The following is a 57671-nucleotide window of genomic DNA, read 5'->3' on the forward strand; positions in this document are numbered from 1 at the left end:
ATTGAATTTATTATTTCAGATGGAACTTCACATGATATTAAGGTTGCACCTGATCTTGTATCAAAATTAGATTTAACAGAGTCAGAAATGCTATGTGCAGATAAAGGCTATGATTCAGAAAGTTTCAGAAAGAAAATTAGAGAAAGTAATACGAAAGCAAACATTCCTCGAAGATCAAATGCCAAATCTAGCAATGATGATATGGACTGGTATATGTATAAAATCAGACATTTAGTTGAAAATGCATTTTGTAGATTAAAACAATTTAGAGGAATTGCCACAAGATACGATAAGCTAAAACGTAACTATCAAAGCGCTGTTGCTTTAGCTTGTATATTTATATGGTTGCCTCTTTAGCTCAATTTATCGGCTGTAAATGTCAACACACCCTAATTTAAGTAAATAAAAGCCCCTCATTGAGGGGCTTTTTTTAATCTGTCAGAGCTGCTTTTAGATTACAACCATATTGCATGGTTTCTTGTGCATGCTTGTATGTGGTATAGCGGTTGATAATAAAATCATAAAATTGGTCTGCATTTGCAAACACCTGACTCAAATCTTCATTTGCAGCACTCGGTAGTTTAACGTCTTTCACCAAGGCTAAGTTCACATGTCCGAGATGATACATTTCAGCAAAATAATGATTCATTACTTCGCAATAGGCAATTTTGGAGCTTTTTAAAGCGGTATTGGCAACAAAATGCTGATTTAAAGTTTTTAAGTTCTGAACATCTAAAGCGGATTGATCTGAAAAAGCCATACTTTCTACTTTTTTTAGTTGGCTAAAATCTGTTGCTAGAGTTTGGTTTAATTGTTCAAAGCGTAGTTGTAATCCAGCAGTATCGGCAACTTGATAACTTTGCGGATTGAATGTTTTCTTTTCTTGTTCATTTGCAGAACACGCCGTGAGCGTCATTGCCGTCAGAACGGTCGTAACAAGAAATAATTTCATCAAGGTCTCACTTAAACAATCAAAAGCGCAATCATTATGCCCGAAAATTGCCAGATGATTCGCACCTAAATCGCTTTTTCATTCATATAACGCCAATAACGACGTGGCACATACTGCACATGTAATTTCATATTACGTCGGGCTTCAATATTGACACTTCTAAAATAATCTTTCCAAAGCTGATCATATAAAACTTCATCATCATCCAGTTCGATATTAAAGGATTGACTATGGCCGGACTGTATTTGCCCATCTATAGTTGAGGCATCCATATCCACTTGATGCACCTGTTTTAAGTCATAGTAAATGCCATAGTTGCGTATTTCATCGTAAATCAACCAACGCTGATCTTGATAGCGTGCCTTAAAATGCCGCTCGATCAAAGGCAATACATTAAAATCAGGTGAGACTAAACTGATAAACAAGCCATCCTGACATTTTTTAAAACGCACAAAAGCTTCCATTCGGTGCTTTTCACGCCCCACTTGCTTCGCCCACTGACTCATCCCTAATACATCAGCATGACCATAGTTTTTAGACACATCACGCTGTTGCTGGAACACATAAATCGCAAAATTAAAACAATGTTGAAAAGCCTGCTGCTGCTCGGATAAAAATGCATAATAAAACTGCTTCAACGCACGATCAGATGCTTTGAGTTTTAAACCTTGCCATACTCGCTGTGCTTGTTCATCGTGACTAGCCACATCAATGACATCGGCGAAAAGACCCGCCTGTACTTGCCCATCCGTACAAATCTGTACATCAAATTGCTTAAATTGAAAGGCCCGAAAAATACAGCTTAGCAATCCTGTCATCGTGCCATCAAAGACATAAATACTCACGACTGTATCCTAAAATCCTAAGTTCAATTGAGGTGAAATCTGCTGAGTATATTTCGACTGACCACTTTGCAAGATCTGCTGACGTATTTGATGTGGCTGTTGATCTCGAATAAATTTGGGAGAATCTTCACAGCGTATAAAATGTTGTGCTCTGTTGTAGGAAATACCCATACGTTTTAATTGGTCGATATGGATTTTCCCAAAACGTCGTGCTTGAACAATTTTTTTAGCAGAACGTACACCAATACCCGGCACTCGCAAGATCATCTGATATTCTGCACGGCTGATATCCACGGGAAATTGCTCTGGATGACGCAGTGCCCACGCTAATTTTGGATCAATATCCAATTCTAAATTTGGATGCTCTTCATCGACCAACTCTGTCGCTTCAAACCCATAAAAACGCATCAACCAATCACTTTGATACAGCCGATTTTCTCGTAATAAAGGTGGCGCAGACCCCACAGCTGGCAGCGCACGCTCCTCTTCATTAATTGGAATATAACCCGAGTAATACACACGCTTGAGCTTAAACTCTTTGTAATGACGGTCTGCCATCAGTATGACATCACGGTCAGACTCTTGATGTGCGCCCACCACCATTTGCGTCGTTTGTCCTGCGGGTACAAATTTAGGAACTGTGCGTATTATTTTTCGTTCATCTTTGAATTGAATCAAACGATCTCGCACGATACCTAAGTCTTTTTGGACTTCAACATGACTTTTTTCAGGTGCAAATTTTTTTAAACCATCTTCTGTCGGCATTTCCAAATTAATGCTCATACGGTCGACATATAAACCTGCTTCGGTAATGATTTCCTGAGATGCCCCAGGAATGGTCTTCAGATGAATATAACCATTAAAATTTTCTTCTAAACGCAGCTTTTTTACCACCTGCAACATACGTTCCATGGTGTAATCCGCCGATTTAAAAATCCCCGAACTTAAAAATAGCCCCTCAATATAGTTCCGACGATAAAAATTCATAGTCAAATCGACCACTTCCTGTACCGTAAATGCTGCGCGCTTTACGTCGTTACTTCGACGGGACACACAATATGCGCAGTCAAAAATACAGACATTGGAAAATAGAATTTTTAATAACGAAACGCAGCGACCATCTTCAGTATAGCTATGGCAAATGCCATTTCCAGTATTACCCAGACCTTTGTCTTTATTTTGGCGCTTACTACCACTCGAAGAACATGAGACATCATATTTGGCAGCATCGGCTAAAATTTGCAGTTTTTCACGGATACGTTCAGACATGGGAGAATTATAAAATTTAAAGTGAACACAGCATTATTTTAAAAGGATCCACCTCAAAAGTCGGGTCATACATCATTACTACGACACGAGGTGTCGCTTAATTTCAAGTACAACTTTCGTTTAAGAATAAGACCATTTTGATAAGAAATAACGAATATTATTTGCTTAATTTCACTCGCTTGGGCAAAGTATTTAGAGTGATTGGAGTATGCACATGACTTTATTAGAAAACCTTGGCATCAAACACCCTATATTTCTTGCCCCAATGGCAGGTGTTTCTACACCTGAACTTGCTGCAGAAGTGTCAAATCAAGGTGGACTTGGTTCACTGGGTTTAGGTGCAAGCAGTGTTGAGAATGCACGTCAACAAATATTACAAACTCAAGAACTCACTGAACAACCTTTTCAGGTCAATTTTTTTTGTCATGACACAGTAGAACTCGATGAACAAGTTGCTGCCAAATGGATCATGCAATTTAAATCACGCTTTGCTCAATATAATGCAGAAGCTCCAGAAGCACTGAACTGTATTTATCCAAGCTTTAAAGATAATGACCATTTTCTAAACCTCTTACTGGAAACGCGCCCCAAAGCGGTGAGTTTTCATTTTGGCATTCCGCACCCACATCAAATTCAGGCCTTAAAACAAGCGGGTATTTTGACTCTAGTTTCTGCAACCAATTTAGCAGAAGCTAAACTGATTGAAGCTGCGGGTATTGATATCGTGATTGCTCAAGGTATTGAAGCTGGTGGTCACCGTGGCATTTTCAATGAAAACTTCGATAGCAGCGTTAAGACACGTGACTTAGTTCAGCTCTTGAAACGCCATATTCAATGCCCCGTTGTTGCAGCTGGTGGCATTATGAATGGACATCAGGCCTATCAAATTATGGAGTTGGGTGCAGATGCTGTTCAACTGGGCACTGCTTTTGTGCAATGCAAAACATCAAATGCAAATGAGGCTTATCGCAAAGCACTATTTGATGCGCCCATCACGCAGATTACATCAAGTATTTCAGGCCGGCCTGCACGTGGCATTATCAATAACTGGCACACAGATATTGATACGCCGACTCGCCCAACCGTTCCGGCTTACCCATATAGCTATGATTTAGGCAAACAATTACATGCAGCAGCCAGCAAGCATGGCGTACATGAATATGGTGCATTTTGGGCGGGAACCAATGTCTCTCAAATACGTGAATTGGAAGCACCCGACTTGATCAATCAATTGGTTTTAGAAATGCGCTTTAACTAAGACCTCGCTCAACGGGTCATTCAAACATGAATGCCTAATAAAAAGCCCTCAACATTGAGGGCTTTTTATGTGCAATTTAGGCTGTCATCGATGCACAATTTAAATATTTGTTTTAGATCATTTGAATAAAGTTAGTTAAATCTATTTCAAATAAATCTAACTAGCTTAAATCGACTTACTTTGTATCACATTGCACAGATCTATTTCGTTTGACTTTAAGTTACTTGGTTTCAAGCAAATTGACCTGATCAACTTGAACATCACTCATGATCTGACCATGATCGAGTAAGTGATTAAAATAGTTCTCGACGACTTTATATTGATCTGCTGTAGATTCAACTTTATACATATTTTGGCGGAACTCATTACTAGAGCGTAAACCTTTGGTATACCAAGCAATATGTTTACGTGAAATTCGACAACCTGAATATTCACCATAAAAACCATATAACTCAGATAAATGTCCAAGCAATACGTCACGAACTTCCATAATACTTGGCGCAGCCATATGTTCACCTGTCGTCAGGTAATGTCCAATTTCACGGAATATCCATGGGCGACCTTGAGCTGCGCGACCAATCATGACTGCATCGGCACCAGTATAATCCAATACATATTTAGCTTTTTCAGGTGTATCAATATCACCATTGGCAATCACAGGAATATTGATCAACGATTTCACATCTTTAATTAAGCTATAACGCGCCGTATTCAGATACATATCTTCACGTGTACGACCATGAAGTGCCAATGCAGCAATGCCAGCTTCTTCGGCACGTTTCGCAACGCGCATAATGTTTTCATGACCATTTAGATAGCCCAAGCGGGTTTTTAAAGTCACGGGTACATCAACTGCATCAACCACAGCATCTAAAATGCGAGCCACTAAGTCTTCATCTTTAAGTAGTGCAGAACCTGCCAACTTATTACAGACTTTCTTCGCCGGACATCCCATATTAATGTCGACAATTTGCGCACCATTTGCCACTTGATAGCGAGCGGCTTCAGCCAGTTCAGCTGGATCTGACCCTGCAATTTGGGCAGAAATAGGCGCTATTTCACCATCAAAATTGGCACGATAAAGACTCTTTTTACTCATGCGTAGTGTCTTATCTGCCGTCATCATTTCACTGACAGCATGACCTGCGCCAAAATATTTGCAAAGTGTACGAAATGGGCGATCTGTAACCCCTGCCATAGGTGCCACCCACAGTTTTCTCTCGATGGGACGATCGAATAATTCTTGAATGACAGGATGTTGACTCAATGTTTTAACCTCTAGCTATATTTAGCAAATGATGCCTGAACCAGATTCGAAATCTTCGAAGCCACATTCAACAATGCTAAATTCAAATCTATGTTCGCAAAATCAGTTGAGCGTAAAAACGTTTCATGGCAATGATTATGCAATTGAATGATGACAATGAATATCAACATCGTTCAACGATTGAATTGAGGAATTTGAAGCTTCGGAATTGGACGGAAAATTTGCAATGCGATAGTTTAGTAATTCCAAACAAAAATTTCTACGCTTTTACTTAAGAGTCGTTGAAACTTATGCATCAGCCATGTAGTTAACACACTATCGATTCAACATCAGACTTTCAGCAGATATGCCTGTACAGGTGTTACTATAGAGGGATACTGCTAAAATCATTGAAAACTTAAATCTATAAATTCACATCAGTGAGTTAAACTTTATGAAAAAATTGAAAATTCTCTCTTTTATATTTTTCGCTACTTTTCTGACTGCCTGCCAACAACCGAATGACGAGGTGGCTGCAGCTGAAAGCCAAAACGCTGATTTAACAACGGAACAAGCGACTCAACAATTTGAGCAGTCAGATGCGCAAATCAGTCAATACCTTGATGTTTTAGATGCTCCAAGCACATCAATCAAGGAAAAAACCCAAGTCTTATGTCATGACTACCCTCATGAATATAAAACTAACTACATGCCTGCCATGCTCAAACTCGCAGCCAAAGACTATACTCAAGATAAAATGTTAAATGATTTGAAGATCGCACAGGACTATTACAAAGAAAAACTCAAAATTGCATGCCCTGCTGAATAACCTCCGTTTCATCATGGCGTCATAATTGTGCGATAAATTGTTATTAAGCGAAAAGTGTGTAAGTTTCGCTGTAATAACAACGTAAAATACACTTCCCGATTTATTCGGGTTTTTCTTTTTTTAAAGTCTTTAAAATATTAAACGATATTTGAATGACACATATTATTTTGTAATGGATTTCAAACTATTGATTTATTTTGATAAGTTTTTCGCAAATGTTCACAATCTAGACACATAACAACTCATTTTAATTACACTTTTATCATGATTAATACATTAAGTTGTTTTTTTCAAAAAAATAGACTGAAGATTGAATCATGAAAACTTTAAACAAAGTACTTTTCGCTACACTTATCTCTGCTGCTGCTGCAACTACATTTGCTGCTGAAGAACAAAAAGTTGAAGCTGCTGCATCTGAAGCTCAAACAACTGAAGTTGCTCAAGATGCAACTGAAGCGGCTCCTGCTTCTGAAGCTGTTGCAAAATAATTGAGCAAAAATTTAAAAGCCCACAGATTGTGGGTTTTTAAATTCACAGACATTTTAGATCTGTCGCAGCTTTCAATGAATTTGATTTCAATTATTTAAAATATAAACGTTGAATTTGACGTGCCCGCCGGTTTAAACCCAATACTTTTTTTCTTTGTAAAATGTCTTCTTCACTAAATCCCAAGTGCTGGATTAATTCAGACATAGCTAAATCTGCATGTTCGATCAACATGGCATCTTGTTCAGTTGACCAAATCACGTTTGATACCTTTAATTTGTGCTGGCGTTTTAAATTTCTCATTTGCACAGTATAAAATACTTTAGACACATCAACAAAAAGCCCACCCGATGTGAGCTTTTTGCACAGACTGAGTATTCATCATCTATTGGATTGAAATATAGATTTACTGAACGATGATGTTAAAGATTTTCATCCTTCGTGATCATCACTGAGGTTAAAATTGGAACGGCAAAACAAGGTAGTAAGAGTAAGATCCAATATTCCACCATCGGTTTAGCCACAACAAAGTTTATAACGATTGCCCCCAATACCATAACTAACGCGATCAAACCCAAGAAACGACTGAAAAATTTAGCTGGCATAATAATTCCCTTAAAAAATTATGGATTTCAGCTAGTATATACCTTCATTTTTATAATCTGTTGAAAATGATATTGGAATATTCATCTATTTAGCTCAAAAAACATTCTTTTTCCAATCATCCTGACAGAACTGCTTGTTTTTACACGCGTAGATCTCCATAAATAGATTGACAGTCCCCTATGAGGCATATACATATTTATTCATTACTTATGTATTTTGCATAGTATACTGCTCCTGCTTTGTCGCCCCCATATGGCTGAGTTTATTGGAAAATATGAACAAAACTTTTTCGACCACATTATGCTTTAAATCCCTTTCTGTACTGGCTTTATCCATTGGCTTGGCTGCCTGTGGTAATGGTTCATGGTGGAGCAAAGATGAACCCACTATGGAAGCAGAACAGATTAAAAAAGCCATTCCACCTCGCGTGAATGAACGTCTTTCATGGGCCAATGATATCTATGACATTAGTGATCAGCTCGGTATTCCGACCACGAAAGAAAATGTCTGTACGATTGTTGCTGTGGTCGATCAAGAGTCCAATTTTGTTGCTGACCCACATGTGCCGGGACTCGGTGAAAAAGCCGTTAAAGAAGTTCAAGATCGTCTTGAAGAAAAGTTTAAAGATAAATTGGGTGATGGCATCGGTGGTACAGTCGCTGGCTATTTCCAAGATGTGTTAAAAAATCAGCCAAGTCCAGAAGATAACTATCTGAGCCAAATGCGCCGTGTTCAAACTGAACGTGAACTAGACGAGTTATATCGTGAAATTTTTGACTATATGTCTAAACATTATCACGTGAGTGCTTTGACGGGCGCAGCGAAACTGGTTGGACAAGATATTGGTGAAAAGCTCAACCCCATTACCACTTTGGGTTCCATGCAAGTTCATATAGGCTATGCCAAAGACCACAAACGCCAAGGTGGAAATATTGCTGCTCTACGTACTGACATGTATAGCCAATATGGCGGTTTGTATTACGGCATCCACCGTTTAATGATGTATCCAGCTGAATATGACAAACCGATTTATCGTTTTGCAGATTATAACTCGGGTCGTTATTCGAGTCGTAATGCGGCATTCCAAAGCATGTTGAATGACTTAACCCCTGCTGAGCTCGGCTTAGATGGTGACCTCTTACTTTATAATAAAGATGGTTCTCCACGTTCAGCAAAAAGCCAGTCTGAAACTGCGCTGATTGCCGTTTTTGCAGAAAACAATGTAATTGCAACTCCACGTCAAATTCGTTCAGATCTTAAAAAAGAAAAAGATCAGGACTTCGAAGATACTTTGACGTATAAAGCGGTCAAAAAGTTGTACCAAGAAAAGACTGGTAAAGAACCGTTTTATGCCATGATGCCTGAAGTCGTAATTTCTGGGCCGAAATTAAGCCGTGATTACAATACCAATTGGTTTGCCACACGAGTCGATGGACGTTATCAAACATGCATGCGCCGCATCAAAAACCTAAAACTTTAGCCTTATTTGATTTTGACGGAACCCTGTGTAACAAAGACAGTTTTACAGGGTTCATCTTCTATTCCCTGCCTAAAAGGCATATCGTGCGCCAAGGGATTAAAATTCTCCCTTGGATTCAAGGCTATTATCTCAAGCTATATCCTGCACATGCAATGCGTCCTCGCCTGTATGCCGCAATGTTTAGCCAAGCCAACCATGAGCAGGTTTTAAATCAAGCAGCGCAATATGCTGAACATTTGATGGCAGAACTCAATCCTTCACTGTATGAACAATTACAGCAACACCAAAAACGCGGTCATGAAGTCGTATTGGTTTCTGCCTCAGTCGATTTATATCTTAAACCTGTGGCCGAAAAGCTCGGGGTCAAACTGATTTGTACCGAAACAGCAGCCAATGACCAAATACTGACTGGTTTGTATGAAACCTTAGACTGTAGTGGTGAGCAAAAGAAAATTCGAGTTTTGGAGCAATTTAACCTTCAAGACTATGAGCAGGTATATGCCTATGGAAATAGCGATGAAGACCTCGCTATGTTTGAATTGGCCACCCACCATTTCATGAATGGACAGGATAAGTGCCTACCTGAACTCGACTAAAGTCGAGTGATTTAGTTTGGTTTATTAATCAAAGTTAACAATCACAAACTTAAATTTAAGTCGCTCTAATATATGATTAAATTTTGAAAATTCTGCTTTTATTTTGACTTTATAGTGTGCTATTTTTCTCATTAATTAGAAATAATGCGGTCAAATATTAAAAGCGGGAAAAGAATATGAATCAATTCAATCCACCGAAATATGTCAAAGGCCTCCATATTAAATTTGGCGAAAATCCATTTGTACTCCTTGCTCAATTTGCCTTCTCAGCCACTCGCCAGATGTGGACGAAAGAAGAAATTGAATTGGTCATTCGTATGGCTAAAAAAGGAAATTATATGAATTTGATTAAGATCCTCAAATTACATATCAAAAAGTAAAATAGATATTTCCCCAAAGTTAATATAAAAAAGCCATGCAATTGCATGGCTTTTTTTCCCGTAAATTTAGTGTAGCGTTTATTACTTTTTAAATGGAAATGCATATTTCACAATACGTTTTAGTACACTGCCGTACTGTTTCACTAAGCTTGCGTTGTTATAGTTCAAACCATATTTTTCACATACGGCCTGTACTTTTGGCGCCATTTTACGATAACGACGCGCAGGAACATCAGGGTATAAATGGTGTTCGATCTGATGGCTTAAATGCCCTGTCAAAATGTGAAATGCTTCTGAACCAGTAAGGTTTGAAGAACCACGGATTTGACGCATGTACCAATGTCCACGGCTTTCATTTTCAAGTACTTTTTTCGGGAAAACTTCAACATCTTTGGTGAAGTGACCACAGAAAATAATACTAAACGTCCAAATATTACGAAGACCATTCGCAACGAGGTTCCCTGTGAGCACAGGTAATGCTGCAGGCCCTGCAATAAGCGGGAAGAACACATAGTCTTTAAATAATTGCTTGCCGATTTTGGCTTGCATTGGTTTCCATTCTTCTTTGGTTTGCTGTTTTGTTTTACGACCTTTGAAGTATTTACCCAATTCAAGGTTTTGAATGGCAACACCCCATTGGAACAATAAGCAAAATGGAATACTATAAATCGGTTGTAATAAATAGCCCGGCTTCCAACGCTGTTCTGGGAACAAACGAACGAGACCATAACCAATGTCATCATCCATGCCTTTAATATTGGTATAGGTATGATGTTTAAAATTATGTGTTTGGCGCCAGTTATCTGCTGTCCCCACGATATCCCATTCATAGGTCTGACCATTGAATTTAGGGTCATTCATCCAGTCATATTGACCGTGCATGACATTATGACCCAATTCCATGTTTTCCATGATTTTGGCAAAACCTAAAAGACCTGTACCCAAAATCCACGCTGGCGGAAACCAGCCTGCAAACAATAAAGCACGACCCGCCATAGATGAATAACGAACTGTCGAATACACTCGGCGAATGTATTTCGCGTCTTTTTCACCTAAGTCATCTAAAACTTCTTGCTTAATGGCATCAAGCTCACGCGCAAGTTCGTCTAATTGCGATTGGGTTAACTCACGGTTTTTTGGATTTTTAAAATATTCAATTTTTACAGGCATGTTCATATTTTTTCTACCTTATAAATCAATAACAAGATCTGACTGTGCTGAGTTCACACAAATTTTGAGTAAATTACCCGGCTCTGTATTTTGGCTACCATTGACCATATTTTTAGTCGAACCTTCAACTTTGTTGCAGGCACATTTATTACAAATGCCCATACGGCAACCGTAATTTGGTTTGATATTTTGCTGTTCAAGACTGGCTAGAATTGATTGGCCTTTTGGAATACTGACGGTTTTATTGGATTGTGTAAGCGTGACATTCACAAAGCCAATGTCATCCGTTGCAACTGGACTCATGCTAAATGCTTCACTCATAAAGCACTGTGCATGATCAAATAACGCTTCGGCCTGAGTGACGAAACCCGATGGACCACATGCAAACACAGTACTGTGCTCAATGTTGTCAAATTGAGCAGCGTGAGAGGCATTTAATCGTGGATCGGGAACATCTTCTTGGGTAAAGAAAATTTGAAATTTAAAGTTTGGATATTGATTTACCAAAGCTTCGAAGCGTAATTTGAATGCAGCATCATCGTGATACTTAACCCAATACATTAACTGAATTGGTTGCTCCGCAATTTGCTTGGTTTTGCTCATCGCTTTCAACAAACTCAACATTGGCGTAATACCACTACCCGCAGCCAATAGTAGCAAGGGTGTAGAATTTGACACCAAAGTCATATCACCAAAAGGCTGACCAAATTCTAAGATATCGCCCACTTGCGCTTGTTCTACCAGCCAAGTACTCACAATACCCGTATTCACTTTTTTTACGCTAAGCAATACGTGTTGATCATCTAACTGAGTCAAACTATAAGTACGTTCGTAACGGATCCCATTTACACGAGCAAAAACAGGATGATGCTGACCAGCTTCACCCATTTTAAACAAACGGTTCACCTGTATAGTTAGGCTGACCATCTCATTTGCTGCATTTTCTTTTTGTACAATTTTGCCGAGAGCCTGATTACCAGACCATAACGGATTAAATTTCTGCAACCAGAAATTTACCGCATTGACGTCTACAACACTGTCTTTGAGTGCGTTTAAAGGCTTTTTCGCTTTTTCGAGTACATGCATAATCAAATACAACTCATGGGAGGTTTTTAATTATTATACACATGTATATATATTTGTATATACGCTTGTACATTTAATCAACATTTCCACAAAAGCTATTAGCAGACGCTATAATATGTTAATGTTTTTAATCTATTAAAAAATATGACTCAGTCTGCACAGACGAATATGGTTAACATGTACCAGGAAGAATTACATTCTGAAGCTGAAACTCCACTTGCAGTTCGCACTGTAGGCCGTAAAGCAACGATTACCAAGGAAGAACTGTTTCAGGCAGCGCTTAATTTAATTGGTCCACAAAAAAGTATTTCATCACTGAGTTTGCGTGAAGTTGCACGTGAAGCTGGCATTGCTCCAAATAGTTTTTATCGTCACTTCAAAGATATTGATGAATTAGCCATTGAGTTGATTGATCGAGCTGGCGGTGTGTTACGTCAAATTTTGCATGAAGCACGCCTTCAGGCATCACGCCAAAGCAGTATTATTCGTAGTTCAGTTGAAGTATTTATTCAGCAGCTAGATGCCGATGAAGGCAACTTAAGCCTTTTACTTCGTGAAGGCTATACTGGTTCGCATTCCTATAAAAATGCAGTTGAGCGTCAACTTAACTATTTCCAACAAGAATTAAGAGAAGATTTAATCGTCCTAGAACGTTTAAATCAAAGCAAGTTGGCTCATCCTGACATCGTGGCACGTGGTATTACCCAATTGGTGTTTAACATGGGTGCGAAAGTCATTGATCTACCGACAGAACAACGCAAAGAAGTTGCCGAACAAACCATGATTATGATTCGTATGATATTGGAAGGTGCTCGCCATCTAGACGAAGCCCAAATTCGCTAAAAATTAACGGTGAGAAAAAAAGAAGACGTTCAGGTCTCCTTTTTTATGAGCAAAATATATTTTTCTAATGCTGTAAGTACTGCATGACGTGTAGCGCTGTCTGTTTCGGCTGCTCAAGTGGAAACATGTGCCCACCATCAACCACACTATAATCTATACCATAGGTTTTCTTCATTCCGTCAGGCAAACCTTGTTTATAAAAATGGCTGTCATTTGCGGTGATAAGGTGTACAGGCATTTGAGGGGCTTTCCGTGGGGTACGCCACCACCATGCAGGCACTGTACGGAAAATTTGTGCTTCGACGGCTTTTGGAATGCTGAGGGTCACGCCACCGCGTTTTTCATCAGCTTGAATGCCTTGTGCAAAGTAATCTTCAAAACACTGCGAATCAAAACTTTTAAATAAACGATTATTCCGCAGAGCCGTATAGGCTTCATCCAAATTTGACCAATGATCATTGCGCTTCAGTGTAATTGCTGCAGGCGTGATTTTATCGACAGTTTTGAGCTTTAATTTTTGCATGCCTTCAAAAATGGCGGACTTAGGACCGATTACAAAAGGTGGATCCATAATAATCAGTTGTGAAAACAAATCTGGACGTTTATAAGCCGCCATCAGGGTGACTAAAGAGCCAAAAGAATGCCCAAGCCCAATCACTTTTTGTTTTGGAAATTGGTGCTCGATATCTGCTATGACTTGATCGACCAAATATCGCCAATCTTTGGTGATCGGATAGCGCTCATCCATACCAATAAGCGGAATCACCTTCACATCAAATTGCGGTGCAAAGTAGGATAAAAACTTTCGATAACTTGCAGCAGGAATACCATTGGCATGGGTAAAATGGATCGCGCTTTTCATCTAAAACTCATCCAATCAACTGATGATGACCCATCATAAAGAGATCAATACGATTTAAACAGGACTCAATGAGTTTATCTAGATGACCTCAAAGTCAGTTTGCAGATTATTTTTGTGAACCGACCATTGATTGATTCGGTAAAAATGTTGCGCCACAAGTTGTTTTATCTCCAGCAACCACAACACCTCGCCCCTTTACCGTTGTACTTTGATCTGCCGCGATCGCAGCCACAGTCGAATTACATTTCGGGCAATAATGTTTCATGCCGTTTAAATGCACCGCAATACCATTAATCACAAATGAAGGTTCACATTCTGAAACCACACCACCGTGTGACGTTTTACTACCTAAAGTAATTAAGGATTTCATATTTTTATTTTCTTCTAACGAACTGCTGAAATTTGAAGCATTTTAACGGAACTGCCCTCAACTCGCCAGCATCGACGTATAAATTTAACCAAGCCAAAACTTTACTTAACTAAATCATCAAAACACGACATTAAGACAGTTCGTGATCAATCATTTAAGTATGATGCTATCGCTATATGTCCGAATACATTTAATAATTTCACTTTCATAATTCAATCGACACCAACAACGACAGTTTATGTCGCGATGCCGATTCTTTTACTAATCAAAGCATGTATATTGGGTCTAGCAATGAGCATGAAGCATAGCGCCCTATTTTACAATTTCAGTATTTAACTGAGCTTCGAATCAGAACAAGGTGTGTTTCTACACCATGATTAATTTTAGATCGTTCATAGATTGAACACATTATTCAAAACCATTTTTAGAAAATTTTAGATTCGATAAATAGCACCATTTCATTTTATAGCGCCGATAAATAAAGCATAACCATTCTATTTTCAGGAGGTTTTATGATTTTAATAAATGACTTTGATTTAACTCAACCGCAAAAAGTCATCGTGTTAGACCATACACTGGATGAAACAACCCTATTAACAGAAATACTGGCCTTGTGTAAGACCGCAGACCCAGAGCTGATCGTGGCGGCAAGCAAAGAAGCTGATTTAGTCTTACGTTTATTACCTGAAATACATGATTATTGCGGTGCCATTGCCTTAAAACAGCCGCTATGTAATGACATCAATTTTGATTTACTTACTGCTCATTATGCAACACGCAGCCAAGCAGAACGAAGTACGATCCAAATTCAGTTAGCAAAAAATCATCCGGACTATACAAAGCTCGATGGCATATTTTATATGTTGGATGAACATGAAGATTTTGATCAAGCTGTAGAATTGCTGAAGAATAGTTACTTTTTTTATGCCGATGTCGACAATTTAGATTAAAAATAAACAATACAAAACCTAGACTTAGCTTAAATCTGTCGTGATTAATTTTACAGTTATAATTTTAGCCATAAAAAAAAGCACCCTAAGGTGCTTTTTTAAGATTCTTAACTTATGGCTTAACCACTACCATAATTTGAATCGCTTCTGGTGTAACCGCTAGACCATCAAGCAGTGTTAAACCTTCTTTTTGCAGTTTTTGTAAACGTGCAATTTCGTCTTCACGAATACTTGGGTTGAACTGCTTCAAATAAGTTAAACGGTCAATTTCATATTGCCATTTGCTACCGTAGATTTCTTTGGCTTGTTGTTTAAAGCCCGGTAATGCACCACGAGCAATTTCAAGCGCTTGCGTATAACGCTGTTCAATGACATCACGACGCGCCTTAACCACTTGGCGGCAACTGTTGCCATCAAGATGATGTAAATAAGGACGTAAAATTTCAGGTGCAATTTTTTGCGATAAATCCTGACCTTTTTCGCTCAGTAATACACGAACCAACTGTTGTGGCAAACTTGACGGCAAATTCAATGCTTTCGGTGCAACGACATCGACTTTAAACCACACTTCCATTAACACAGAACCTTGCGGTAAAGCGGCCGATTTCAATACAGCAACGTTGGTACTACCAAAGCCTTGCGTATTAATCATTTCCATCACACTTTCAGTGAATGGATGCTCAAGTGTTAAATATTGAGCATCTTCACGGATCTGTGCTTGGTCACGATAGAACGTCGCCGTCATACCTTCTTCGTCCAAAGTCAGACCTTGAACTTGCATTTGATCCGTTGGCTTGATGATCACAGTACCGTTACTTTGCTCATCAAAATCAATGTTTGTAGACGCCATGAAGCGCTTCATAAACATTGGCAACGTAGTATTGTCGTCGTAGTCTTCAAGTGCAGTCACAATTTCTTGTGCCACGATTGGACGGCAAGAGTTGTACTCAAGTAAACGGTCACGACCTTCTTGAAGTTCAGCTTCAAGTGCTTCACGTTGTACACTCACCGCTTCGAGCAAATCTTCAAACTCTTGGCCTTTATCAGCCAACAAACAATCTTTCAGATTGACGATAAAGTTTTCTTGTAAGGTTTGCGCAGTCGGCGAGATATTACAGAAAATATTTAATGCTTCGTTATACCAACGGAACATACGCTCTTGAGCAGTACCAACCAGATAAGGCACATGAATTTGAATACGATTTTCTTGACCAATACGGTCTAAACGACCAATACGTTGTTCAAGTACATCTGGGTTTGCAGGCAAGTCAAATAAAACTAAGTCCGATGCAAACTGGAAGTTACGACCTTCAGAACCAATCTCTGAACATAGTAAAATTTGCGCACCGTATGACTCTTCAGCAAAGTAAGCTGCTGCTTGGTCACGCTCCAATAAGCTCATGCCTTCATGGAACATCGCTGTGCGAATACCCGCATGCAAACGAAGTACATTTTCTAAAGACTCAACCACTGGACCACTACGTGCAATCAATAACACTTTTTTGTGTTTCAGGTCTGTACGCAGACGTTCCATCAACCACATCACACGTGGGTCTGTTTCCATCCACGAGCCATCAAGCTGCGCTTCTTCAGGCCACATTTGTTCACGTAGCTTGCCATCTTTAGACCAGTTTTCTGGTGCAGGTAATGGCGCAGGCTGACAGTCACGCCCCGGGAAGCCTTGAATCGCTTCACGAGTATTACGGAATAAAATACGACCAGTACCATGACGGTCTAATAATTCGTGAATGGCACGGAAGCGTTGTTCTGGCTCGTCAGTAATTCGATGACCTAATAGACTTTCAATCGCTGCCAAATGCCCTTCTTCGAGCGGCAAATCAGACATCAGCACTTCAGCAATTTTAGCTGTTTGGTGATACTGCTCTTCTTCATCTAAGAAACGATCAAGCGAACTAAAACGTTGTGGATCAAGTAAACGTAAACGTGCAAAGTGACTTTCCACACCTAATTGTTCAGGCGTTGCGGTTAGTAACAAGACACCCGGCGTTTTTTCAGCAAGTTCTTCAACAAGGTCATAACGGTCATTGCCGCCTTCTTCTTCTGACCACATTAAATGATGGGCTTCATCGACCACGAGCAAATCAAAACCAGCTTCAAGCGCTTGTTCACGCAAGTCATCATGGTCGATCATCAAATCAACACTAGCAATAATGCATTGTTCAGTTAAGAATGGGTTGAGGTCTGGATCGTGTTCTTTAATCGAAGCTGTACGCGTCAAGTCAAATAATGAGAACTCAAGATTGAAACGACGACGCATTTCAATCATCCATTGATATTGCAATGAATCAGGTACTAAGACCAAGATACGTTCTGAACGACCCGTTTTGAGTTGCTGATGAATAATCAGACCAGCTTCAATCGTTTTACCCAAACCCACTTCGTCAGCAAGTAATACACGTGGAGCAAAACGTTTACCCACTTCATGCGCAATATACAGTTGGTGTGGAATGAGACCCACACGTGAACCCACTAAGCCACGTAAAGGGCTAGACTTCATATTGGCTTGAAGAAGCAGTGCTTCGATACGCAGGTCATACCATTCTTTATAGTCCACTTGGCTTGCAAGTAAACGATCTAGTGGTTTTGCTAACTGAATACTTGCACCAATACGTGTTTCATTCAGTGCTTTACGCTCTTCAGTACCATCGGCAAGTTTACGTACCGCGTTATAACGAACCACACCACCACGGTCTTCAAGCGATTCGACAATCCAAATTTGACCTTCTTGGTCTTGGACTTCGTCATTTACATTGAAAACAATACGAGATAAAGGCGCATTGTGACGGGCATAGACACGAGTTTCATCACTTTTTGGGAATAAAATGCTGACCGATCGCTCATCAACATCAATAAGAACACCTAAACCCAGTTCCGTTTCTGTATCTGATAACCAACGTTGACCAATAGCAAACTGCTGCAATTTTTCCACCTTTTTCTCAAGTTCGGTCTGAAAATATTATGCTCAAACTGTGAACGTTATTTGAGCAAAAATCTAGACCATAAAGCAATATATTTTGACATAAAGCCCACTAAATAGTGAGCAGAATTCTTAGGGATTTAAATGATTTTCCTAAAATGGTACAGGACAGTGAAATTCCACTGTTTGCTCTGTTTCAGGATGGTTAAAACTTAAACGCTCAGCATGTAAACATAAACGCGGCATCAGCTTCTGTTGCTCAGGTGTTGCATACAAAGTATCACCAACAATAGGATGACCTAAATATTGCATATGAACGCGAAGCTGATGTGATCGACCGGTAATAGGAGTTAAAACTACACGTGTTACGGCTTGCCCCTGAATCTCAAAATGTTCAGTGGCTTTCCAATGCGTAAGCGCAGGCTTATTGTGTGCAGGATCGGCAATATGCAGTGGCGGATGTTCTGGGTCATATATGACCGGTACATCGACAGTACCTTCACCTTCGAGCGTACCCGCAACCAATGCCTGATATGTTTTTGAAGTTTGACGTTCTTGGAACTGGCGTGAAATTCGATTTTGCCCTTGACGGGTTAATGCAAAAACCAAAATACCTGAGGTATCACGATCCAAACGATGGATGAGCAAGGTATTCGGTTCAATTTTTAATAATCGATTGATAACACAGTCTTGTAAATCTGCTGTTTTTCCCGGAACTGTGAGTAAACCTGCTGGTTTATGGATCACCATAAAGTCAGTATCACGATGTATCAGGTGTTCGGTTAGAAAATTACTCAAAGTTCAATCCAGTTCTGATCTCGAAAAACAAGGCGGCAATAATAAAAAGCTTAGCCAACAATTACAATGCACAAAGCTATATTTCCCGACGTATTTTCCGATTTAGAACAAAAATAATTCCAATTGGCTTTGTTTAATCTGTATTGAGCAATTTTTCTAGCAATGCTTTTAAACTTGCACCATCTAAAAAGTCTTCATAACGGATGTTTGCACCATTGGCACGCCACAACCCAATTAAGCTGACCATGGCAATGGAATCGAGCCCATAACTGCGTAAATCGATTAAGGGATCTATTTCCAATGCGTCCATATCTAACTGTTCTGCGATAGCCAATAATATGCCTTTGGCCGACAAGACGAATTCCGTTGGCGCTGACAGATTCCAAAGCCGCATCAAATTATAACTACTCATATGATGGATACCTTGGCCTGATATGGAGTCCACCCACAGAATATGCTGTTCCTGATTATTCAGCACAATTGCGTCATCAACAATACAGATTTGCTCTGTCACGCTGTATAGATGCGGCAAGATCTGTTTCAGCATAGGCGTGATTTGCCCTGCAAAGATGAGCTGCGGGTGTGTTGTTGCATATTCACCGAGCTGCTGCATGCCTTGAAGTAAATCATCACCATATAAATCGACAATTGGAATCTCTAAGGCTTTGGCTTTATTGGTCAGTTGGATCAAATTTTCCATCAGCTGCGTATCTTGTATGCCCTGCTGCATGCGTAAATTTTGTAAACCAACCAGCACCAATACCGACTGTGTTGATGACAGCTGCCATTTCGCTTGAGAAGGTGCAAATTGGATTTTTTTAGGCATTGGGTAAAGCATACGGGCTCGGTACAAAACTTATGTTAGAACAACTGTTATGTTACCGCAGAACCGAGTCTCAAAGTGGCTTTCATCTTATGATGATGTACTTGGAGGTGATTTCACTTGTTGGACAACTAAAACTGAAATTTGAAGTGAGCTGCAAATTAACTTTTGTGGTTGAAGCGCCCCATTTTCTTCAACACACCTTCTGAAAAATCACTTTTTCATGCCTGCTCGCCGATTTTTGCATGTAGTTTTTTTTAGATCAATTTGCAGTTCTATAAGAGCTTTTAATTGATCGAAAGCTTGCAATGAAGCTGCGATCAATTGATTTTCCCAGTCGATAATTTGGTTTTGATAAAATCAAATTCAGCACTTAATTCAACAAGTGTTTTTCCGCTTTAATCGCAGCAAATGCTCACTTAGCTTTAAAATCATTTGAATGATTTCTTCTTGGTCCATGTGCCATAAAATACTGATATATTGATGTTTACAACATCATTTAGGGAGACAAATATACTTATGTCAATTGTCCAAATTTCCTGATCCTTCTCTCAACAAATTTAATACTTTTTTGAGGCCAATTGTTTGAGCTACTGTTTGTGGAAACACACCTCTTTTATTTTTTAATAGCTCTACACCCGCTTTAAGCACTTCAAATATGTATGATTGTAGGATCTTTCTTAAAGGGTTGTGTTACACAAAACCGCTTTATAGACCTATTTTTGTCTAGTCTAAAAATTATTAGATCAGCCATAAACAAGAATTTTTATTAAAACCTTAGATTATCACTTATAATTCAACACCTTAGAAACGCCAATTATAGAACAAGTCGATTGCTCGTTCTAAAGACTGACTCGCTTCCAAGTACAAACGTTGATTCATTTGATAACGTAAGGTCAGTTTATTCACTGGTGTAAATACTCCGACGCCATAACGAATGAATAAGTCAGGTGTGATATAACCCGTCACAGAAACCTGAGTATCATCCCCTGTTCCTTGAGCATCCAATGCCAAACCACTCAAACCAAATGTACGACCAATTTGATTGGTCAATGCACGTGTACCACCCAAGCCCATACTAATACCGGCTGCAGCAATCGTATTGTTCACATCAGAACGGAAACCTTCCGCCTGACTTAAACCTGAACTTCCTTCATTGATACGACCTGTAATTAAGGCATTTAAGGCTTCTTGTTCAGACAGACCTGCATCGTTATACACCTGAATTGCAGGACTTGATGCTGTACCCGTCACACGAACACCAACGGTACTGCCTTGTACGGCTTTATTGGCATCAATATCTAAAGTAGGGTTCGCCAATGGCCCATTAAAACGGGCAATCGCACGGTTCAAGTCAAGACTTTGACCATAAGCTTCGATTTTCACACGCTGAGAAACACCGATTGCACCATTGGCACGCATTGCTGTTTCTAAACCACGTTGTGTCAAATTCAAACGACCAATCAACGGAATTCGGCTATCAAAACCTTGGAAAATCACTTGATTACCAATATTTACCTGTACGTCAGCGCGAATATCCCAAGGACGTGCCGATTTTAAGATCTCAAGTTGGTTATCACCTTCATGTACCACACGTACATCTGAAGATACCCCAACCACTGTTGCAGAAGATTCCGGCATCGAAATCAATGCACGCGGCACATCAATTTTACCTTTTAAGGTTAATTTCTTACTGAAAGGCAGCACATCTAATGATAAATCAGGCGTTACAACAGCGGTGATCAATGGCGCTTGACGGACCAACATTTCATTACCCGTTAAATTCAACTGGATACGTGGATCATTTTTCCAGTCAATATTTCCGGTTAATTTGCCCACACCACGACCACTGTTAAATGCACCATCAATCGTCGCGTAGTTTTGACGCACAGCAGAATACAACTGAATATTGGTCAAGTTCACAGGCAATGAAATCATGCTAATCGAGCCATTTTTCACTCGAATCTCACCATCCATTAAAGGCTGAGACAATGTTCCGCTAATTTTTGCCGCATAAGACAACGTACCGCCAATTGAACGGACATCTTGTATAAATGGTTTTAAGATTTTCAATTGAACTTGGTTAAAGGCCACTTCACCACGGATCGGTTTATTGGCTTTATACGGATCAATAATAATATTGGCATAACCTGTACCAATATCTGGGGCTTTGGTATCGAGTCGAATTTGTAGCCCTTCAGCGACACTTTTCGCCATCAAGCCAACTTCATCATATTTTAAAGTGGATGCTAAATACTGTGGATCTTCAGCTGCTAAACCAAGTAAACCGTCACGAGTCACTAAACGTGCATCAATTTTAGGTTTTGCACCTTTCGCCCAAGACGCTTTTGCATAACCATTCACTTTACCCGTAATCGCCAGGCCTTCAGGCATAAATGCTGCAAAATCATTTAAGTCTAGGTTCTTTGTCACAAAGGATACATTGCCGCGGTTTTTATTCACACGAATCGGCTGATCAAAACATAATTCGCTTTGCTGACTCATCCAACAATGTGCACCGACAAATAAGTCAGACTGTGCAGTGTTGTAAATAATCGATGCATTTTGACGCTGCACAAGACGTGTACGCAAGGAGTCAAAATCGCCTTTTTGAATCTGACCAAGCCAATTATTTTGTGCGTTAAAACCACCAGCTAACTGCACATAAAATTTTGATAATTTATTTTCAGCACTGACTTTTAATAAATGCGCATTACGTGTTCCTGCTAGTGAAATTTGACCTTTCACAATCTCACGGTTGTTACTGCGTAAATTATCCATCGTTGCCGTTAATAAACTTGGTGAAGTCGCAGAAGTTGGCAACTCGCCTTGCACCCGTATTTTTTTTACACTGAATAAATTATTAAAAGCGAAGTCATCTATTGCGATATTGGCAGACGCTTGCAGTCTTGGCTGTGCTTGAACATTTAAGTAGCCATAAGCACGTCCACGTAGGCCTGCATAAATTTCATATAACGCTGGTGCATTAATTTTCAATTGTAAATTTTGTGCATTACCAGTGGCTTGAATTTGGTTATTGGCATAAGCCAACAGTAAATTATTTGCTTCAAACTGTTTTGGCATAAAGCCAGATTGATTTGAATTAATCACCATCGCCAAGTTACCTTGACCACGGACAGGTTTGTTATTGATCATACCTGCCAAATTCAGACGTTCAATTTGAATACGTTTTAGCGCATCTGACCACACACCACTGGTTTTTAAATTTCCAGATAATTCACCCCGTACATTTGAGGCAAAATAATGCGGCTTAAAATGCACCAGTGATGCATTAATATCCCAACCAATGGCTTTTTGTAGTAAAACTTGTCCATTGGCAGAAATTTTACCTGCCACGCCATCATGACGCAGCTCGGCTATTTTAATTAATTCAGGTGTACCCGATACTTTGAAAATCAAACTGCCTTTACTTGCGGCAACTTGGCTTGCATTGAGGCCACCATCATAATTCACAGCAAAAGCTTTAAAGCCTCCACCTTGTTTCTCATCATGGAAAGTCAGCGCAGCAGTAGATTGACCTGTTAAATGAACTGTTTCATTTTGCTGTGCAAGTCGGCCTAACAAATCAATATTATTCAGCTGAATAATCTGTTGATTTGGTTTTGCATAACCATTGGCTTTTAATGACCCTGTAATTTGGTCGACAGGCGCAGCAGCCACGATGGTTTGCGGATTGAACTGCTGTGCTTGTACATTGGCTTGCCACTTCAGCATGCGTTTTTCATCAGGCAATTCTACAACTGCGTTACCTTTGAGCTGACCTTTGTCGGCCACATAACTAAAGGCAGGGACATTGAGATTGTTATTTTTCAGATTCAGTTTGGCTTGATATTGTCCAGCAGGCAGAGCACCTTTTTCATGTCGTGACACTGTGGTCGCCACATTAATATTCTGCTGACCTTCTGTAAGCGCCAATTGCACATTGCCCGAATCACTACTCAACCATCCAACATATGGCACTGCACGGTCTATATTTTTCCAAGACACATCCATCAGCATCGGCTGAGCTTTATTATTTTTAGCAGGCGCTTGATCGAGTTTTAAATTCCAAGTTTCATATTGATCAAAATCCACCAACGCCGTCAGGTGCATACCTTTTTCAAGGGTCCCTTTAGAAGCAATCTTACTATTTAAACTCACAGGTAGAAAATCTTGAACCACCTGCGGAATCAACTTATGTTTTGGATTAATTTTATCTAAACGACCGCTTACATCCCAAGTGACCTGATCTTTCCAACTCACCACGCCGCCCAAATTGACAGCGCCGCCCATCACTTGACCATTTAGGTTAGTAATATCAAGTTGATTGACCAAGTCCGTACTCATGAGCGCAGTATATTTACCTTCAGGAATATTGGCCCCGCTCAGGTCCGTGTCTAAATCTAAATTGAGACGCTGAATATCCCCATTGAATTTTGCCAGACCATTTTTAGCAAAGAGCTTTTGCTCAGTCAGTAACGGTAAATGATAGTTTTTAAATTTGAGCGCACCAAACATCGGGACATGTGGACGCATCGGATGGACCACAGCCCAACCAGTTAAAAGATCTGGGGTATGTGTTGCCACACCGGCTTGAATTGTATCCAACGATCCTTTAGCCACCACTTGAATATCATGAATATTCAAACTTTCACGTAGTGAAGGTAAATTGACAATCCCCACAGCATTTAGCGGATACTTGCCTTCAAATTTCATATTCCCAGACGCTTGGCGCACGGATAAATAGCCCATATCCATACGGGTATCTTCAAATTTTAATTCCGTCCCAGACCAAAGCGCTTCATTTAATTCAATATCATAAAAATCCACACCTGAACTATGCGTTTTAATCAGCATATGATCTAGATCTGCATGATCGACACGAAGGACGAAAGGCAAACGGATTTCACTAAATGCAAAAGGTTTATCGCTAGGTGGTGTCTTGGTAATAATTTGCAGATTTTTAACATCTGCCTTATTTAAGTGAATTTCTTTATTAATAATGGCACGCCAACCGAGTGTAATATCGGCACGGTCAATTTTTACATCGACAGGTTTTAGCGTAACGAGGACATTTCGTAAAATAATGCCCCGCCACAGGTTACCACCTTCATATTCATAGTGAATGATTTGCTGACGTTCCAGAACACGGTCAAGTAAAAACTTACTGCCTTTGTCTGTAGAAAACATGACTGCTAATGCAGCCACCAAAAAGATAAGCACGAACACGAAGGTCAAAATGACACTTCGAAGAATACGACGCTTCTTCGGCAGTTGCTCTACCGGCGTTTCGTTTTCTGGTTCTTGCTGTACTTGTTCAGTCATAAAAAACACATCACCTAAAAATTATAATTGTGAACCAATAAAGAAATGTAAACGAATTGGTTTGCTGTCGTCAGAAAGTCCGGTAGCGACATCTAAACGAATTGGGCCAATTGGAGAAGCCCAACGTATCCCCACACCTGCGCTATATGCAGTCGGTGTATTGAAGTCTTTATCGTACGCATTACCAAAGTCACTAAAGACCGCAGCACGCCAGCCTTCTTTAAATTGGTAGTTATATTCTAATGAACCCGTTGCCAAGACTTGACCACCAATTTTATAGCCATTTTTTTCGGCAGCTAAACTCTTATAGTCAAAGCCACGAATGGTTTGGTCACCACCGGTAAAGTAGCGTAAGTTATAAGGAACTTTATCAAAGTTCTCTGTCAGAATATAACCTAAATCACTGCGCCCCACGAACTGGTGATTATCATTTTCACCCAATGAATAAATAAAGCGCCAGCCCGCATTCAAGATAGCCATATCAACATCCGAAAGTAAGCTTTCACTTCCGACTTCAACTTTATAGGTTTGCTTTATCCCTTTACTTGGATTCACACGTTTATCAGAGTCGGTTCGAGAAATTTCATAGCCAAACATCAAGGACTGTTGTTCATTGTTGGTATTCACCAAGAATGCATCTGGAATGTCATCACTAGGATTAAGTCCGTCATCAGTAACACGGTCTAAACGGTAACGTAAACCAAAAGTATGCTGCCAATTACCACGTGGGTTTTTAATAATCCGGTCAACCCCAGCTACAGCAGATTCAATGGAAAGATTAACGCCTTGACCGACATCGTCACGTTCTTCACGCTCATAACCACCGACCAAGCTGACATAGTCATTTAATGGATGGTTATATGGAATGTTATAGCGACCATCAATCGATTGACGGATTTTGGATACTTCCATGTTGGCGTCAAAAGAATGACCACGTTTGTTTACAATGGCACGACGATACTGGCCACGAACACGTGTACCGGTGTCGGTACCAAAACCAGCACCAATTTCTGCACTATTCAACTTATCTGCATTTAGTGTCACAATCACAGGGACTTTTTTATCTTCACGTGCTTGCGCTTTTAAACGTTCTTGTTCTGCTTGTTTAGCATCTTGCGTATCTTGCAAACTGCGTAATTTAGAGGATTGCTCTACATCATTCACCCCCGCAAATTGGTCTTCATTAACCACTTTTTGCGTCACTTCTTTATTCGACATCACTTCCGTTTTGTCTTTCACTACTTGTGAACTTTCTGACAACTGATTTTGATCGACCAAGGTTTGAATATCCGGGGGCAATTCAAGTGGCTTTTCAATCGGGTCTGGTCGAATTGAATCAACCAAGGTGTAGTTAAAATAGCGAGAGTTGGTCAAGTTATTAGCCAAACCATTCACACGCCAGAAAGTATAGTCAGCACCGTCTTTCCACGTCACCAAACTTTCTAAAATATCGCGATCCAATGGAAATTCTGCATTCGAATCGCTCATTCTAAATTCAACTGCGCCAAGCTTATAACGCTCACCCGTTTCAAATCGCAAATTGATATCGGCTGTATTTTGTGGTTGAGCCACTCTTACATCGTGCAAACGCCAGTACGAGTCGAAATAACCGTTATTAGTTGCTGCATCATTAATTCGGCGTTTCGTCGTTTCGTATTTACCATGATTAAGAATGTCACCGTCTTCCTGATCTGGTAATACACCAATCACCTGAAACTGAGCTTGGTTCGCCCCAGCCCCAGAAAATTCAACATTCTGTTTTTCAATTTGCACAGGCGTATTTGGTGTAACCAATACACGAACTTTGCTGTCAGAGACTTTTTCAAATTTGAATTCTGATTGATAGAAACCCACGGCTTGCGCGGCTTGATTGGACAAGCTACGTAATTGAGGCAAAGCCGATGGAAAATCACTAAAGGATTCTTGAGTAAAACCTGAAAGCTTACCTTTAATATTGGCTTTGAGATCTTCCAGTGCCGCACCGTAGGCCTTACTCGACGTTTGACTGGTGTTATGTGCTGAGGTAATTTCAACATCCGCACTAATTCGTGGCACTTTTGCCGTATTCATCTGACGTGGCGGACGTACTTTATATAATAAGCGCTTGAAAATACCTGGCTCTGCATCATCCTCAACTGTTGGGTTATGCAGCTCTTGCAGAGTATTGGCATTTTCATTTCGTGTCGCGGTAATTTCATTATCCGAACGAATTTCACCCATGAGCTGATCAATATTGACTGGCGCTTGGTTAATTTCCGTTAACTCTTTTTGGGTAATATCCGCAACAGCAATTTCTGTTTGCTTTATTGCACGGTACTCCTGTGCTTGACGTTTGGCTTCTTCAGCAACTTGGAAGATTTCATTCGCCATGTTTTGATCAACAGGTGTCACGGGTAAGTTTTCTAAATCTTCAAACTCAATGGGTTTAAATTCTTGTAGTTGTGTTCCTGCTTGCTGCTGTTCTTGCAGCATTTTCATGCTATCAACAGATTCTTCCGGCTCATTTATATTTTCAATTTTTTCAATTGCTTCAGGCGTCGATAGCCCTTGCTTTACAGCCTCATCCTTGATTTCAGTAACAATCTCTGCTTTTGTATCTGCAGATGTTGCAACCGTTTCTGCGGGAGTTTGGGCGAAACTATGCTGAGCACACAAGGTCAAAAAGATGCTCATATATAGACTTTTATTGCTATGATGCTGTCGTATGCAGTGAGCTATACTGTGATGAAGCAATGTTTTTTTAAACTTGATTTTTGCAGGCATAGCAAACTCTAACAAATTTCATTATGTAATGGACTTAGTCAACCAGATATAGAGCTAAAGATCTTATATCTATTGGTTTTTCGCCATCTCCAAACTCAAAAAACATATTACATGATTTTTTAGAGATTTTACCAATCACTCACATTTCTTAATAAAACTTAATGTAGCAAGACACTTATGAATAACAACGAACATCTGCTAGGTACACGCCGCTTCCTGCCTATGTTTTTGACCCAATTTTTTGGGGCGCTCAATGACAATGTGTATAAACAGGCTTTATTGTTGGTCATCACCTATGGATTAATCCAACAACAGGCATTACCCATCAGCACGCTAAACAATCTAGCTGCTTTATTGTTTATTTTACCCTACTTTATTTTTTCAGCGACAGCGGGACAGATCGCAGATAAGTTTGAACGTTCACAACTTGTCCGTGGTATCAAAATTTTAGAAATTATCATCATGGTCATCGGCAGTATTGGCTTTCTGACCGGTCATTTATGGTTGTTATTGTTGGCTCTATTTTTGATGGGAACCCATTCGACATTTTTTGGTCCAATCAAATATGCGATTTTGCCTGAAATTTTAAAACCCAATGAGCTAATGTCAGGCAATGCGCTGTTCCAATCTGCAACATCCATGGCGATTTTATTTGGGATGATTTTGGGTGGTGCTGTGATTGCTTCATCACAAGGCAATTTAATGTGGATCAGCCTGACCGTAATGACCATCGCCATTTTAGGTTATATCACCAGTCGTTTTATTCTTAAGCAAAATGTTACTACACCAGATTTAAAAATCGATTGGAACTTTTTCCGAACTAGTTACCAAACGATGAAATATGCCAAAAGTTTGCCGCTGATTTTTACTATTTTATTGGGGAACTCGTGGTATTGGTTTTATGGTGCAACCTACCTCACCCAAATTCCACAAATGACCCAGCAAAACCTACATGCCTCTGAAAATGTCGTTAGCTTGCTATTGACTTTTTTCTCTGTGGGTGTGGGTGTAGGTTCATTGCTTTGTCGTAAATTGGGCGGCACTCAAGTCAATATTAAGATGGTTCCCATCGGTGCTGTCGGTTTAACGGTATTTGCACTGTATTTAGCATTTAGTTTGACCCTCGTCCCGACTCAAACTGGCCCACTTATTACCTTATCGGAAGTATTTCATCAAGGTTGGGGCTATTACCATGTCATGATTGCCGTGACTTTATTGGGTATTAGTGGTGGTTTTTACATCGTTCCACTCTATGCAATGATGCAAGCTTACTCTCCACGCTCACATCGTGCGCGAGTCGTTGCCGCAAACAACATTTTAAATGCGGTATTTATGGTATCTTCTGCTATATTTTCAATTATTATTCTGAGTGTTTTAAAGATTGATATTAAAATACTTTTTTGTATAACTGCAGTGCTCAGTGCAATTTTTTGTATTTGGCTGCTATTACATATCAAACCTTTGCTTCAAACTACGCAAGTCTCTCTGGAGGATTAATCCATGCGTCAATTTACAGGTGTCGACAAACTTATTCACTCATTTGATCAGGCCTTACGTAGTTTAGTTCCCGGAGCAACGGCTGCACATCGTGAAAATCCGTCTGTTGCTGAAAAGACTCAACTTGCAGTCAGCGAAGCACGCCATGTGGCAGGCCTAATGCGGGTCAACCATAGTGGTGAAGTGTGTGCTCAAGCGCTTTATCATGGCCAAGCCCTCACAGCGAAACTACCAAATGTCCGCCGTGAAATGGAACAAGCTGCGATTGAAGAACAAGATCATTTGGCTTGGTGTGAAGACCGCTTAAAAGAATTAGACAGCCATACCAGTCTGCTCAACCCTGTTTGGTACGGCCTTTCTTTTGGCATGGGCGCATTGGCAGGTATTGCCGGTGATCAATACAGCTTAGGTTTTGTCGCTGAAACTGAGCGTCAAGTGAGCCTGCATTTAGAAGATCACATCCGCCAACTTCCTGAACAAGACGAACGTTCACGTAAAATCTTAGTGCAAATGAATGAAGATGAGCTGCATCACCGTGATACAGCACTCAATGCAGGTGGTGTAGACCTTCCTGTTCCAGTTCGTATTGCCATGACTGGTATTTCTAAGCTGATGACCAAAACCAGTTATTACATTTAATGCTTTTCTAATGATTGTCGCTAAGTTCTATAAATAGTGAACAAAAAGCCTGCAATGATGCAGGCTTTTTCATAAGTAATGTTTTGACTCTAATACAATAATTCCTTCGCCATCAAAACAGTTTATAGGCTGCCATCGACTTGGTGTAAACCAATCAAAATTCAAACTATAAAGTTGCTCAGTGGACGGATAACCTGATCCACCTAATTCAAGCAGCCATCCTGCCGGACAAATTTCCTTTTGGTTATTAATCACAACAGTATGATCATGTGCCAATTCCAGCAATAAATGACGATCCAGCTCAAATGCAATAACATCAAATCCAGCTATTTGAATAAGCTCTGGAAAACGAGCCGAAGTCAGACCTTGACGAATATCAGTCATCTGTTCCAGAGTATAGTCGGTTTCAAATGATCGGTTAATCCACGTGCCTTCAGGCAGTACAACCTCTCCAAAGTTTAAGGGTTCCTGCAACTGTATATGAATTTTCTTTTGATGCTGCCACTCTGCATAGTCAGAACTAAGATCTGAAATCACGAACAATCCCAGCGTTACTGCAACAAATAAAGGGAAAAACAATACGCCAGATAAACCAATTTTAAGTACCGCATTTACTTTATATGGTCGATTTTTTTGCTTTTTATACCAATTATTCCAACTCAACCAAATCGCAATGACGATAAATAGCACCAAAATCGCAAAGCAAATAATAAGGAAACCTCCCGCACCCGCACCATAACCTAAGCCCATATTGCGCTCACTAAATATCCCTTTAAATCTTTTGATTATGTTTTGACGATTTTATCAGATCAGCCACGTTCACTTTATCAATGTTGATGATGCTTACGCCACCACTTCAACACCGTATAGAGCACACGGAAGAATACGATACATAAAATAACGGCAATAACGATGTAAATATCTTGATGATAAGGCAGCATTTTCGCCCAAAATAGATGTAAATAATGACTGATTTGGAAGCCAATCGTTGCGACCAACATCGCCCAAATAAAACAGGCAACCAGATTAATCAGCACATATTTCCAAACAGGATAAGCACGCACACCTACTGCAATAGGTAAAATAGTTCTAAAACCCCAAGCAAAGCGCATAAATAAAATGGTCAAAATAGGATAACGTTCAATAAACTGGCTCGCACGATCGAATTTTTGTGCAAATTCTGCATTCGACTGGATAAGTTTTTGCCCATAGCGAGCGCCCATTTGATAATAAAACTGATCGCCAATAAAACTGCCCAACATCGCCACCGCAATCAACATTGGAAAATGAAGTATGTGTTGATGTACGGCATAGGCGCCAATCATCAGCACTGTTTCTCCTTCAAACAATGTGCCAATAAAAATCGCAATATAGCCATAGTGCTGAATCAGATCCGTCCAGTTCATATCATTATTTTGAAGCTAAAAAGATAATGTAATCCTGAGACAGCCTATACGCTAGCGCATACCATGACAGGATTTGAATATTTTTGTTATTGTCTACTTGGGATATTTAGGGACATTTGAAATATACGTCATGAGTTTTGAAAGCATTGCGTTTCATTCACTCAATCCACTAAAACTTTTTGACAACTCACCATAGGAAATTGATGTGCTGGATGTTCAAACATCTTATTTTTCCATATATCGAACATTGGAATTTTAACATCGAGTGCTAAAGGCAGTTTTTTCGGATTAAATTGCATGTGCGCTAAGCTTTCGCCCCACGCGATCAAATCCAGATCCAAAGCGATATTATGAGACGGACGAACACGACCTGAGTCTGCTTCCATTTTTTTCAGTAAGGTGCTGATTTCATCTACAGATAAACTGCTTTTCACCAAACAGGCTGCATTCCAATAATCCGCCCCAATGCCATCACGACAAGGAATCACATAAATTTTGGAAAATTCAGCATGACCCAAAGCCTGAATTTGACGTAAAGCCAGTTGAAAATGCGGTTTTGGATTGAAATTACTCGCCAGAGCTAGGGCGAAAATCGTTTCGGTGGCGTTCAAGACGAATTCCTACAGAATTGGCTTGCGCGATAATGGCAGGCTTCCGGATGGTAATCATAATAGATTCAATGCTGTCATAGGTAGCAAAAAGTGCATCAATCACCAGTTTTGCTGCATGTTCGATCAATTTAGGTTGAGCAGTTTGAATGACTTTGGCTGATATTTCGCAAATTTCGGCATAATTCAAGGTATCTTCAAGCTCATCTGACTGAGCCGCCTGCGCTAAACTGGTTTGAATATTGAGGTCGAGCATCAAAGGCTGAATAATCTGACGCTCCCAATTGAAACAGCCGACTACAGTTTCAACTTTCAAACCTTCAATGATAATTGCGTCCATTCTTACACTCAAAATAAAATCTTAAACATCGATAAAATCCTCCTGTTTAAGCAAGAGGATTTTATTTATATCTTGCGGCTAAATTATTGCTTCAACAATAAATTAGGATCCATAGTCTGCACCATCTGAATACGCTGGTCTGCATAAATATCAGTATATGGCGCAAGGATGCGCATAAAGCGATCGAAGTACAACATTTGTTTGAATAATAAAGCGAAGTCACGTGGGAAGCGAATACCATGACGCTCTCCGACTTGTACCATATCCATCATGATGTCATTCAAATCGGCAGGATTTGAGGTTAATAACTCTTGCGGATCGGCCAAAAGCACACCGCTAAATAAGCGCTCTAAGTCGGCAGCTAAGACTTGTGTGTCAATTTTGACAGCCGTCATGCCCATTTTTAGCATGTTTTCAGCCATCAAGTTGTAGTCAGTTTTTTGTAGGGCATCCATAAACGCAATACATGCTGTCCACACTTCAGGTTTCAACTGGCCCACGATACCAAAATCGATGAATCCAACTCGACCATCTTCAAGCAACATCAGGTTGCCTGCATGTAAGTCTGCATGGAAACTATTACATAACATCAAGCTGCCAAACCATGTATTCATCGCTGTCACCAAAACTTGCGATGGATCTTTAGCGACTTTCTTGACCACATCAAAATCGGTCAATGGTACGCCGTATAAACGCTCCATGGTTAAGACGCGACGTGTTGAATATTGGTGATAAACTTTTGGTGCTGTTGCGGCTTTGTTTTGAGTTACATTCAGATAGTTCACAAAGTCATCAAGATTTTGAGCTTCTTCAATAAAGTCCACCTCACGTACCATGCGAACTTTAATTTCTTCAACGATATCTGCAAGTGAAGCAAATTTGACTTTGGGTACAGCTTTTTCGACCAGTTTAGTAGCCCAATGTAAGACGTTTAAATCTGTATAGAGAATCGTCTCGACACCCGGTTTTTGCACCTTAATAACAACATTTTCACCAGTGACCAATTTAGCGGCATGTACCTGTGCAATCGATGCAGAAGCCAAAGGCTTTTCATCAATTGAAGCAAATATTTCATCTAAATTACGGCCAGCAAATTCTGAAGCCAATACCTGCTGCACATAACTAAACGGCAATGACGGTGTCTGATCTAAACAACCTTGAAACTCTTCTACATATTCACGTGGAAATAAAGAAGGTGTACTGGCAATAAATTGACCCAATTTAATATAGGTTGAACCTAGTGATTCAAAAGTTTCACGCATTAATTTTGCGTTACTTGGTTTTTCAGTTGCATATTTAAAGCCGGCTTTTGCCGCAACGACTGCGGTCTCACCCATTCGGGCAACCGAGCGAATTCCATCTAACCAGATATTGTTTTTCATAATGTCTTAGAAAAAAATAATTAACGTGAGTGTAGCAAAAAAATAAGGACTTGCTGCTTTATCTTGCCTGACAGATTGGACAATCGGGATCTTTTTCAAAAGCGAGAATTTTTTGCTTCATTGACCGACCGTCCCACAACAAAAGCTTTTGTTTCAGTGCTGTCGTCCCCAAACCCAAATAGAGTAAGGCATGATGTGCTTGCAAACTTGCCATAACATTTGGTGTAGTTGCAAGTACACCCGAGTCTGCACAGCGCAAACTTTCATTGGCATGCTGTTCTTTTGGAAATAAACATTCATAACAGGCAGCATCGGCTTCAACCATAAATAACTGCCCTTGAAAGCCGATCGCTGAAGCACTAATCAGCGCCACATTATTTTCCACACAGCTTGCGTTAACCAAATACCGTGTACTGAAATTATCACAACCGTCGAGAACCAAATCTTGCTGTGAAATCAATGCCTTTGCGTTGCTTTCATCTAATTTTGAGGTATAGCTTTGCACACGGATATACGGGTTAATCGTTTGTAAACGTTTAGCCAAAATTTCAGCTTTATAAAAACCTACATCGTGTTCGATATACGCGATTTGTCGTTGCAAATTACTGATTTCAATGCGATCTGCATCGATCAAAGTGATTTGGCCAACGCCTGCACGTGCCAATAATTCGGCTGTAGTACAACCAATTCCACCACACCCCACGATGAGTACATTGGCAAGTTTTAGCTTCTCTTGCGCATCGATGTCCCAACCATCAAGCAATATTTGACGGCTGTATAGATGCATTTCATCATCACTTAATTCCATGTCTGAATCTAGATCGAGCTGTGCATCCATGTTCTGCTATCTCATTTAAAACATAAAACCGAGGCCATTATAACGAGCAATCCAAAGATAAGGACGAAAATAAATATTCAATTTTGCTATGAAAATTTAGGCATTCACATTTTAAACAAAGCCTGAATACTTTGTTCAATTGCCGTATTTACCTGCTGCATATCGATCTGCTGATTTAAAAATAGTAAATCGACGAAAGGCTTCGAAATGGTTGCACCAAATAACATATCCGCCATGATATCTGCATTTAAGTTCAATACAAATTGGGCACTTGGAATATGACTCACAGTATGAATCAAATGATCTCGGCTTTTGGCGATACCTTTTTCATAAAAAGTATCACTTATTCCATCAACACCAACACGCTCTGCGATCGCCAGTCGGCACAACTTAATATGCCGCTCGGACAGGACATGCTCAGCGATTTTCTTCAACTGATTCTGCAAGGCCAACACACGATCTAAACTATTGGCATCAAAAGCATCTTCAGTCCAGATATAGGACGACTCAACCAATGAAATAAGCAGTTCACGTTTATCAGAAAAATACACATATAGCGTTTTTTTAGACATACCTGCTGCGGTCGCAATTTCAGACATGGTGACATTTTCAAAGCCCTTCTCACCAAAGAGTTGTTCTGCAATAGAAAAAATTTCTGCACGCCGCTGTTCTGCCGACATGACCAAAGGACGGCCTAGTTTTGCCAATGCTGCTCTCTTTGACTTAGGAAACCGATAAGTTTCAGAATGCGCTGCTTTCCACAAGATCCAACCACATTATGACAGCATCAAATACACGTGCAATGCCCATACTCATTGCATTACTCGCAACCATCGGCCCGATAGGTATTGATATGTACCTACCAAGCATTCCCATTATGGCAACATCTTTAGGGAGTAGCGAAGGTGCGATCCAACTGAGTTTGATGACATTTTTTGTGGGTTTAATGCTTGGCCAGCTGATGTATGGCCCACTATCGGATAAATTTGGCCGTAAGCCGCTTATTTACTTAGGTTTAGGGATTTATATTTTAGGCTCGATCGGCTGCACATTTGCACAAAGCGTTGAACAATTACAATGGATTCGCTTTATTCAAGGTTTAGGTGGTTCAATTGGGATGGTGATTGCCTTTGCGATTATCAAAGATCAGTTTCAAGGCCCGGCAATGGGCAAAATGATGTCAATGGTTTTGGCGATATTAGGCCTTTCACCGGTGGCTGCACCTCTAATTGGCGATGGCTTACAGGCTTTAGGTTCATGGCGAAATATTTTTATTTTTTTAGCCGTATATGCCGCGATTGTATTGGCAGCCGTTGCAATGCTACTCCCTGAAACACGTCAAGTGGAATTGCGTCAACAATTCAAGCTCTCACAAACCATCAAATTATATGGGCAAATTATCAGGGATCGTAAGTTCATCATTTACTCACTCACACTGTGTATTGCACAAGCTGGCTTCTTTGCCTATATCGCTGGTTCAGCCAGTGTATTTATCAGTGAGTATCAGTTGAGTTCTACCCAATTTAGCCTGCTCTTTGCATTCAATGCATTTGGTTTAATTGCTGCTGCAATCTTTAACCCCAAAGTGCATGAAAAATTTGGACCACTGAATGCCTATAAAATCATGAACAGCAGTTTCTTACTCATTATGGCTGTATTGCTCCTTGCACAATGCTCAGGCTATTCAAATCTAATATTCTTCTGTAGCGCACTATTTATCGCCGTTGCACTTTTAGGTTTCATTATGCCTACCGGAAGCCATTTGTCTCTTATGTTTCAGCATAAAAATGCTGGTACAGCATCTGCATTATTAGGTGCTTTACAATTTGGCTTTGGTGCGATCATTACAACTTTAACCGGTAAATTTAGTAATTTTGGCAGCTTAGGTTTAGTCACAATCATGTTTGCTTGTGCACTTATTTCTGCACAGCTTTGCCTCATTAGCTTTCCAAAACATTTACCGATGTCTCAGCATTAAAATTGCAAACTCAAAAATAATTATTATCCAACTTAAATAAGCAAATCAAAAAAGGCTGCATTTACGCAGCCTTTCCTTTAATCTATCTCAGCCTAAACTTAACTGACCTTTTGCATTAATTGCGCTTTGGCCACTTCTTGTTGTTTCAACAGATTACGTTGGATTTTTCCACTCGATGTTTTAGGCAACCCATCTACAAATTCAATTTCTTTTGGATAAGCATGCTTGGATAAACGAGATCGCACATAGGCTTGTAGCTTATCCATGAGTTCTGAACTTGCTTGATATTGTGGTTTCAATACCACAAAAGCTTTGACCAATTCTGTACGCTCAGGATCAGGCTTACCGACAACTGCCGATTCTAAAACCTCTTCGCACTCTAATAATGTGCTTTCCACATCGAAAGGCCCTACACGATAGCCTGACGTTGTAATGACATCGTCAGCACGACCAACAAAATCAATGCCACCTTCTTCATTTAAACGAACTGTATCACCGGTTAAATAATAGTTCCCAACAAAGGCTTTACGGTTATTGCCACCATAGCCCGTGAACCACATGAGTGATGATTGTGACCAGTCTAATGCCAATGTTCCAATGCCACCGCGTTCAATTTCTTGATGGTCTTTATTGAGCACCGCGAAACGATGTCCCGGTATCGCAAAACCGGCTGAACCCACTTTTTTGTAGTGTTCTAAAGCATGATGATTTGCAATCACCATACCGAGTTCTGTTTGCCCATATTGGTCATAAATATTGACGTTTAAATCGTGATTAAACCATTGAATCACTTCGGGCGTTAGTGGCTCTCCTGCACTACTCACAACCCGTAAATGTGATTTTATGGATGCATCAAATTTTTCTTTAAACCCAAAGAACATACGAAATGCCGTTGGTGAACCGGTCAAATTACTGACTTTATATTTTTTAATGACTTGAAGTGCATGATCAACACTAAAAGCCCGTTCATCCATAATAATGCTGTGCCCTAAACTTAAAGGCCCTGCAATTCCATAGTACAAACCATAAGCCCAACCCGGATCTGCCAAATTCCAAAATGAATCTTCTTCACGCAAATCAACTGCATGTGTCATATAACCTTTAAATGCCAACAACGCTTTGTGTGGCACAGGTACAGACTTGGCTAAACCCGTCGTCCCTGAGGTAAACATCATTAAAAATTCATCATCAAATGAACGCGGTACTGAGTTAAATGTGGTGTCATGAAGTTGTAGCTCTGACCAAAAGTCAGGATCTGTCTGAATTGCTTGATCGGCATGTACAGTTAAAATATGCGGTAAATCAATGTGATTAAGTTTTGAGCGTTGTTCGGTGTTGGTTACAATCAGCTTTGTTCCCGCAGTTTGCACCCGATGTTCAATCGCTTTGGACTCAAATGCAGTAAACAACGGTTGATAAATTGCCCCTATACGCCATGTTGCTAATACGGTGATCAATAACTCTGCTGTACGGGGTAATAGACCTGCAATGCAATCACCTGCTTTCAATCCAATGCGCCGATAATAATTTGCCAATTGTGCAGAAGCTAAATCTAATTGCTCAAAAGTCCATTGCTCAGATTCACCAGTTTTACCTTCCCAAATCAGCGCAGTTCGATTTTGCCCAACATAGCGCCCACAACATTCATCATAAGCATTGATTGAACTTGGCGTACCGACCAATTGTTCTATAACCATCTTTTCAAAATTAAAATCACGATATGCTTGTTCTAGTGTCTTCATGACGACAATTCCTATCCTGTTCTCTATGATTCAAAGTGCAAAACTTTGAGGTTTATTAATCTTGTTGTTGTACCGCTGCGTAACCGTGACGAATCCTTTGCCACATCCGCCTTTACTGCTATTCCATACACCGATTGCAATGTCGGTTTTTTAGTTTTGAAACTTATACTTTGTTAAACAATCTATTCTTAGACTGTCTATCCCTAGATAACCATGTTTGGATATCCCCTGCAATTTCCATAACCATCAACTCCATTGCAGGGTTTGAACATCGACCAAAGTCTATTTTTTAATCAACATCCTTTGGTTACTTCACGTGCAATCACCAGACGTTGAATGTCCGATGCACCTTCATAGATTTGACTGACACGCACATCACGATAAATTCGTTCTACTGGGAAATCAGATACATAACCATAGCCACCGTGAATTTGAATGGCGTCTGAACACACTCGTTCAGCCATCGTCGATGCAAAAAGTTTCGCCATCGAGGCTTCTTTTAAGCATGGAAAACCTGCATCTTTTAACGTCGCTGCATGGAAGATCAATTGGCGTGCTGCCTCAATTTGGGTGGCCATATCTGCTAGGCGAAATGCCACGGCTTGATGCTGAACAATCTCCACCCCAAATGCCTTGCGTTCATTGGCATATTCAACGGCTGCATCTAATGCTGCTCGTGCCATACCCACAGACTGCGCTGCAATGCCAATTCGACCTGACTCTAGGTTTGATAAGGCAATTTTATAGCCTTCACCCTCTTGGCCTAAAAGACTGTCTGCAGGAATACGACAGTGATCTAAAACAATAGTTGCTGTATCGGAACAATGCTGACCCATTTTGTCTTCTAATCGCGATACGATATAACCCGGCGCATCCGTTGGTACTAAAAAGCACGAAATCCCTTTTTTACCTGCAGACTTATCCGTTACCGCAAAAACCAAGGCTACTTGGGCATGTTTTCCTGTGGTAATAAATTGCTTGGTGCCATTTAATACCCACTCGTCACCATCACGCTCCGCTTTACATTCCAATGCACTCGCATCTGAACCCACTTGTGGCTCTGTTAGGCAAAAACAACCTAACCATTCGCCAGTGGCTAATTTTTTTAAGTATTTTTCTTTTTGTGCTTCTGTACCATAACGCTGTGTAATGCCACATGGCAGTGAGTTTTGTACGCTGACAATTGTCGAAATCGCACCATCACCCGCAGCAATTTCTTCTAAGGCAACAACCAAAGACACATAGTCTAAACCTGCACCACCCCATTCATCCGAAACCGTCATGCCTAAAGCACCCAGCTCACCAAGTTCCTTTAGCTCTTGTTCAGGAAATGCTGCCGTTTTATCACGCTCTGCAGCCGTCGGTTTCAGTTTTTCTTGCGAATAGCTTCGCATCATGTCTTGAACCATTTTTTGTTCATCATTTAAAATCATGAGACTTCCTTTTCTAAATCTTTTATAGCGTGTATAGCTTTAAATGTTGGATAACTGCGGAATTAAAAATTCTTTAACTGTATAAAGCAAAGTTGGATACACGACGACGTCATTTGCAACTGTCTGAGGCAGGACACCATTAATCTCAAATGTTTCTGCGACCTATAAATCAATAAATACTTGATGACGAGTTTTGCAAATGACAATGGTTTTGGTTACTTTTGCCGAAACAAAAGTAATGAGATGAGCTACTGTCAACGAAGTTATTCTCGATAAGACTCCGTCGTAGAAGCCTGAATAAGCAGTTTTAATAAATAACTATTTAGGCTGCATACGAATCGCGCCATCAAGACGTATCACTTCGCCATTGAGATAAGCATTTTCAAAAATATGCGTCACTAATTTTGCAAACTCTTGTGGTTTTGCTAAGCGTGGTGGGAAAGGCACCATTTGCCCCAAAGCATCTTGTACATTTTGTGCCAAGCCTTTGAGCATCGGTGTTTCCATAATGCCCGGAGCAATAGTCATCACACGAATCGACTCACGTGCAAGCTCACGTGCAAGAGGTAATGTCATTGCAACCACTGCCCCTTTTGATGCTGCATAAGCCGACTGACCAATTTGACCATCAAAAGCCGCTACCGATGCCGTATTCACAATTACGCCACGCTCTTCTTCACCTGCTTTTAATTCATATTTAGCAATCAGTTGTGCCGCATAGCGCAGCATATTGAATGTGCCTGAAACATTAATATTTAATACTTTTTGGAACATCGCCAAATCATGTAATCCGTCACGACCTAAAACTTTTGCAGAGGGTGCGATACCTGCACAGTTCACTAAGCCATTAAGTTGACCAAATTCCGCTTCAACTTGTACAAAGAAAGTACCGACCGCTTGTTCATCGGTAACATCCAATTGAACAAATTTGGCATGATCACCCAGTTGACGTTGCATCGCTTCGCCATGCTCATGATTCATATCCACAATAATCACTTTTGCACCCAGGCCAATCAGATGTGTTGCTGTCGCAGCGCCTAGTCCTGATGCACCACCAGTCACAACAAAAACTTTTCCTTTAATGTCCATATCAATTCCCTATTTACGATGTCTTGTTTTAAATTCGACTTAAGATGCAGAGTAAACAGAGAATTTATTCAGTACAATTTCCAAATGTTGCATCTTTTCTGATGTATTTGGACAATTCTGAACAAGGACCTATCCGCACATATGCCGAAGCATGGACTCGAATACAGCAAAGGGACGATTTCAATCGACTTGGTGCATGAAGCATTATACGATGCGCAAAAAAAGCAATTTGATATTTCTGCTATTTTACAAAAGGCGGGTATTCCCTCTGAGTTACTGCTATCGAGTAAAACCAGAGTTTCCGTTTCACAATATGCGGCTTTATGGACTCATCTTGCAGATGTGATGGATGATGAATTTTTTGGCATGGATCGGCATGCCATGCGACGTGGTAGTTTCAAACTGCTTTCAAAAATGGTCATGCATAACAGCACTTTGGGAGATGCACTCAAGCAAATTTTGCAGTTTTTAAATCTGGTTTTAGATGAATTGCATAGTGATTTAACCATTGAAGATCACTTTGCTTATATCGTGATCTATGACCAACAAGCGCCTAAACGCATGTTCAGCTATGCAACTTATTTAATGCTCATCCATACGCTACTGTGCTGGCTGAGTGGACAACGAATTTTGTTAAATCAAATCCAATTCAAATGTGATGCGCCGCTTGATGATCACGACTATAAAGTTCGCTTTTGTGAAAATATTCATTACCAAGCCAGTCAAAACTATATACAACTAGATGCCAGTTATTTAACCCTGCCAATCAAACAAGACACACGTTCATGGTATCAATTCCTACAACAAACGCCTGAAAACCTTTTGGTGCGCTTTAAAAACCCGTATGCGCTCAGTAGCCAAATTCGTAAACAACTGTTAGACGTTTCTCCTGCCGAATGGTTAGAGTTTTATGAGTTGGCGGTCAAAATGAATATGTCGGAAGCCACCATGCATCGCCGTCTTAAAAGTGAAGGTGTGAGTTATCAACAACTCAAAAATGATATCCGACGTGATACTGCCATCGATTTTTTAACCCATACCGATAAAAGTTTGCAAGATATCAGTGAAGAACTAAATTTTCATGATCCGAGTGCTTTTCATCGGGCATTTAAAAAATGGACAGGCGTCAGTCCCGGTGCGTATCGACAAAATAATGCGCCTGAATTCAAGGCCTAGAATTTGATATTCGCTATTTATAAATTGAATATTCATCTAATTAATAGAAAATCAATAACTTAAAAATATTCAATAAATAGACTGACCATTCATCCTTGAACGATTGCTACTTTAGTCTAATTAGGTTATTTTTCACTCAATTTAAAGCACTTTGCTTATTTATTTTTCAATTCTCCTGCATCTCCTTGAAAGGCTTTCCTATGCTTAAGATGATTGATGTTCTTGAACAACAACTTGTTCAAAACTTTTCAGATTCTCTTTTCACTCAGATTGACGCAATTGATGAACTGTTTCACGAACAGCTTAAAACTGTTGCAGATATCGATTTGCAAAATTTGATTTCACAATTTTTTAGCACTGAAAATGCAGTTGAAGTTGCTCATGCACTGGATATCCAAGCGGATGACATTGAAGCAATTCAAGCAGGTGCGAATCTAAAAGATGAAAATTTAGTCAATGCAACTGCAAAAATTATTGCTTACTGTCTTGCAGTAGAAACATCAGCTTTAGAACAAGTTGAAGTTTTCGATAGCTTACAAGACTACCCAATGTAAGTATTGATCGAATATCAAAAACAAAAAAATAAAGCGCATTCAATGCGCTTTATTTTTGACTATCTCTAATACCAAATCAATGTTGCCACTGACCTAAGCTGACACGGTCATTGCCACCATAATCTTTTACAGTCCGAACATTTCGATATCCAGCCTGTAAGAACAAATGTCTGACTGCTTCACCTTGGTCATAGCCATGTTCAAGCACCACCCAACCATGCACAGTCAAATGTTTTTTAGCTTGAAGAATGATTTGTTCAAGATCTGCAAGTCCATGATTGTCTGCAACCAAAGCACGTTCAGGCTCTGTCGCCAAATCTTTCATGTGTACATCATCAGCATCGATATACGGCGGATTTGACACAATTACATCAAAGAAAGCACGTCCAAAAGGTTTCAACCAAGAACCTAAGACAAACTGCACATGTTCAAGATCATGCTTTTTGGCATTAAACTCAGCAACTTCCAAGGTAGGTTCGTAAATATCTGAAGCCACAATTGACCAATCTGGACGTTCACTGGCTAATGACAAGGCTACAGCACCAGTTCCTGTTCCTAAATCGACCACACGAGCATCTTCAGGAAGTTCTAAACGGAGTACAGTTTCAACGAGTACTTCCGTATCAGGACGTGGAACCAAAGTATCTTTAGTCACTTTTAAATCTAGCGTCCAAAATGGCTGAGAACCTGTGACATAAGCCAAAGGCTCACCTGCTGCAATACGAGCAAGACTGTCGACATAGAGTTGTTCTTGTTCTGCCGTCAATTCTTGATCCTTTTTCATGATTAAATCAAAAGAATCAATCTTGGTGATGTGCTCTAACAACCACGCATTTTCCTGACGTTCATAACTTTCAGGTTCACCACGATAGGCCAAAGCCTGTGCAATATTCATTAGCCACCATTCTGCTGTGCTAATAATGCCAACTGATCGGCTTGATATTCACGATGCAAACTATCTAGCAATTCAGTCAAATCACCTTCCATCACTGCATCTAACTTATACAGTGTTAAGTTAATACGATGATCAGTCATACGACCTTGTGGATAGTTATAGGTACGAATACGCTCAGAACGGTCACCAGAACCTACCAAGTCACGACGCATTTCAGACGTCGCTGCATCTGCCGCTGCGCGTTTAGCATTTTCTAAACGAGAAACCAATAGCGCCATCGCTTTGGCTTTGTTTTTATGTTGTGAACGTTCGTCCTGACATTCTACAACTGTACCCGTTGGAATATGGGTAATACGTACAGCAGAGTCAGTTTTGTTAATGTGCTGACCACCCGCACCTGATGCACGATAGGTATCAATACGTAGTTCTGAAGGATTAATTTCTACACTGGTGTCTACATCAATTTCCGGCAAAATCGCAACAGTACATGCCGAAGTATGCACACGACCTTGTGACTCAGTTGCAGGAACACGCTGTACACGATGCGCACCACTTTCAAATTTTAAGCGGCCATATACGCCTTCACCATTGATGAGGCAAATTACTTCTTTATAACCGCCATGTTCGCCGTCATTTTCAGACAACACTTCAATACGCCAACCTTGTGATTCAGCATATTTACTGTACATTCGATACAAGTCACCCGAGAAAATGGCAGCTTCGTCACCACCCGTTCCGGCACGGATTTCTAAATAGGCAGAGTTCGCATCATTCGGATCTTTTGGAATCATCAGAATGTTTAAGTCTACTTCAAGCTGACCAATCAAAGCTTTATTTTCTTTAATTTCTTCAACGGCCATTTCTTTGAAATCTGGATCCGTCATCATCACTTCAGCAGTTTCAATATCTTCTTCTGCTTGACGGTATTTTTTCCAAACTTCAGTGATTTCAGATAAATCACTATGCTCACGAGACAACTGACGGAAACGTTTATTGTCTGAAATGACTTCTACATCTGCGAGTAATGCATTTAATTCTTCGTGACGGTCAGAGAGCTGATCTAATCGTAAACGTAACGATTCTTTCATTTTTCAAAAAATCTCAATACACAGGCTCTACCGCTAAACTTTCACGGATATGCCAAAATTCAAAATAATGGCGCTAGTGTACCGATAATGGGTCTGAAATGACATATTTATTGTTTTTTGGCCTATCTATGAGCCTAAATATCAAAATGTGAACTTCATCACTCCTACCTTTCTCCACAAAGTCGTACAGATTTTCAGCATTCGACCGTTTTTTTCACAATATTAATAAAAATTATACAAACTAGACACTCAAATCACTAAATAAAGTGAAAGCTCTCCATATTTATAGCGAATAGTTTTGTTACATTTACTGCCATCGAAATGATTATGAAAAAGTCCTCGCGTTTATGAAGGACATGGAGTGAACTATGAAACTGAATACTCTTTTAATGACAGCCACTCTAGCAACTGCTTCTATGTTCACTGTGTCTGCAAATGCAGATAGTACAACACGCGTTGCTGCAGCTAGTGCATTAGGTAGTGTTGCAGGTACTGCAATTGGTAAAAACATGGGCGGTAATACCGGCGCTACAATTGGTGCTGCTCTTGGTGGTGCTGGTGGTGCTGCGGTAGCAAGTAATAAACGTAACCGTACAGAATCTGCAATCGGTGGTGCTTTAGGTGGTGGTACAGGTTATACCGTTGGTAAAAGCATGGGCGGTACAAACGGTGGTTACATCGGCTCTGCACTAGGTGCTGCTGGTGGTGCTGCTCTAGGTAATAAAATCTCTAAAGATAAAGCTTACGACAAACACCAAGAACGTAAATACAAAAAACGTTACCGTCGTCGTCACTAATTCAAAATTAGTGAGTCCTTATTGGATCGTGAAAAGAGCACCTTCGGGTGCTTTTTTTATGTATCGCCTTTTTTCAAATGATAAGTACAACTTTATTTATTGCACCTCAAATATGTAGAGTTGATCCACTCTATCCATGTAATCAATCATGTAGAAATAAAGTGCAAAATTTACATTGCAGCAACGGAACACGTATTTTATTTCACATCACGCTCCAAATATTTGCTATGTGTTTTCATATATTGATATCAACAGATAAACATCATGCTTCGTAAGGAGTTTAAAAATGAAAATTAATAAAATTCTATTCAGTGCAGCAATTGCCGCTTCAGCACTTACTATGACTGCAACACATGCAGGTAATAGCACCAATACTGCATTAACATCTGCTTTAGGCGGTGTAGTTGGTGCAGCAATCGGTAACCAAGTTGGCGGCCAAACTGGCGCAATGATTGGTTCGGCAATTGGTGGTGGTGCAGGTGCTGCAGCATCAGCAAACAAACGTGACCGTAATGGTGCCATCATTGGTGGCGCACTTGGTGGCGCGGGTGGTTATACCGTAGGTAAAAACATGGGCGGCACAAACGGTGGTTATATCGGTGCTGCACTTGGTTCAGCCGGTGGTTCTGCACTAGGTAAAAAAGTGTCTGAAGACCGTCGCTATGATGATCGCTATGACCGTCGTTATAACAACCGTGGCTATCGTACCAATAATTACAGCTACAACGACCGAGGCTACCGTGGAGACAATGGTCGTCACTTAGGTTGGTACAAAAACGGTAAACGTTAATCGATATATTTCAATGAAAAAAATCAGCACCTTCGGGTGCTTTTTTTTGTTTATAGAAATATGTTCATAAAAAACTTTAGATATATCTAAAATTAACTTTTTACAGCGTCCCACCACCATATCGAATTTATTCGATATACATTCGGCTTTTTATATCGTATTATTTCGATATAAAGATCTCTGAGAGAAAACATGCGTACTCTAGCCGATACAAAATTTTCAATACTTGAACTCGCACCTGTTCGAGATGATAAAACCATCGAATTTTCACTCAAACATGCACTCCAGTTAGCACAGAAAGCAGAACAACTTGGCTATGAGCGTCTATGGTTAGCCGAACACCACAATATGGATGGCATCGCAAGTTCTGCAACTGCGGTTTTACTCGGTTATCTCTTAGCAAATACACAATCCATCAAGCTCGGTTCAGGCGGGATTATGTTGCCCAACCATGCACCTTTGGTTGTCGCTGAACAATTTGGCACGCTTGAAACGCTATATCCCGGCCGTATTGAACTCGGCTTAGGTCGTGCGCCGGGTACTGACCAAACCACCATGCGCGCTTTACGCCGTGGCCGTCAGGAAACCGAAGATCAATTTCCACAAGATGTCCTTGAGATATTGCAATACTTTAAAGCACCTGAGCCACAGCAGCGCATCATTGCTACACCGGGACAAAATACACATGTTCCTGTATGGCTTCTAGGTTCAAGTCTATTCAGTGCACAACTCGCTGCACGTTTAGGTCTACCCTATTCTTTTGCTTCTCATTTCGCACCACGCATGCTTGGACAAGCAATTCAGCTCTATCGTGAGACTTTCCAAGCATCCGACTATTTAGATCAACCTTATGTTTCTATGGGCGTACCAACGGTTGTTGCTGAAACAGATGAAGAAGCAGAATATCTAGCAACGAGTGCTTATCAACGGGTTTTAGGTTTAATGCGTGGTCAAAGTTTAAAACTCAAAGCTCCAGTCGACAGTATGCAAGGCTTATGGTCTGCTGCAGAAAAGATGTCTGTCGACAATTTCTACGCTATGGGACAAGTCGGTTCAAATGCAACTGTTCGAACAGGTTTAGAAAACCTACTCACTAAATATGACGTTGATGAGTTTATTTTCACCTGCGACATTTACGATACCGATAAGCGCATTGAAAATTTCGAACGTTTAATGCAAATCAAAAATGATCTCGCTTAAGACTCTAAGCTTAATAATCTAATCCAAGCGTTTAATCCGTCTAAAGGCAGAATTGTGACTACATGTTTTGTGGTTCTTTAGACGGATAGCAGTCAACAGATAATATGGTTTCGGCTAACAACGACCAAACCTGTACTTAAAAACCATCATTGCTTCAACGAAATAATTGCTTTACTCATTTTTATTCCTGTATAAATATTAAACATAAGCAAATCAAAGAGAAAAATAAGCAAATGAGCCAATATATTAATAAACCCACACCCGCATTTATCGCAGCAAGTTGGTGTGCACTCATTTTAGGCGCTGTAGTGTTTTGCATAGGTTTATTCAATGCAAATATGATGCTGAATGAAAAAGGCTTTTATCTCATTTTATTGCTTTATGGATTATTTTCATCGGTTTCACTACAAAAAATCATTCGTGACCGTTTAGAAGGAATGCATGTCACTGCAATCTACTTTGGACTGTGCTGGGCATCCGTCATTATTTGCCTCGTACTTCTTGCCCTTGGTCTATGGAATGCTGAACTGGCATTAAGTGAAAAAGGGTTTTACATGATGGCTTTCCTAATGAGTTTGTTTGGTGCAGTTGCTGTACAAAAAAATATTCGTGATATGGACTATTTACGTACACATACCGACCAACCCGAACTTAAGCATTCAACCCCGAGTCAGCTTGACTATAACTCATCAGATGATGAACCACTTTAAAACTCACAAAATTTATAGATCTCAAAAGCTGTTCATGCAGGTCGCTCATTGTTTTATCGATCTGCTTGAGCGGTTAATGAACTACAACGCATAAAAAAATCAGTTCACTCCTAGAAATGTATAAATGACAAGGGCCAAGCAAATCAATTCTAGACAAATTGTATGACTCATCAGACTGAAAAAACGCTTTACCCCGACTGGCCCATCACAGAATATATTCCTATCTAAGACTCAACTAAAAAAACAAAAGACAAGGAATAAATATGGCCAACAAGCAGGATGCAACCCACCATATTTTTAATAATCATCTAGAGGATTTTGAACACTTTCGTGGAACGATCATCAGTTCAGAACAGATCAAAGATTATGACTTTAAGAATCAAAAAATCGCCATTATTGGGATAGATCAGCATGTGGTCTCTGAACTACATCATCTATGTCAGGTTGCAGATAACATCATGGTCTATCAAATCAAACCGCAATTTGTTTTACCGCGTACTGAACGTCTATTGAATAAATTAATTCAACATCCACTGATTGCAAAAAATCGACGTTTATTTAGCAATCGTATTAAGAGTATTTTGGCGATTCGCTTTTTAGAAGATCAAGTGCCGAACCATTGGTTAAGACATTTACTCAGTCCAAATACCGCAATTCAGAACAAAACCTTCCTAAAATCGGATCATTATTATGCAGCATTACAGCAGCCCAACTGCATCTTAAACACTTGGCCTATTGCAAAAATTCAGAGTAATTCAATCACGGCTTTAGATGAGCATACGTTTGAGTGTGATGTCATTGTGCGCAGCGAATCTAACCAGCCTAAAGAAAAGTAATTACATTGCAATTATTTTCACATGACAATTACTAGAATTTATCCGATTGATCAAAACTCACAACACCAATAGCCATCTCTGGTGGCTTTTGCTAGATCCCCTACGTTATTGAATACTTCTATTCGGTAAGGCTAAGGATTCTTAAAAATCCATAAATGAAAATAGCTTTAATCGTGCTACATGCTTTTTCAGCGCTCAGACTTAAATCATGCCTCCGACCTGCATCATCAGCTACAGTTCATTTATAGAAGTGCGATTTTTGAATAGTTATGATCAATTCTTCATGAAAATTTTATTTCAAACCAATAAATTTTCAGTCTCTTAATTTTGTCTTACACAACTCTTTTAATGACTAATTATAAGTAGGAAAATTTATACCGATGCTCATATTCAGCCGACATTTACTTATGTTCTAATCTATATTCAATAAGAAAATAACTGCTAAAAATCCAATTTTAATATCACTTCATATCTGCTTTTAAAGCCTAAATAGTCTCAATTCGAGCATTCCCCACCCACATCAATTAAATAAATGATGCCATTTCTTGAGATTTAACACCTAAAAGCGACTGTTTGATTATTTTTTATTCTATTTTCTGCCTATTTTTTTAGCATTTAAATCAGTATTTTTTAAAATTATGATCAAATATTAAACTGTATGTGCTAAATCTAGTATATACACTACTCTTATCAAGTAGATTATTCAGGCTTAATTCATAGATAAAAACACAGCAATACACGGATTATTTTAAAAGATTGAAGCTGTCAATTAGGCCATATTTTATAAATTTTCAGCCAAAAAAATTCATCAAATTGGTACACATTTGAATACAGAATTTGCTTAAATTTTAAGTCTAAATGTTGAGAAAAATTTTCATCAATATTTTAAATATTTATCATTCATTAAAAGTATGACAAGTCAAAAATTAATACTATTTTTATATAATTTATACAGTAATTTATTATCATTAAAAGAGCCACCGAAGTGGCTCAATTTACACTTAACCAATGCGACGTTTCAGTCCTGTCATTTGTAAAACACGTGTTGAAATTTCTTCAATCGACATTTCCGACACGTTTAAGTATTTAATTCCTTCTGAAATATAAATACCTTCAATCGCACGTAATTCCATCTGGCACTGACTAAAACTTGCATAACGGCTATTGGCCTTACGTTCTGAACGAATTGCTACAAGGCGCTCTGCATCAATCATCAAGCCAAATAACTTATGTTTATGCTCACGTAAAACTGCAGGTAAACGGTTGTCATCCAAGTCTTCTTCTGTCAACGGATAGTTCGCTACACGAATACCAAATTGCAAAGAGAGATAGATGGAAGTTGGTGTTTTACCCGAACGTGATACCCCGATTAAAATTAAGTCGGCTTTATCATAATGACGAGTACGTGCCCCATCATCGTTATCTAAAGCAAAATGCACCGCATCAATACGTGCTTTATAAGACTCAGAATCTGTTACTGCATGGGTTTGACCGACTAAAGTCGTAGGCGCAGTACCTAACTCGTCAGACAGTTTACTAATAAGCCCTTCAAAAACATCAAGATTTATCGCATTTGCAGTATTAATAATGTCACGTACATACGGGTCTACAAGGGTGTCAAACACCAAAGGCTTTTGACCGTCTTGCTGCGCTCTAAGATTGATCTCTGCAACCACATTTGTAGCTGCTTCTTCAGAGGTAATATAAGGAATAATATGAATGTCAAAATCTACATGAGGGAACTGGGCTAACAGTGAATGACCAAGCGTTTCTGCGGTAATCGCTGTCCCATCCGAAACAAAGAAAACACTACGCTGAATCTGTTTACCTTCTGACATTAAAATTCTCCTCCAAAATTTGTCTTAGTGCTATATAATCATTATAGTAAACCATCTTACATGACTGTCACTTAGTAAATTTAGAATGCTAAGTAATTTGTTATAATTTCATGCCAAGATAGTGATTAATACTGCAAAAGTGGAGTAACAACTTTGGAAGCGCGCGTAATTGGTCTAGAAAAATTAGGGAAACACGACGTAGAACTCGTGGGCGGTAAAAACTCATCATTAGGTGAAATGATCAGCCATCTCGCAAATGCTGGTGTATCTGTTCCTGGTGGTTTTGCTACTACAGCTCAAGCATATCGTGAATTCCTCGAGCAAAGTGGCCTAAACGCTAAAATTAACGCTGAACTTGCTGCACTCAATGTTGACGATGTAAATGCACTTGCTGAAACTGGTGCAAAAATCCGTCAATGGATTGTAGACACTCCGCTTACAGCTGAACTTGAAACAGAAATTCGTGAGGCTTTCACAGCTCTTTCAAACGGCAACCCTGATATCGCGGTTGCCGTTCGCTCATCTGCAACAGCAGAAGACTTACCAGATGCTTCATTTGCTGGCCAACAAGAAACTTTCTTGAACATCCGTGGTATCGACAACGTCCTTATTGCGATTAAAGAAGTATTTGCTTCACTTTATAACGACCGCGCAATTTCTTACCGTGTACACCAAAACTTCGCACATGACGTCGTTGCGTTATCTGCAGGTGTTCAACGCATGGTTCGCTCTGAAACAGGTGCAGCTGGTGTAATGTTTACACTAGATACAGAATCTGGTTTCCGCGACGCAGTTTTCATCACAGCTTCTTATGGCTTAGGTGAAATGGTTGTACAAGGTGCTGTAAACCCTGACGAATTCTATGTATCTAAACCACTTTTAAATGCAGGCAAACACGCTGTATTACGTCGTAACCTTGGTTCTAAACACCAAAAAATGATTTATGGTGAAGAAGGTGCTGCAGGTAAGTCAGTGGTTGTTGTAGACGTTGAAAAAGCAGATCGTCAACAATTCGCTTTAAATGACCACGAACTTCAAGAACTTGCTAAACAAGCATTGATCATTGAAAACCACTATGGTTCAGCAATGGACATCGAATGGGCGAAAGATGGCGATGATGGTCAAATCTATATCGTTCAAGCACGTCCTGAAACTGTGAAGAGCCGCCAAAACGTTGGCACCATGGAACGTTACCTACTTAAGCAAAAAGGTAATGTAGTTTGTGAAGGCCGTTCAATCGGTCAACGTATTGGTTCTGGTCGCGTTCGTATTGTGACTTCAATCAAAGAAATGGACAAAGTTCAAGACGGCGATGTACTTGTATCTGACATGACTGACCCAGATTGGGAACCAGTAATGAAACGTGCAGCTGCAATTGTCACTAACCGTGGTGGCCGTACTTGTCACGCTGCGATTATTGCACGTGAGCTTGGTGTTCCTGCAATTGTAGGTTGTGGTAATGCGACTGAAGTATTGACTGACGGTCAAGAAGTGACTGTTTCTTGTGCTGAAGGTGACACAGGCTTTATTTACGAAGGTGCTTTGGACTTTGAAATCCAACGCAATTCTATCGAATCTATGCCTAAACTTCCGTTCAAAATCATGATGAACGTAGGTAACCCTGACCGCGCATTTGACTTTGCTCAAATTCCTAACGAAGGTGTTGGTCTTGCTCGTCTTGAGTTCATCATCAACCGTATGATCGGCGTACATCCTAAAGCATTGCTTAATATTGACAGCCTACCACGTGAAACTCGTGCTGCTGTAATGTCACGTACTGCGGGTTATGCATCTCCTATCGAATTCTATGTTGAAAAACTAGTTGAAGGTATTTCTACACTTGCTGCAGCGTTTGCTGACAAACCAGTGATTGTTCGTATGTCTGACTTTAAGTCAAACGAATATGCAAACTTAATCGGTGGTAAGTTATACGAACCTGAAGAAGAAAACCCAATGCTTGGCTTCCGTGGTGCAAGCCGCTATGTATCTGATAACTTCCGTGATTGCTTCGAACTTGAATGCCGCGCACTGAAAAAAGCACGTGACGAAATGGGCTTAACTAACATTCAAATCATGATTCCTTTCGTACGTACTGTTGCTGAAGCGAAACGTGTTATTGAATTGTTAGCACTTAACGGCCTCAAACGTGGTGAAAATGGTCTTAAAGTGATCATGATGTGTGAACTTCCAACTAACGCATTGTTGGCTGAACAGTTCCTTGAACATTTCGACGGTTTCTCTATCGGTTCTAACGACTTAACTCAGTTAACACTCGGTCTAGACCGTGACTCTGGTATCGTTTCTCACCTATTTGATGAACGTGATCCAGCCGTTAAAGCACTTCTTTCAATGGCAATCCATGCTTGTCGTAAAGCTGGCAAATACGTAGGTATTTGTGGTCAAGGTCCTTCAGATCACCCTGACCTAGCTAAATGGTTAATGGAACAAGGCATCGAGTCTGTTTCGCTTAACCCAGACTCAGTATTAGACACATGGTTCTTCCTTTCTGAAGAAAAAGCTCAACAAGCTTAATAAACTGTGTTAAAAAAAGACCCACATGTGGGTCTTTTTTTTTATTTATACTTTTACAGACGTTTTTTGAGATTTTAGTTTTATGCAGATTTACTTGGCACGAAATAACCAACAAGCTGGTCCCTACACCTTAGAACAACTTAACCAAATGCTCGCGAGCCAACAAGTGTTACTCACGGACTTGGTTTGGCACCAAGGTATGACCGAATGGAAAGCTTTGGGTGAACTCACTCAAGGTCAGTTGGTTTATATGCCTGCAGGATATACTGCACCAACAGCATTCGAATCAAATCAAACTGCAACTACGCCATCAAATACCTACGCACAGTCTCAAGCGGTACAAGAGCAAACTAGCCTAGCAAGTATTCCTAAACGTGTCCTGGCTAAAATCGTCGATTTACTCCTTTGGATACCGGCAACTTTTATCTTAACGGCATTTTTTAATCCAAGTGAAAAGACACAATTTGCAAATCTGAATGAACAGTTTATGCAAGCTGTGATGACCCCAAATGCTGACCCCAATGTTTTACAAGCACTACAAACACAAATGGTTGAGATGTTTCCCAACCAAGCTTGGATTGCAATGTTTGCTTACCTCTTCATTATGCTTTTCATTCAAGCGTATTTGATTGCTAAATCTGGTCAAAGTATTGGTAAAAAAATCACCAAAATTAAAATCGTAGATGCCGAAACCAGCCAACCTGTAAACCTCATGCGTGGCTTCACTTTACGTAGTGTTTTATTTATTTTTCTGAACTTTTTATCGATGCCTTTAAGCGCAATCATTGATTCCGTTTTTATTTTCGGCAAAAAGCGTCAAACTTTGCATGACAAGTTAGCAAAAACCAAGGTAATAAACCAATAACTTTCACTTTTATTGAGGGATGAATTTCTCATCCCTTTTTTGTGCATTACATTGAAATTAAAATAAAATTCAGATAAAAAAAACACAATCCCGACCAACAAAATAGGGTTTTAATACAGTCATTTAAAGCATCTTTATGTATAGCTTAGTTTGCCGATATCAGGCATAATGCCCTACAACGTAGCGGTGTCACATCATTGTGAACTTTTTTCATATCTGAAAAATCACAATCATGCGACACTTTATTCGCTATCCCAATTTTAAAAATTAGGGAATGGGACTCTTCACCGAGGTTGTAAAATGAGACAAACAATTTTAGCTGTATTGTCTTTATCTGCGATCGCTGCACTCTTAACTGGGTGTGGTGGTGATATGGTACTTCTAAACTCAAAAGGTCCAGTTGCTGAAGGTCAGTCAAACCTCATGCTTACTGCGATCTACCTAATGTTGTTGGTAGTTATTCCATCAGCACTTATGGCTCTTTGGTTTGGTTGGAAATATCGCGCGTCAAATAAAGATGCAGACTATGCACCTACTTGGGCACACTCGACTGCAATTGAAGTTGTAGTTTGGGGTATTCCCGTAATTATTATCGCTATTTTAGCTTGGTTAACTTGGTGGGGTTCCCACAAGTATGACCCTTACCGTCCACTCGAGTCAGATAAAGCTCCTTTAACTGTTCAAGTTATTGCTGAACAATTTAAATGGATCTTCATCTACCCTGAACAAGGCATCGCGACTGTAAACGAGATCCGCTTCCCTGAGAAAACTCCTGTAAGCCTTCGTTTAACATCTAACTTCACAATGAACTCATTTTTCATTCCGGCGTTAGGTGGTCAGATTTATGCTATGGCAGGTATGCAAACTCACTTGAACTTATTAGCTGATGAAACTAGTCCTGCTGAAGGCTTCCGTGGTTTCTCTTCTAACTATTCAGGTTATGGCTTCTCACAAATGCGCTTCCGTGCACATGCTGTGACTGATGCTCAGTTTGCTGAATGGGTTTCTGCTGTTAAAGCTGGTAATGGTTCTTCAGTTAATCCTGAAGCGGTTCAAAAAACTGTTTTAGACCAAGCTGAATTTGCAACCTTACGTGACGGCAACCGTTCTAAACACCAGATCGAAGTTTTAGTTGCCAAAGCAACTACTCCTGAAGAGAAGGCTCTAGCTGAAGCAATGAAGCCTTACCCTACTAAGCCACACCCAGTGACTTACTATTCTTCAGTTGAACCTAAATTGTTCGAATCAGTGATTAACAAATACATGAGCAACTACCACGGTGCTGATCATACAGCTACTGTTGGACACGAAGCTGCTGCTTCTGAAGCTCATGCAAGCGTTGAACATGCGACTGTTGCAGGGGAATAAGACATGAGCTTATTAGGTAAGTTAGGACCAGATGCAATTCCACACGACCCAATCGTGTTGGTTACTGTTGCAATGATGATCCTTGGCGGTATCGCAATTGTTGCTGGTATCACCTACTTTAAAAAATGGGGCTACTTGTGGAACGAATGGTTCACATCTGTAGACCATAAAAAAATTGGTATCATGTATATCCTCGTGTCAATTGTCATGCTTGTGCGTGGTTTTGCCGATGCGATTATGATGCGTCTTCAACTGTTCCTTGCAAAAGGTGGCGGTGAAGGTTACTTACACCCAGAACACTATGACCAGATCTTTACTGCCCATGGCGTAATCATGATCTTCTTCGTAGCAATGGGTCTAGTTGTTGGTTTAATGAACGTTGCTGTACCACTTCAAATTGGCGCACGTGACGTAGCATTCCCATTATTAAACTCTCTTAGCTTCTGGTTATTCGCCGGCGCTGCGGGCTTAATGATGGCTTCTCTTGCAATTGGTGAATTCGCTGCAACAGGTTGGATGGCTTACCCTCCACTTTCTGGCATCGAATACTCTCCAGGTGTAGGTGTAGACTACTATATCTGGGCACTTCAGGTTTCTGGTCTAGGTACGCTTCTTACTGGTGTTAACTTCTTCGTTACCATCATCAAAATGCGTGCGCCTGGCATGAAACTTATGGACATGCCTATTTTCACTTGGACTGCATTAGTTACTGTAGTGCTTATCGTTGCAACATTCCCAGTTTTGACTGCGACTATTGCAATGCTTTCACTTGACCGTTACTTCGGCTTCCATTTCTTTACAAATGACATGGGTGGTAGCCCAATGTTGTATGTAAACTTGATTTGGACTTGGGGTCACCCGGAAGTTTACATCTTGGTATTACCAGCTTTTGGTATTTACTCAGAAGTTACTGCTGTGTTCTCACGCAAAGCGTTGTTCGGCTACAAATCTATGGTGTACGCAACTGTAGCAATTGGTGTTCTTTCACTAGTTGTATGGGTTCACCACTTCTTTACAATGGGTGCTGGTGCCAACGTTAACGCGTTCTTCGGTATCATGACCATGATCATTGCGATCCCTACTGGTGTGAAAATCTTCTCTTGGTTATTCACTATGTACAAGGGCCGCATCACCTATACAACTCCAATGCTTTGGACACTTGGCTTCCTTGTGACTTTCGGTATTGGTGGTTTAACAGGCGTATTAATGGCAGTTCCACCAGCGGACTTCTTAGTACACAACTCTTTATTCCTTATCGCTCACTTCCATAACGTAATTATTGGTGGTGTAGTGTTCGCGATGTTCGCGGGTATCATTTTCTACTGGCCAAAAATGTTTGGTTGGAAATTGAATGAAACTTGGGGTAAAGCAGCGTTCTGGTTCTGGTTCTTCGGTTTCTACTTTGCATTCATGCCACTTTATATCCTTGGTTTCATGGGTATGACTCGTCGTTTGAATACATATGACAACCCTGAATGGGATCCGTACTTAGCGATCGCTTTATTTGGTTCTGTATTGGTTGCTATCGGTATCTTCTGTTTTGTTATGCAAATCGTTGTTGGTTTCCTTCAACGCAAAGACAACATGGACGTTACTGGCGATATCTGGGATGGTCGTACTCTTGAGTGGGCTACTTCATCTCCTTCACCATTCTATAACTTTGCTTATCTTCCAAAGATCAATGGTATTGATACTTTCTGGACTGACAAAGAAAATGGTGTTGCTTACGCTAAGCCAACTACATACGAAGACATCCATATGCCTACAAACCGTGCGGCAGGTTTCGTAATTGCAATGTTTATTACAGTTATGGGCTTCGCATTAATCTGGCATATCTGGTGGTTAGTCGTTGTAACTTTCATTGCTTCAATTATCAGCTTCATCGTTTCTTCTTTCACAAAGAAAGTGGACTACTATGTTCCAGCTGCAGAAGTTGAACGTATTGAAAATGAACGCTACGCGCTTCTTGAAAAACATTTGAAGAAGGACTAAGACAATGGCTGAAGTACTTCATCACGACAACCACGGACATGACGAACATCATCATCACGATGATACTGACATCACTGTCTTTGGTTTCTGGACTTACTTGATGAGTGACTTGGTTCTTTTCGGGACACTCTTCATCGCGTTCGCTGTATTAAGTAGCCACGTTCCAGTGGGTACGCCAAGTGCACAAGAGCTGTTTGGTGAAT

52 protein-coding genes and 1 pseudogene (1 of these 53 running past the window's edge) are annotated in these 57671 nt (G+C 40.1%); 24 read left to right on the top strand and 29 right to left on the bottom strand.

Annotated elements, in window-relative coordinates:
* The coding region (locus tag FTU36_RS02210; RefSeq protein ID WP_180054335.1) for an IS5 family transposase at positions 1–357 on the top strand (357 nt) is incomplete at its 5' end.
* Between the two features lie 73 nt (positions 358–430).
* Here the strand turns inward: FTU36_RS02210 and FTU36_RS02215 are convergent.
* The 3 genes from FTU36_RS02215 to FTU36_RS02225 all read right to left on the bottom strand — a co-directional run bounded on the left by FTU36_RS02215 (position 431) and on the right by FTU36_RS02225 (position 3066).
* Positions 431–952 (bottom strand): hypothetical protein, encoded by a 522-nt coding sequence (locus tag FTU36_RS02215; protein ID WP_180116722.1) that lies wholly within the window; start codon positions 950–952, stop codon positions 431–433.
* 65 nt (positions 953–1017) lie between these two features.
* A complete protein-coding gene (locus FTU36_RS02220) occupies positions 1018–1797 on the bottom strand; it encodes a TIGR03915 family putative DNA repair protein (RefSeq protein ID WP_180116723.1) in 780 nt (259 codons plus the stop codon).
* A 9-nt stretch (positions 1798–1806) separates the two neighbouring features.
* The gene (locus FTU36_RS02225; protein ID WP_180027047.1) at positions 1807–3066 is read right to left on the bottom strand and encodes a putative DNA modification/repair radical SAM protein; all 1260 of its coding nucleotides are present in this window, start codon (positions 3064–3066) and stop codon (positions 1807–1809) included.
* Between the two features lie 214 nt (positions 3067–3280).
* Here FTU36_RS02225 and FTU36_RS02230 point away from each other — a divergent pair, with 214 nt between their 5' ends.
* The gene (locus FTU36_RS02230) at positions 3281–4324 is read left to right on the top strand and encodes a nitronate monooxygenase family protein (protein ID WP_180106202.1); all 1044 of its coding nucleotides are present in this window, start codon (positions 3281–3283) and stop codon (positions 4322–4324) included.
* A 220-nt stretch (positions 4325–4544) separates the two neighbouring features.
* On the opposite strand, the gene dusB is transcribed toward FTU36_RS02230, so the two are convergent.
* Positions 4545–5549 (bottom strand): tRNA dihydrouridine synthase DusB, encoded by a 1005-nt coding sequence (gene dusB, locus FTU36_RS02235; protein WP_313042773.1) that lies wholly within the window; start codon positions 5547–5549, stop codon positions 4545–4547.
* Between the two features lie 475 nt (positions 5550–6024).
* On the opposite strand from dusB, the gene FTU36_RS02240 reads away from it, so the two are divergent.
* Together FTU36_RS02240 and FTU36_RS02245 are read left to right on the top strand one after the other, a co-directional pair.
* The gene (locus FTU36_RS02240; protein ID WP_233944257.1) at positions 6025–6399 is read left to right on the top strand and encodes a hypothetical protein; all 375 of its coding nucleotides are present in this window, start codon (positions 6025–6027) and stop codon (positions 6397–6399) included.
* Between the two features lie 317 nt (positions 6400–6716).
* Positions 6717–6887, top strand: a complete 171-nt coding sequence (locus tag FTU36_RS02245; protein WP_171262568.1) for a hypothetical protein — start codon at positions 6717–6719, stop codon at positions 6885–6887.
* A 91-nt stretch (positions 6888–6978) separates the two neighbouring features.
* On the opposite strand, the gene FTU36_RS02250 is transcribed toward FTU36_RS02245, so the two are convergent.
* Positions 6979–7146: an acyl-CoA thioesterase gene (locus tag FTU36_RS02250; RefSeq protein ID WP_373686343.1), complete on the bottom strand. Its 168-nt coding sequence runs from the start codon at positions 7144–7146 to the stop codon at positions 6979–6981.
* Between the two features lie 161 nt (positions 7147–7307).
* Positions 7308–7490, bottom strand: coding sequence for a hypothetical protein (locus FTU36_RS02255; protein ID WP_078193584.1), 183 nt, complete (start codon positions 7488–7490; stop codon positions 7308–7310).
* 275 nt (positions 7491–7765) lie between these two features.
* Between FTU36_RS02255 and FTU36_RS02260 the strand changes: the two genes are divergently transcribed.
* The 3 genes from FTU36_RS02260 (at position 7766) to FTU36_RS02270 (ending at position 9947) form a co-directional block, all read left to right on the top strand.
* Positions 7766–8971, top strand: coding sequence for a DUF1615 domain-containing protein (locus FTU36_RS02260; RefSeq protein ID WP_180003816.1), 1206 nt, complete (start codon positions 7766–7768; stop codon positions 8969–8971).
* A complete protein-coding gene (locus tag FTU36_RS02265; protein ID WP_180116724.1) occupies positions 8938–9567 on the top strand; it encodes an HAD-IB family hydrolase in 630 nt (209 codons plus the stop codon). Before FTU36_RS02260 ends, FTU36_RS02265 begins: the two co-directional genes overlap by 34 nt.
* A 176-nt stretch (positions 9568–9743) precedes the next feature.
* Entirely contained in the window at positions 9744–9947 is a 204-nt protein-coding gene (locus tag FTU36_RS02270; RefSeq protein WP_078188800.1) for a hypothetical protein, read from the top strand.
* An 81-nt stretch (positions 9948–10028) separates the two neighbouring features.
* On the opposite strand, the gene FTU36_RS02275 is transcribed toward FTU36_RS02270, so the two are convergent.
* The gene (locus FTU36_RS02275; protein WP_168377711.1) at positions 10029–11123 is read right to left on the bottom strand and encodes an acyl-CoA desaturase; all 1095 of its coding nucleotides are present in this window, start codon (positions 11121–11123) and stop codon (positions 10029–10031) included.
* Positions 11124–11135: 12 nt separating this feature from the next.
* Complete coding sequence (locus FTU36_RS02280) at positions 11136–12203, bottom strand: ferredoxin reductase (RefSeq protein ID WP_180116725.1); 1068 nt, start codon at positions 12201–12203, stop codon at positions 11136–11138.
* Positions 12204–12371: 168 nt separating this feature from the next.
* On the opposite strand from FTU36_RS02280, the gene fabR reads away from it, so the two are divergent.
* A complete protein-coding gene (gene fabR / locus FTU36_RS02285) occupies positions 12372–13046 on the top strand; it encodes an HTH-type transcriptional repressor FabR (protein ID WP_372491111.1) in 675 nt (224 codons plus the stop codon).
* Positions 13047–13110: 64 nt separating this feature from the next.
* Here fabR and FTU36_RS02290 read toward each other — a convergent pair whose 3' ends face one another.
* A complete protein-coding gene (locus FTU36_RS02290; RefSeq protein WP_180116726.1) occupies positions 13111–13908 on the bottom strand; it encodes an alpha/beta fold hydrolase in 798 nt (265 codons plus the stop codon).
* Positions 13909–14014: 106 nt separating this feature from the next.
* Complete coding sequence (locus FTU36_RS02295; RefSeq protein WP_078193592.1) at positions 14015–14278, bottom strand: PAAR domain-containing protein; 264 nt, start codon at positions 14276–14278, stop codon at positions 14015–14017.
* 512 nt (positions 14279–14790) lie between these two features.
* Here FTU36_RS02295 and FTU36_RS02300 point away from each other — a divergent pair.
* The gene (locus tag FTU36_RS02300) at positions 14791–15228 is read left to right on the top strand and encodes a hypothetical protein (protein WP_180054494.1); all 438 of its coding nucleotides are present in this window, start codon (positions 14791–14793) and stop codon (positions 15226–15228) included.
* 112 nt (positions 15229–15340) lie between these two features.
* Here the strand turns inward: FTU36_RS02300 and rapA are convergent, their stop codons facing one another.
* The 6 genes and pseudogenes from rapA to FTU36_RS02325 form a co-directional block, all read right to left on the bottom strand.
* Positions 15341–18178, bottom strand: a complete 2838-nt coding sequence (gene rapA / locus FTU36_RS02305; protein ID WP_180023849.1) for an RNA polymerase-associated protein RapA — start codon at positions 18176–18178, stop codon at positions 15341–15343.
* Positions 18179–18319: 141 nt separating this feature from the next.
* Positions 18320–18964, bottom strand: coding sequence for an RluA family pseudouridine synthase (locus FTU36_RS02310; protein WP_180007926.1), 645 nt, complete (start codon positions 18962–18964; stop codon positions 18320–18322).
* A 133-nt stretch (positions 18965–19097) separates the two neighbouring features.
* Entirely contained in the window at positions 19098–19802 is a 705-nt protein-coding gene (locus FTU36_RS02315; RefSeq protein ID WP_180007925.1) for a phosphopantetheine-binding protein, read from the bottom strand.
* A 120-nt stretch (positions 19803–19922) separates the two neighbouring features.
* Positions 19923–20253: pseudogene (locus FTU36_RS16675) on the bottom strand (IS3 family transposase); the annotation flags it as partial.
* Positions 20254–20591: 338 nt separating this feature from the next.
* Positions 20592–25112, bottom strand: coding sequence for a translocation/assembly module TamB domain-containing protein (locus tag FTU36_RS02320; protein WP_180116727.1), 4521 nt, complete (start codon positions 25110–25112; stop codon positions 20592–20594).
* A gap of 21 nt (positions 25113–25133) precedes the next feature.
* A complete protein-coding gene (locus FTU36_RS02325) occupies positions 25134–27875 on the bottom strand; it encodes an autotransporter assembly complex family protein (RefSeq protein ID WP_180074104.1) in 2742 nt (913 codons plus the stop codon).
* 177 nt (positions 27876–28052) lie between these two features.
* On the opposite strand from FTU36_RS02325, the gene FTU36_RS02330 reads away from it, so the two are divergent.
* Positions 28053–29372 carry an MFS transporter gene (locus tag FTU36_RS02330; RefSeq protein ID WP_180116728.1) on the top strand — a complete coding sequence of 440 codons (1320 nt, stop codon included), beginning with the start codon at positions 28053–28055 and terminating at the stop codon, positions 29370–29372.
* Between the two features lie 3 nt (positions 29373–29375).
* Positions 29376–30011 (top strand): 2-polyprenyl-3-methyl-6-methoxy-1,4-benzoquinone monooxygenase, encoded by a 636-nt coding sequence (gene coq7, locus FTU36_RS02335; protein WP_168377720.1) that lies wholly within the window; start codon positions 29376–29378, stop codon positions 30009–30011.
* A gap of 69 nt (positions 30012–30080) precedes the next feature.
* Here the strand turns inward: coq7 and FTU36_RS02340 are convergent, their stop codons facing one another.
* The 7 genes from FTU36_RS02340 to FTU36_RS02370 all read right to left on the bottom strand — a co-directional run bounded on the left by FTU36_RS02340 (position 30081) and on the right by FTU36_RS02370 (position 35292).
* Complete coding sequence (locus tag FTU36_RS02340; protein ID WP_180116729.1) at positions 30081–30761, bottom strand: hypothetical protein; 681 nt, start codon at positions 30759–30761, stop codon at positions 30081–30083.
* A 77-nt stretch (positions 30762–30838) separates the two neighbouring features.
* Positions 30839–31417, bottom strand: coding sequence for a DedA family protein (locus FTU36_RS02345; RefSeq protein ID WP_257220684.1), 579 nt, complete (start codon positions 31415–31417; stop codon positions 30839–30841).
* Between the two features lie 161 nt (positions 31418–31578).
* Complete coding sequence (locus FTU36_RS02350) at positions 31579–32028, bottom strand: 2-amino-4-hydroxy-6-hydroxymethyldihydropteridine diphosphokinase (protein WP_180116730.1); 450 nt, start codon at positions 32026–32028, stop codon at positions 31579–31581.
* Complete coding sequence (gene folB / locus FTU36_RS02355; protein WP_111884985.1) at positions 31985–32365, bottom strand: dihydroneopterin aldolase; 381 nt, start codon at positions 32363–32365, stop codon at positions 31985–31987. The genes FTU36_RS02350 and folB overlap by 44 nt, the downstream gene beginning before the upstream one ends.
* Positions 32366–32448: 83 nt before the next feature.
* Positions 32449–33747: an AarF/ABC1/UbiB kinase family protein gene (locus FTU36_RS02360; RefSeq protein WP_180040380.1), complete on the bottom strand. Its 1299-nt coding sequence runs from the start codon at positions 33745–33747 to the stop codon at positions 32449–32451.
* Between the two features lie 58 nt (positions 33748–33805).
* Complete coding sequence (locus tag FTU36_RS02365; RefSeq protein ID WP_180116731.1) at positions 33806–34585, bottom strand: HesA/MoeB/ThiF family protein; 780 nt, start codon at positions 34583–34585, stop codon at positions 33806–33808.
* Positions 34586–34689: 104 nt separating this feature from the next.
* Positions 34690–35292, bottom strand: coding sequence for a TetR/AcrR family transcriptional regulator (locus FTU36_RS02370; protein ID WP_180022024.1), 603 nt, complete (start codon positions 35290–35292; stop codon positions 34690–34692).
* Between the two features lie 71 nt (positions 35293–35363).
* On the opposite strand from FTU36_RS02370, the gene FTU36_RS02375 reads away from it, so the two are divergent.
* Complete coding sequence (locus tag FTU36_RS02375) at positions 35364–36563, top strand: multidrug effflux MFS transporter (RefSeq protein WP_257224778.1); 1200 nt, start codon at positions 35364–35366, stop codon at positions 36561–36563.
* Between the two features lie 98 nt (positions 36564–36661).
* Here FTU36_RS02375 and FTU36_RS02380 read toward each other — a convergent pair whose 3' ends face one another.
* The 3 genes from FTU36_RS02380 to FTU36_RS02390 form a co-directional block, all read right to left on the bottom strand.
* Positions 36662–38305 carry an AMP-binding protein gene (locus FTU36_RS02380; RefSeq protein ID WP_180116732.1) on the bottom strand — a complete coding sequence of 548 codons (1644 nt, stop codon included), beginning with the start codon at positions 38303–38305 and terminating at the stop codon, positions 36662–36664.
* A 293-nt stretch (positions 38306–38598) separates the two neighbouring features.
* Entirely contained in the window at positions 38599–39738 is a 1140-nt protein-coding gene (locus tag FTU36_RS02385; RefSeq protein WP_180116733.1) for an acyl-CoA dehydrogenase family protein, read from the bottom strand.
* A 318-nt stretch (positions 39739–40056) separates the two neighbouring features.
* Complete coding sequence (locus FTU36_RS02390) at positions 40057–40827, bottom strand: SDR family NAD(P)-dependent oxidoreductase (protein WP_180116734.1); 771 nt, start codon at positions 40825–40827, stop codon at positions 40057–40059.
* A gap of 141 nt (positions 40828–40968) precedes the next feature.
* Between FTU36_RS02390 and FTU36_RS02395 the strand changes: the two genes are divergently transcribed.
* Positions 40969–42003, top strand: coding sequence for an AraC family transcriptional regulator (locus FTU36_RS02395; protein WP_180040374.1), 1035 nt, complete (start codon positions 40969–40971; stop codon positions 42001–42003).
* A gap of 200 nt (positions 42004–42203) precedes the next feature.
* On the top strand, positions 42204–42557 hold the full coding sequence (locus FTU36_RS02400; RefSeq protein ID WP_180026411.1) for a hypothetical protein: 354 nt from the start codon (positions 42204–42206) through the stop codon (positions 42555–42557).
* A 76-nt stretch (positions 42558–42633) separates the two neighbouring features.
* Here FTU36_RS02400 and prmC read toward each other — a convergent pair whose 3' ends face one another.
* On the bottom strand, positions 42634–43452 hold the full coding sequence (gene prmC / locus FTU36_RS02405; protein WP_180116735.1) for a peptide chain release factor N(5)-glutamine methyltransferase: 819 nt from the start codon (positions 43450–43452) through the stop codon (positions 42634–42636).
* Positions 43452–44540 (bottom strand): peptide chain release factor 1, encoded by a 1089-nt coding sequence (gene prfA, locus FTU36_RS02410; RefSeq protein WP_180116736.1) that lies wholly within the window; start codon positions 44538–44540, stop codon positions 43452–43454. Before prfA ends, prmC begins: the two co-directional genes overlap by 1 nt.
* Positions 44541–44908: 368 nt before the next feature.
* Here prfA and FTU36_RS02415 point away from each other — a divergent pair, with 368 nt between their 5' ends.
* From FTU36_RS02415 to FTU36_RS02435, 5 genes are all read left to right on the top strand, one after another.
* Positions 44909–45337 carry a glycine zipper domain-containing protein gene (locus FTU36_RS02415; RefSeq protein WP_078193959.1) on the top strand — a complete coding sequence of 143 codons (429 nt, stop codon included), beginning with the start codon at positions 44909–44911 and terminating at the stop codon, positions 45335–45337.
* A gap of 286 nt (positions 45338–45623) precedes the next feature.
* Positions 45624–46127: a hypothetical protein gene (locus FTU36_RS02420; protein ID WP_180026414.1), complete on the top strand. Its 504-nt coding sequence runs from the start codon at positions 45624–45626 to the stop codon at positions 46125–46127.
* Between the two features lie 192 nt (positions 46128–46319).
* Positions 46320–47327 carry an LLM class flavin-dependent oxidoreductase gene (locus tag FTU36_RS02425; RefSeq protein WP_180116737.1) on the top strand — a complete coding sequence of 336 codons (1008 nt, stop codon included), beginning with the start codon at positions 46320–46322 and terminating at the stop codon, positions 47325–47327.
* Positions 47328–47560: 233 nt separating this feature from the next.
* Positions 47561–48037, top strand: a complete 477-nt coding sequence (gene yiaA / locus FTU36_RS02430) for an inner membrane protein YiaA (RefSeq protein ID WP_180116738.1) — start codon at positions 47561–47563, stop codon at positions 48035–48037.
* A 263-nt stretch (positions 48038–48300) separates the two neighbouring features.
* Positions 48301–48873, top strand: a complete 573-nt coding sequence (locus FTU36_RS02435) for a flavoprotein (RefSeq protein ID WP_180004943.1) — start codon at positions 48301–48303, stop codon at positions 48871–48873.
* 1001 nt (positions 48874–49874) lie between these two features.
* Here the strand turns inward: FTU36_RS02435 and FTU36_RS02440 are convergent.
* Positions 49875–50711: a pyruvate, water dikinase regulatory protein gene (locus FTU36_RS02440; protein WP_078193964.1), complete on the bottom strand. Its 837-nt coding sequence runs from the start codon at positions 50709–50711 to the stop codon at positions 49875–49877.
* Positions 50712–50864: 153 nt separating this feature from the next.
* Between FTU36_RS02440 and ppsA the strand changes: the two genes are divergently transcribed.
* The 5 genes from ppsA to cyoC form a co-directional block, all read left to right on the top strand.
* Positions 50865–53243 carry a phosphoenolpyruvate synthase gene (ppsA, locus tag FTU36_RS02445; protein WP_180116739.1) on the top strand — a complete coding sequence of 793 codons (2379 nt, stop codon included), beginning with the start codon at positions 50865–50867 and terminating at the stop codon, positions 53241–53243.
* 82 nt (positions 53244–53325) lie between these two features.
* Entirely contained in the window at positions 53326–54108 is a 783-nt protein-coding gene (locus FTU36_RS02450; RefSeq protein ID WP_180055891.1) for an RDD family protein, read from the top strand.
* 300 nt (positions 54109–54408) lie between these two features.
* Positions 54409–55476: a ubiquinol oxidase subunit II gene (cyoA, locus tag FTU36_RS02455; RefSeq protein ID WP_180116740.1), complete on the top strand. Its 1068-nt coding sequence runs from the start codon at positions 54409–54411 to the stop codon at positions 55474–55476.
* Positions 55477–55479: 3 nt separating this feature from the next.
* Positions 55480–57468 (top strand): cytochrome o ubiquinol oxidase subunit I, encoded by a 1989-nt coding sequence (cyoB, locus tag FTU36_RS02460; protein WP_078193968.1) that lies wholly within the window; start codon positions 55480–55482, stop codon positions 57466–57468.
* Positions 57469–57472: 4 nt separating this feature from the next.
* Positions 57473–57671 carry the 5' end (the start) of a cytochrome o ubiquinol oxidase subunit III gene (cyoC, locus tag FTU36_RS02465; RefSeq protein ID WP_078188581.1) on the top strand. Its footprint extends 422 nt past the window's final position, so only the first 199 of its 621 coding nucleotides appear in the window; its start codon is at positions 57473–57475; its stop codon lies off the right edge, out of view.

The sequence above is a fragment of the Acinetobacter sp. YH12096 genome (assembly GCF_013419215.1).
Classification (GTDB): domain Bacteria; phylum Pseudomonadota; class Gammaproteobacteria; order Pseudomonadales; family Moraxellaceae; genus Acinetobacter; species Acinetobacter amyesii.

Excerpts from the sequence above, each read along its gene's own strand:
- FTU36_RS02290 (WP_180116726.1), bottom strand. The coding sequence starts at position 13,908 with ATGAAAAGCGCGATCCATTTTACCCATGCCAATGGTATTCCTGCTGCA.
- coq7 (WP_168377720.1), top strand. The coding sequence starts at position 29,376 with ATGCGTCAATTTACAGGTGTCGACAAACTTATTCACTCATTTGATCAG.
- FTU36_RS02270 (WP_078188800.1), top strand. The coding sequence starts at position 9,744 with ATGAATCAATTCAATCCACCGAAATATGTCAAAGGCCTCCATATTAAA.
- yiaA (WP_180116738.1), top strand. The coding sequence starts at position 47,561 with ATGAGCCAATATATTAATAAACCCACACCCGCATTTATCGCAGCAAGT.
- FTU36_RS02325 (WP_180074104.1), bottom strand. The coding sequence starts at position 27,875 with ATGCCTGCAAAAATCAAGTTTAAAAAAACATTGCTTCATCACAGTATA.
- fabR (WP_372491111.1), top strand. The coding sequence starts at position 12,372 with ATGGTTAACATGTACCAGGAAGAATTACATTCTGAAGCTGAAACTCCA.
- cyoB (WP_078193968.1), top strand. The coding sequence starts at position 55,480 with ATGAGCTTATTAGGTAAGTTAGGACCAGATGCAATTCCACACGACCCA.
- FTU36_RS02275 (WP_168377711.1), bottom strand. The coding sequence starts at position 11,123 with ATGAACATGCCTGTAAAAATTGAATATTTTAAAAATCCAAAAAACCGT.
- FTU36_RS02245 (WP_171262568.1), top strand. The coding sequence starts at position 6,717 with ATGAAAACTTTAAACAAAGTACTTTTCGCTACACTTATCTCTGCTGCT.
- FTU36_RS02415 (WP_078193959.1), top strand. The coding sequence starts at position 44,909 with ATGAAACTGAATACTCTTTTAATGACAGCCACTCTAGCAACTGCTTCT.
- FTU36_RS02450 (WP_180055891.1), top strand. The coding sequence starts at position 53,326 with ATGCAGATTTACTTGGCACGAAATAACCAACAAGCTGGTCCCTACACC.
- FTU36_RS02425 (WP_180116737.1), top strand. The coding sequence starts at position 46,320 with ATGCGTACTCTAGCCGATACAAAATTTTCAATACTTGAACTCGCACCT.
- FTU36_RS02215 (WP_180116722.1), bottom strand. The coding sequence starts at position 952 with ATGAAATTATTTCTTGTTACGACCGTTCTGACGGCAATGACGCTCACG.
- FTU36_RS02255 (WP_078193584.1), bottom strand. The coding sequence starts at position 7,490 with ATGCCAGCTAAATTTTTCAGTCGTTTCTTGGGTTTGATCGCGTTAGTT.
- prfA (WP_180116736.1), bottom strand. The coding sequence starts at position 44,540 with ATGAAAGAATCGTTACGTTTACGATTAGATCAGCTCTCTGACCGTCAC.
- folB (WP_111884985.1), bottom strand. The coding sequence starts at position 32,365 with ATGGACGCAATTATCATTGAAGGTTTGAAAGTTGAAACTGTAGTCGGC.
- FTU36_RS02260 (WP_180003816.1), top strand. The coding sequence starts at position 7,766 with ATGAACAAAACTTTTTCGACCACATTATGCTTTAAATCCCTTTCTGTA.
- FTU36_RS02440 (WP_078193964.1), bottom strand. The coding sequence starts at position 50,711 with ATGTCAGAAGGTAAACAGATTCAGCGTAGTGTTTTCTTTGTTTCGGAT.
- FTU36_RS02280 (WP_180116725.1), bottom strand. The coding sequence starts at position 12,203 with ATGCATGTACTCGAAAAAGCGAAAAAGCCTTTAAACGCACTCAAAGAC.
- FTU36_RS02340 (WP_180116729.1), bottom strand. The coding sequence starts at position 30,761 with ATGGGCTTAGGTTATGGTGCGGGTGCGGGAGGTTTCCTTATTATTTGC.
- FTU36_RS02385 (WP_180116733.1), bottom strand. The coding sequence starts at position 39,738 with ATGATTTTAAATGATGAACAAAAAATGGTTCAAGACATGATGCGAAGC.
- FTU36_RS02365 (WP_180116731.1), bottom strand. The coding sequence starts at position 34,585 with ATGGATGCACAGCTCGATCTAGATTCAGACATGGAATTAAGTGATGAT.
- prmC (WP_180116735.1), bottom strand. The coding sequence starts at position 43,452 with ATGAATATTGCACAGGCTTTGGCCTATCGTGGTGAACCTGAAAGTTAT.
- FTU36_RS02225 (WP_180027047.1), bottom strand. The coding sequence starts at position 3,066 with ATGTCTGAACGTATCCGTGAAAAACTGCAAATTTTAGCCGATGCTGCC.
- FTU36_RS02400 (WP_180026411.1), top strand. The coding sequence starts at position 42,204 with ATGCTTAAGATGATTGATGTTCTTGAACAACAACTTGTTCAAAACTTT.
- FTU36_RS02390 (WP_180116734.1), bottom strand. The coding sequence starts at position 40,827 with ATGGACATTAAAGGAAAAGTTTTTGTTGTGACTGGTGGTGCATCAGGA.
- FTU36_RS02345 (WP_257220684.1), bottom strand. The coding sequence starts at position 31,417 with ATGAACTGGACGGATCTGATTCAGCACTATGGCTATATTGCGATTTTT.
- FTU36_RS02320 (WP_180116727.1), bottom strand. The coding sequence starts at position 25,112 with ATGACTGAACAAGTACAGCAAGAACCAGAAAACGAAACGCCGGTAGAG.
- FTU36_RS02295 (WP_078193592.1), bottom strand. The coding sequence starts at position 14,278 with ATGAAATCCTTAATTACTTTAGGTAGTAAAACGTCACACGGTGGTGTG.
- FTU36_RS02380 (WP_180116732.1), bottom strand. The coding sequence starts at position 38,305 with ATGAAGACACTAGAACAAGCATATCGTGATTTTAATTTTGAAAAGATG.
- FTU36_RS02375 (WP_257224778.1), top strand. The coding sequence starts at position 35,364 with ATGACAGCATCAAATACACGTGCAATGCCCATACTCATTGCATTACTC.
- FTU36_RS02330 (WP_180116728.1), top strand. The coding sequence starts at position 28,053 with ATGAATAACAACGAACATCTGCTAGGTACACGCCGCTTCCTGCCTATG.
- FTU36_RS02265 (WP_180116724.1), top strand. The coding sequence starts at position 8,938 with ATGCATGCGCCGCATCAAAAACCTAAAACTTTAGCCTTATTTGATTTT.
- FTU36_RS02435 (WP_180004943.1), top strand. The coding sequence starts at position 48,301 with ATGGCCAACAAGCAGGATGCAACCCACCATATTTTTAATAATCATCTA.
- FTU36_RS02230 (WP_180106202.1), top strand. The coding sequence starts at position 3,281 with ATGACTTTATTAGAAAACCTTGGCATCAAACACCCTATATTTCTTGCC.
- FTU36_RS02300 (WP_180054494.1), top strand. The coding sequence starts at position 14,791 with ATGATTTTAATAAATGACTTTGATTTAACTCAACCGCAAAAAGTCATC.
- FTU36_RS02360 (WP_180040380.1), bottom strand. The coding sequence starts at position 33,747 with ATGAAAAACAATATCTGGTTAGATGGAATTCGCTCGGTTGCCCGAATG.
- FTU36_RS02240 (WP_233944257.1), top strand. The coding sequence starts at position 6,025 with ATGAAAAAATTGAAAATTCTCTCTTTTATATTTTTCGCTACTTTTCTG.
- cyoA (WP_180116740.1), top strand. The coding sequence starts at position 54,409 with ATGAGACAAACAATTTTAGCTGTATTGTCTTTATCTGCGATCGCTGCA.
- FTU36_RS02420 (WP_180026414.1), top strand. The coding sequence starts at position 45,624 with ATGAAAATTAATAAAATTCTATTCAGTGCAGCAATTGCCGCTTCAGCA.
- FTU36_RS02395 (WP_180040374.1), top strand. The coding sequence starts at position 40,969 with ATGCCGAAGCATGGACTCGAATACAGCAAAGGGACGATTTCAATCGAC.
- FTU36_RS02315 (WP_180007925.1), bottom strand. The coding sequence starts at position 19,802 with ATGCTTTACCCAATGCCTAAAAAAATCCAATTTGCACCTTCTCAAGCG.